Origin of the sequence: Neoroseomonas marina (genome assembly GCF_012927745.1) — a bacterium.
Taxonomy (GTDB): domain Bacteria; phylum Pseudomonadota; class Alphaproteobacteria; order Acetobacterales; family Acetobacteraceae; genus Neoroseomonas; species Neoroseomonas marina.
This window is the reverse complement of record NZ_JABBKX010000001.1, coordinates 328,374-386,044: the sequence shown is the minus strand read 5'-3', so window position 1 is coordinate 386,044 and position 57,671 is coordinate 328,374. Positions and strand designations below refer to the sequence as shown.

General features: G+C 72.3%; 34 protein-coding genes (2 of these 34 cut by a window edge). 23 read left to right on the top strand and 11 right to left on the bottom strand.

The features are described 5' to 3' along the window. Together GWK16_RS01800 and GWK16_RS01795 are read left to right on the top strand one after the other, a co-directional pair. Window positions 1-845 carry the 3' portion of an MFS transporter gene (locus GWK16_RS01800; protein WP_170052258.1) on the top strand. It extends 373 nt beyond the left edge of the window, so 845 of the gene's 1,218 nt are visible here — the last part of the coding sequence; its start codon lies off the left edge, out of view; its stop codon occupies window positions 843-845. Window positions 846-1,024: 179 nt separating this feature from the next. Beyond that, window positions 1,025-1,393, top strand: a complete 369-nt coding sequence (locus GWK16_RS01795) for a response regulator (RefSeq protein ID WP_170052257.1) — start codon at window positions 1,025-1,027, stop codon at window positions 1,391-1,393. A gap of 52 nt (window positions 1,394-1,445) precedes the next feature. Here GWK16_RS01795 and hemN read toward each other — a convergent pair whose 3' ends face one another. Continuing rightward, on the bottom strand, window positions 1,446-2,795 hold the full coding sequence (gene hemN, locus GWK16_RS01790; RefSeq protein WP_170052256.1) for an oxygen-independent coproporphyrinogen III oxidase: 1,350 nt from the start codon (window positions 2,793-2,795) through the stop codon (window positions 1,446-1,448). 356 nt (window positions 2,796-3,151) lie between these two features. Here hemN and tagH point away from each other — a divergent pair, with 356 nt between their 5' ends. The 6 genes from tagH to GWK16_RS01760 are packed head-to-tail and all read left to right on the top strand — an operon-like array spanning window position 3,152 to window position 13,503. Next, entirely contained in the window at window positions 3,152-5,242 is a 2,091-nt protein-coding gene (tagH, locus tag GWK16_RS01785; protein ID WP_170052255.1) for a type VI secretion system-associated FHA domain protein TagH, read from the top strand. Between the two features lie 28 nt (window positions 5,243-5,270). Beyond that, window positions 5,271-6,608, top strand: a complete 1,338-nt coding sequence (gene tssK, locus GWK16_RS01780) for a type VI secretion system baseplate subunit TssK (RefSeq protein ID WP_168041058.1) — start codon at window positions 5,271-5,273, stop codon at window positions 6,606-6,608. Between the two features lie 40 nt (window positions 6,609-6,648). Further along, window positions 6,649-8,100 (top strand): type VI secretion system protein TssL, long form, encoded by a 1,452-nt coding sequence (tssL, locus tag GWK16_RS01775; protein WP_170052254.1) that lies wholly within the window; start codon window positions 6,649-6,651, stop codon window positions 8,098-8,100. A 2-nt stretch (window positions 8,101-8,102) separates the two neighbouring features. Next, window positions 8,103-11,567 (top strand): type VI secretion system membrane subunit TssM, encoded by a 3,465-nt coding sequence (gene tssM / locus GWK16_RS01770; protein WP_170052253.1) that lies wholly within the window; start codon window positions 8,103-8,105, stop codon window positions 11,565-11,567. Further along, a complete protein-coding gene (gene tagF, locus GWK16_RS01765) occupies window positions 11,546-12,793 on the top strand; it encodes a type VI secretion system-associated protein TagF (RefSeq protein ID WP_170052252.1) in 1,248 nt (415 codons plus the stop codon). The genes tssM and tagF overlap by 22 nt, the downstream gene beginning before the upstream one ends. After that, the gene (locus tag GWK16_RS01760; protein ID WP_170052251.1) at window positions 12,790-13,503 is read left to right on the top strand and encodes a PP2C family protein-serine/threonine phosphatase; all 714 of its coding nucleotides are present in this window, start codon (window positions 12,790-12,792) and stop codon (window positions 13,501-13,503) included. Before tagF ends, GWK16_RS01760 begins: the two co-directional genes overlap by 4 nt. A gap of 12 nt (window positions 13,504-13,515) precedes the next feature. Here GWK16_RS01760 and GWK16_RS01755 read toward each other — a convergent pair whose 3' ends face one another. The 4 genes from GWK16_RS01755 to tssH all read right to left on the bottom strand — a co-directional run bounded on the left by GWK16_RS01755 (window position 13,516) and on the right by tssH (window position 17,752). Next, window positions 13,516-13,974 (bottom strand): type VI secretion system tube protein Hcp, encoded by a 459-nt coding sequence (locus GWK16_RS01755; protein ID WP_170052250.1) that lies wholly within the window; start codon window positions 13,972-13,974, stop codon window positions 13,516-13,518. 4 nt (window positions 13,975-13,978) lie between these two features. Continuing rightward, window positions 13,979-14,458: a type VI secretion system tube protein Hcp gene (locus GWK16_RS01750; protein WP_170052249.1), complete on the bottom strand. Its 480-nt coding sequence runs from the start codon at window positions 14,456-14,458 to the stop codon at window positions 13,979-13,981. A 113-nt stretch (window positions 14,459-14,571) separates the two neighbouring features. Next, complete coding sequence (locus GWK16_RS01745; protein WP_170052248.1) at window positions 14,572-15,045, bottom strand: Hcp family type VI secretion system effector; 474 nt, start codon at window positions 15,043-15,045, stop codon at window positions 14,572-14,574. Window positions 15,046-15,115: 70 nt separating this feature from the next. Further along, a complete protein-coding gene (gene tssH, locus GWK16_RS01740) occupies window positions 15,116-17,752 on the bottom strand; it encodes a type VI secretion system ATPase TssH (RefSeq protein WP_456306749.1) in 2,637 nt (878 codons plus the stop codon). Between the two features lie 190 nt (window positions 17,753-17,942). Here tssH and tssA point away from each other — a divergent pair, with 190 nt between their 5' ends. From tssA to GWK16_RS01670, 14 genes are all read left to right on the top strand, one after another. Continuing rightward, entirely contained in the window at window positions 17,943-19,073 is a 1,131-nt protein-coding gene (tssA, locus tag GWK16_RS01735) for a type VI secretion system protein TssA (protein ID WP_170052246.1), read from the top strand. Window positions 19,074-19,200: 127 nt separating this feature from the next. Beyond that, window positions 19,201-19,704, top strand: coding sequence for a type VI secretion system contractile sheath small subunit (gene tssB, locus GWK16_RS01730; RefSeq protein WP_170052245.1), 504 nt, complete (start codon window positions 19,201-19,203; stop codon window positions 19,702-19,704). A gap of 4 nt (window positions 19,705-19,708) precedes the next feature. Continuing rightward, window positions 19,709-21,202 (top strand): type VI secretion system contractile sheath large subunit, encoded by a 1,494-nt coding sequence (gene tssC, locus GWK16_RS01725; RefSeq protein WP_170052244.1) that lies wholly within the window; start codon window positions 19,709-19,711, stop codon window positions 21,200-21,202. A 63-nt stretch (window positions 21,203-21,265) separates the two neighbouring features. Next, window positions 21,266-22,798, top strand: coding sequence for a type VI secretion system contractile sheath large subunit (tssC, locus tag GWK16_RS01720; protein WP_338144371.1), 1,533 nt, complete (start codon window positions 21,266-21,268; stop codon window positions 22,796-22,798). After that, window positions 22,795-23,580, top strand: coding sequence for a type VI secretion system accessory protein TagJ (locus tag GWK16_RS01715; RefSeq protein ID WP_170052242.1), 786 nt, complete (start codon window positions 22,795-22,797; stop codon window positions 23,578-23,580). Before tssC (GWK16_RS01720) ends, GWK16_RS01715 begins: the two co-directional genes overlap by 4 nt. Window positions 23,581-23,596: 16 nt before the next feature. After that, window positions 23,597-24,091 carry a type VI secretion system baseplate subunit TssE gene (gene tssE, locus GWK16_RS01710; protein ID WP_170052241.1) on the top strand — a complete coding sequence of 165 codons (495 nt, stop codon included), beginning with the start codon at window positions 23,597-23,599 and terminating at the stop codon, window positions 24,089-24,091. Window positions 24,092-24,095: 4 nt separating this feature from the next. Next, window positions 24,096-25,922, top strand: a complete 1,827-nt coding sequence (gene tssF / locus GWK16_RS01705) for a type VI secretion system baseplate subunit TssF (protein WP_170052240.1) — start codon at window positions 24,096-24,098, stop codon at window positions 25,920-25,922. Continuing rightward, window positions 25,919-27,097 carry a type VI secretion system baseplate subunit TssG gene (gene tssG, locus GWK16_RS01700; protein ID WP_170052239.1) on the top strand — a complete coding sequence of 393 codons (1,179 nt, stop codon included), beginning with the start codon at window positions 25,919-25,921 and terminating at the stop codon, window positions 27,095-27,097. The genes tssF and tssG overlap by 4 nt, the downstream gene beginning before the upstream one ends. Window positions 27,098-27,149: 52 nt before the next feature. Further along, complete coding sequence (locus GWK16_RS01695) at window positions 27,150-28,652, top strand: methyltransferase regulatory domain-containing protein (RefSeq protein WP_170052238.1); 1,503 nt, start codon at window positions 27,150-27,152, stop codon at window positions 28,650-28,652. 30 nt (window positions 28,653-28,682) lie between these two features. Then, complete coding sequence (locus tag GWK16_RS01690; protein ID WP_170052237.1) at window positions 28,683-30,185, top strand: methyltransferase regulatory domain-containing protein; 1,503 nt, start codon at window positions 28,683-28,685, stop codon at window positions 30,183-30,185. Window positions 30,186-30,231: 46 nt separating this feature from the next. Continuing rightward, window positions 30,232-31,695: a class I SAM-dependent methyltransferase gene (locus GWK16_RS01685; protein ID WP_170052236.1), complete on the top strand. Its 1,464-nt coding sequence runs from the start codon at window positions 30,232-30,234 to the stop codon at window positions 31,693-31,695. Between the two features lie 64 nt (window positions 31,696-31,759). Next, window positions 31,760-32,419 carry an OmpA family protein gene (locus tag GWK16_RS01680; RefSeq protein ID WP_170052235.1) on the top strand — a complete coding sequence of 220 codons (660 nt, stop codon included), beginning with the start codon at window positions 31,760-31,762 and terminating at the stop codon, window positions 32,417-32,419. Window positions 32,420-32,429: 10 nt separating this feature from the next. Then, window positions 32,430-33,416, top strand: a complete 987-nt coding sequence (locus GWK16_RS01675; protein ID WP_170052234.1) for a hypothetical protein — start codon at window positions 32,430-32,432, stop codon at window positions 33,414-33,416. An 85-nt stretch (window positions 33,417-33,501) separates the two neighbouring features. Continuing rightward, a complete protein-coding gene (locus GWK16_RS01670; RefSeq protein WP_170052233.1) occupies window positions 33,502-34,218 on the top strand; it encodes a YopT-type cysteine protease domain-containing protein in 717 nt (238 codons plus the stop codon). A gap of 37 nt (window positions 34,219-34,255) precedes the next feature. Here GWK16_RS01670 and GWK16_RS01665 read toward each other — a convergent pair whose 3' ends face one another. From GWK16_RS01665 to GWK16_RS01640, 6 genes are all read right to left on the bottom strand, one after another. Next, entirely contained in the window at window positions 34,256-35,002 is a 747-nt protein-coding gene (locus tag GWK16_RS01665; protein WP_170052232.1) for a dienelactone hydrolase family protein, read from the bottom strand. Window positions 35,003-35,012: 10 nt separating this feature from the next. Further along, the gene (locus tag GWK16_RS01660) at window positions 35,013-37,286 is read right to left on the bottom strand and encodes a serine/threonine-protein kinase (protein ID WP_170052231.1); all 2,274 of its coding nucleotides are present in this window, start codon (window positions 37,284-37,286) and stop codon (window positions 35,013-35,015) included. Window positions 37,287-37,422: 136 nt separating this feature from the next. Next, entirely contained in the window at window positions 37,423-40,434 is a 3,012-nt protein-coding gene (locus GWK16_RS01655; RefSeq protein WP_170052230.1) for a CHAT domain-containing protein, read from the bottom strand. A 4-nt stretch (window positions 40,435-40,438) separates the two neighbouring features. Then, window positions 40,439-52,432 carry a two-partner secretion domain-containing protein gene (locus GWK16_RS01650; RefSeq protein ID WP_170052229.1) on the bottom strand — a complete coding sequence of 3,998 codons (11,994 nt, stop codon included), beginning with the start codon at window positions 52,430-52,432 and terminating at the stop codon, window positions 40,439-40,441. Window positions 52,433-52,435: 3 nt separating this feature from the next. Continuing rightward, window positions 52,436-54,235, bottom strand: a complete 1,800-nt coding sequence (locus tag GWK16_RS01645) for a ShlB/FhaC/HecB family hemolysin secretion/activation protein (RefSeq protein WP_170052228.1) — start codon at window positions 54,233-54,235, stop codon at window positions 52,436-52,438. 177 nt (window positions 54,236-54,412) lie between these two features. Further along, on the bottom strand, window positions 54,413-57,322 hold the full coding sequence (locus GWK16_RS01640; protein WP_170052227.1) for an FAD-dependent oxidoreductase: 2,910 nt from the start codon (window positions 57,320-57,322) through the stop codon (window positions 54,413-54,415). A gap of 220 nt (window positions 57,323-57,542) precedes the next feature. On the opposite strand from GWK16_RS01640, the gene GWK16_RS01635 reads away from it, so the two are divergent. Next, window positions 57,543-57,671, top strand: partial view of a cytochrome P450 gene (locus tag GWK16_RS01635; protein ID WP_170052226.1) — the beginning only. The gene runs 1,224 nt beyond the window's last position; only the first 129 of its 1,353 coding nucleotides appear in the window; its start codon is at window positions 57,543-57,545; its stop codon lies beyond the right edge, outside the window.

Genomic DNA, 57,671 nt, shown 5'->3' with positions numbered 1-57,671 from the left:
GGACCAACGAGCTCGCCACGCGCCGGCGCATGGTGGCCGAGGCGGCCGGGCCGCACCGCATCGTGCAGGCCGTCGCCTTCGACACGATGACGGGCAGCACCACGCGCATGGTCGGGCCGCTGGCGGGCGGCATCTTCTACCAGACCTTCGGCGTCACCACGGCCTACCTGATCGCCTCGGTGCTCTATGTCGCGGCCTTCCTCCTCGTCTCGGGCGTGAGGCACGACCAGGAACGGCGGCGCCTGGTGCCGCGGCGCCTGGCCGCGGAGGTGGCGGAAGCGGCGCGCATCGCGCGGCGGATGCCGGTGCTGCGGCTGGTGCTCGGCGTCACCATCGCGATGAACGTGTTCGGCTTTTCCTACCAGTCGATCCTGCCGGCCTTCGGCGCCATCGCCTTCGCGGCCAGCCCCGCGCAGATCGGGCTGCTCGCCGCCGCGGAGCCGCTGGGCGCGCTCTTCGCGGGGCTCGGGCTCGCCTTCCGGCGCGGACCGCCGCCGGGCGCGGCCGCTCTCGTCCTGGGGTCGGCCGCCTTCCTGGTGCTGCTGGTCTTCGCGGTGCGGGCGCCGTCCCTGCCGGTGGCGGCACTGCTGCTGATGCTGGGCGGCGCCGGCACGGCGGCCTTCTCCAGCCTGCAGACCGGCCTCGTCATCATGCACGCGCCGGTCGAGGCGCGGTCCCGGGTCCTCGGGCTCACCACGACCTGCATCGGCATGGGACCCCTCGGGGTGCTCGTCGTCGGGGCGCTGGCCGATGCGTTCGGGCCGCGGGACGCCATTACCGGCATGGCGGTCGTCGGTCTCGGCGCGCTCGGTGTCGTGGCCCTCCTCGCGCGCGACAAAGGTTAACGCACCCGCCCGGCGGTGACGCGCCGCGCGGCTTGGTCTACACGGGAGGGCGAGACCCGCGGCGCCTGTGTTCCGTGTGTCTTCGCAATGATTTCAACTTTCGGTAGTGATTTGCCCCTCCCGGACAGCCAGACGGGGCAATGTCGCCGCCGGGCCCAGGACGGGAAGGATAGAGCGGCATGTCGCCAGCCGGGGCCAAGCGCCAGATTCTGGTCATCGAGGACGAGGCCCTGGTGGCCATGCTGGTCGAGGACGCGCTGCTCGATTCCGGTTTCGACGTGATCGGCCCCGCCCGCTCGGTCGCCGAGGCGCTGGAACTGCTCGAGGCCGAGCAGCCAGCCGCGGCCGTGCTCGACCTCAACCTGGGCGGCGAGAACTCCCTCGCGGTGGCCGACGCGCTGTCGGCCCGCGGCATCCCCTTCCTGGTCGCGACCGGCTACGGCTCGGCCGGCCTGCCGCAGACCCACCGGCATGTGCCGGTGCTGCCGAAGCCCTATGATCCGGCGGACCTGACGACCCTGGTCGAGCGCCTCTGCGACGGGCGCTGACCCGCCCGCGGCTGCCCCGCTGGGACGGCCCGCGCGTCGGCTCGGGCCGAGGCTAGACCGCGGCGCTGTGCCGCGCCGGCGAGGGCTTGAGGTAGGCGTCGAAGCAGGCGGCCAGATGCCGGAGGAAGGGCCGCCCCTGCGGGGTCATGGCGAGCCGTCCGTCCGCGCGCGTGACCAGCACGTCCGCGATCAGGTCGTCGAGCCGGTCCCGTGCGGTGGCGAGGATCGCCGGCGGGACGTCGGCCTCCCGAATGCCGCCCTCGCACATCACCCGTTCGATCAGGCGGCCGCGTGCGCGGTCTTCGGCGGTCAGCGCCAGGCCGCGCGCGGTCGGCAGCCTGCCCGCCTCGACCGCCGCGAGCCAGGCCTTCTCCTCTGCGGCGTTCTGCACGTAGCCCTGCGGCGTCAGGCCGATGGCCGAGGCGCCGAGGCCGATCAGGTAGGGTGCGGTGTCGGTCGTGTAGCCCTGGAAGTTCCGCCGCAGCGCGCCCGATACGGCGGCCACCGCCATGGCGTCGCCGGGCTTCGCGAAGTGGTCGAGACCGATCGCGACATAGCCCGCATCGGTCAGCACGCGCGCCGTCGCCTCGGCTTGGCGCATGCGCAGCGCCGCGTCCGGCAGGTCCTCGACGCGGATGCCCTTCTGGTGGGGCTTCATCCAGGGAACATGGGCGTAGCCGAAGACAGCCAGGCGATCGGCGCCGCAATCGACGGCGAATCGGGCCGAATCCTCGACTTCGGCGACGCCCTGGCCAGGCAGCCCGTAGATCAGGTCCATGTTGATGCCGCCGACGCCGATCGCGCGCAGTCCGCGCACCGCGGCTTCCACCTGAGCCTTGGGCTGGATGCGCCCGATGCGCTCCTGCACCGCCGGCGTGACGTCCTGCACGCCGAGGCTCGCCCGCGTCAGGCCAATATCGGCCAGCGCGGAGAGCAGATCCGCCCCGAGCGCGCGCGGGTCGAGCTCGGCCGCGACCTCCGCCCCCGGGCGGAACGCAAAGAGCCGCCGCAGCGCCCCGGCGATCCGACGCAGCCCATCGGCGCCGAGCGCGGTCGGCGTGCCCCCGCCCAGGTGCAGGGCAGCGACGCCGCCATGGCCCGGCAGCAGCGCGGCGACCATCGCCGCCTCCGTCTCGAGCCCCGCGCCATAGCGCGCGATTCGCGCCGCCGAGCGCGTCACCGTGGTGTGGCAGCCGCAATACCAGCAGAGCTCGTGGCAGAAGGGCACGTGGACGTAGAGGGAGAGCGGCGCCTCGGGCGGCGCGGCCAGCAGCCAGTCCGCATAGGTGGCGGGCGCGAGCGGCCCGAAATGCGGCGCCGTGGGATAGCTGGTGTAGCGGGGCAGGGGCGTCGCGGCGTGGCGGAGCAGTGTCTCGCCGGACGGGTTCGATGACGCGGGCATGACGTTTCTTCACCACGCGGTCCGCGCAGGCGCCTTGCGATGGCGCAACCTTTCACGGTCCGGCGCTGCGTTGTGATTCCGGACCATTGTCGTCCGTCTCCGGGTGTTCCAGGCTGTGCGAAGGTCGGCGTATGCTGGCAGCGAAACGGAGGACGGCGGATGCCGCGCGGCACGCACCAGCATGCAGGAGGGGCTCGGGCGGCGAGAGCGTCGCACGCCATGCGACCCGTCCCGCGCGCCGGGCGTGCCCGGGCGGTGTCCCTGCGTCCTCGCACGATCGAACCCTTGCCATCCGCCGGCCGCAGCGGTCCTCGCCCTTCGGTCGCCGCCGCCAGGCCGGGCGGAGGAGCCTGCCGATGCAACTGACCCTGTCCGTCCTCCGCTGTCCCGACAGCGTCGTTCCCGAACAGCGCCGCGTTCCGGGCGGTGACTACGTGCTCGGCCGCGGCGCGGATGCGAGCTGGGTGCTGCCCGACCCCGACCGGCTGCTGTCCAAGCACCATTGCGTCCTGGAGTTCCGCGGCGGCGGCTGGCAGGTGCGCGACCTGTCGACCAACGGCACCTTCGTGAACCACGCCACGGCGCCGGTCGGCCGCGACCAGGTGAAGATGCTCGAGGACGGCGATCGCCTGCGCCTCGGGGCCTATGAGATCGAGGTGCGCGTCGAGCAGTCGGGCGCGCAGCCCTCCGCCTGGGGTGGCGGCCTGCCCGGCGCCGCGCCGCCGCCGGCCGGCGGCGGCTGGGACCAGCCCGCCGCGACGCCGTCCTGGGAGCAGCCCGCGGCCGCGCCCGGCTGGGGCCAGCCGGCGGCGAGCCCGAGTTGGGAGCAGCCCGCCGCCTCGCCGGGCTGGGATACGCCACCCTCCACGCCGCCCGCCTGGGGCGCGCCGGCCGAGGCCCAGCCCTGGGGGCAGCCGGCGCCGCGCGACGAGCCGCTGCAGCCGCGCATGGCCGGCGATCCCTTCGTCGGCGGACGTCCGTCCCCGGCGCCGATGCCGGGCCTGCCAAGCGCCTCCGGCCTGCCGGCGGACTTCGATCCCTTCGCCGCGGCGCCGCCGGCGGCGGATCATCGTCCGTCGACGTCCGACGCCTTCGTACCGCCCCGGGCGACGCCGCAACCGGGCGGCGGAATCCCGGACAGCTGGGACCTCGGCGCGGCGCCGACGGCACCGGCCGCCCCCGCCGCGCCGCCGCGACCCGCGGCGGGTGGGCCGGGACAGATTCCGGACGATTGGAACTTCGATCTCTCGCCGGGGGCCGCGCCGCCTGCGGCGCCGCCCGCACGTCCGGCCACGCCGCCGCCTGCCGCACCCTTCCCGGCCGGCGGACCCGATCCGTTCGCGGCACCGGCCGCGGCGCCCGCGCCCTTCGCGCCGCCACAGCCCGGGGCGCCCGACCCCTTCGCCGTGCCGCCGGTCGCGCCAATGCCGCCGGCGCCGCACGGTCCGCCGGCAGGGCCGGACCCCTTCGCCGCGCCGGCCGCCGCACCGATGCCCTTCGCGGCCCCGCCGCCGGCCCAGCATGGGTCGCCACCGGGGCATGACCCCTTCGCGGCACCCCCGACGCAAACCCACCCGACGCCGGACGCCTTCCCGGCCGCGCCTGCCGGGCCGCCCGCCGGCTTCCCGGCCCAACCGCCCGCGGCCTTCAACCCGGCGCCGGGCCCCGACCCGTTTGCGGCCGTCGCCCCCGCGGCGCCGCCCCAGCCGCCGGTTGCTCAGTACACGCCGCCGCCGGCGCCGCCGGGTGCGAGCAGCGATCCCTTCGCCGAGCCGCCGCCCGCGACGCGCCCGGCCGCGCCGCCTCCGCCGCCCGAGCCCGCGCCGGTCGCGCGACCCGCCGCGCCGCCGGCCGCCCCGCCGATGGCCGGCGGCGGCAGCGCCGATGGCGGGCTCGCGGCCTTCCTCGCCGGTGCGGGGCTGCCCGCGCATCTTGCCGGCAACACCGACCCCGACGCGGCGCTGCGCGCGCTGGGCGCGGCCTTCCATGCGGCCATCTCGGGCCTGCGGCAGCTGCTGATCGCGCGTGCCGACGTGAAGCGCGAATTCCGCATCGAGCAGACCATGCTGCGGTCCGCCGGCAACAACCCGGTGAAGTTCGCCGCCTCCGACGAACAGGCGCTTGCCGCGCTGATCTCGGCCGGCACGCAGAACGGCCCGCGCGCCGTGCGGGAGACGGTGGAGGACCTCACGGCGCACCAGGTCGCCACGCTCGCCGCGACGCAGGCTGCGGCGCGGGCGTTGCTGGCGCGCCTGGCGCCGGAAGGGATCGAGGGGCAGGAAGGCGGCGGTGGCGGAGGTCTCTTCGCCAGCAAGGACAAGAAGCTGTGGGAAGCCTACAAGCGGCTCCACCAGCAGGTCACCGAACAGTTCGACGACGATTTCGACAGCGCCTTCGGCAAGGAATTCGCGCGCGCCTACGAGCAGGCGTCGCGGAAGGATCGCTAGGGGCCGGGGGCAGGGGAGCGCGTAGCGGATGCTCTGGCACGACAAGGTGGTCTGGCAGGAGGGCATGTTCCTCCGTGCCCAGCACTTCCAGCAGCAGGACCGGCACTTCGAGTGGATGCTGCAGGCGCGCGCCGCGCCGCTCAGGCCGCATCCCTGGGGGATCACGGAACTGTCGCTCGACCGCGACCTGCTCGCAGCGGGCAAGTTCGCCGTGGCTTCGGCGACCGGCGTGATGGAGGACGGCACGCCCTTCTCCATCCCCGGCCATGCCGACCAGCCGGCGCCGCTCGACCTGCCGGAGGGCACGCGCAACTGCGTGGTCTACCTGGCCCTTCCGGTGCGCCAGCCCGGCAGCCCCGAGATCGCCTTCAGCGAAGGCCCCGAGATGGCCGCGGCGCGCTACGGGATGCGCGGCTTCGAGGCCTTCGACACCCATTCCGACGCGACGGTGCCGGCGGAACTGCAGGTCGGTCGCCCCCGCCTGCGCTTCATGCTCGAGACCGAGGAACGCGCCGGCTTTTCGGCGATCGGCCTGACCCGCGTGGTCGAGGTACAGGCCGACCGCCGCGTCGTGGTGGATGAGCGCTTCATCCCGCCCTGCCTGCGCGTCTCGGCCTCCCCGCCGCTCGGGAACCTGGTGAGCGAACTTGTCGGCATGCTCGGCCAGCGCGCGGAAGCGCTCGGCGCGCGGCTGTCCCAGCCGGGCGCGCGCGGCGTCGCCGAGGTCGCGGACTTCCTGCTGCTGCAAGCCGTGAACCGCTGGCAGCCGCTGCTCGCGCACTGGGCCGATGCGGGCAACGTGCATCCGGAATCGCTTTACGCTGCGCTGGTGCAGCTTGCGGGGGAGCTCGCGACCTTCACCGATCCCAAGCGCATGGCGGCGACCTATCCCGCCTATCGGCACGAGGACCTGCAGCGGTCCTTCGCGCCGGTCGTGGCCGACCTGCGGCGCAGCCTGTCCATGGTGCTCGAGACCAGCGCCGTCTCGATCCCGCTGCAGGAACGCCAGTTCGGCGTGCGCGTCGGCCCGATCGTCGACCGCACCGTGCTGCGCTCGAGCCAGTTCGTCCTCACCGTCCAGGCGGACATGCCGTCGGAACAGATCCGTCGCGTCTTCCCCAACCAGGTGAAGATCGGCGCCGTCGAGCACATCCGCGAACTGGTGAACGTCGCGCTGCCGGGCATCCAGGTGCGCCCGCTGCCCGTCGCGCCGCGCCAGCTGCCGTTCCATGCGGCCGCCGTCTACTTCGAGCTCGACCGCGGCAGCCAGCATTGGGCGCAGATGCAGAATTCCGGGGCCTTCGCCATCCATGTCTCCGGCGATTTCCCGAACCTCAAGATGGAACTCTGGGCCATCCGCGGATGATGCTGCGGATGGTCGAGGCTGAACCGAAGGACCGCGCGCGATGAGCGACAATCCCTTCGCCGAACCGGACGACAGCGACCGCACGGTCGTCCGGGGCCCAGGCGGCGGCGCGCCGCCGCCGCGCCCCCAGCCGGCCGGACCGGCGCCCTACCGTCCCGCCGGGCCGCCGCCGATGGGCGGCATGCCCGGGCTGCCGACCGGTGCCGGGCCGGGCGCGGGTGCTGCGCCGCGCGGTGAATCCGCGCCGCGCCTGGCGGGCGAGGCGGACCAGCTGCCCAGGGTCGGTATCGGCCCGCTCGTGGCCGCGGCACAGCCGCTGCTCGACCTGCTCGCGCGCCTCGCCAACGCCGGCACGACGGCGCCGCCCCAGGGGCAGGAACTGCGCGAACGCACGCTGCGCGCCCTCGCGCAGTTCGAGAAGGACGCGCAGGAACTCGGCGTCAGCCAGGAACAGCTGCGCGCGGCGCACTACATCATCTGCGCCAGCCTCGACGACGTGGTGTTGTCCTACAACTGGGGCCAGGGCAGCGTCTGGTCGGTGCAGTCCCTCGTCGCGACCTTCCACCAGGAAGTGAAGTCGGGCGACCGCTTCTTCGACGTGCTCGCGGGCATGCAGAAGGATCCCGGGCGCTGGAAGGACGCGCTCGAGCTGACCTATTTCTGCCTCGCCCTCGGCTTCCAGGGCCGCTACCGCCTGTCGCCGCGCGGCGCTTCGGAACTCGAGCGCATCCGCGAGGGCCTCTACCAGCTTCTCACGCAGGTGCGCCCGCCGTGGGAGCGCGAGCTCTCGCCGCACTGGAAGGGCGTCGACGCGCCGCATCGCGGGCCGCGCAAGGGCGTGCCCGCCTGGGTCGCCGCCTGCGTCGCGGTCTTCGCGCTGGGCATGGGCTACGCCTGGCTGGCGAATGCGATGAACGAGGGCTCGGACGGACTCTACGATCGGATGGCCGCGCTGCCGCCGGGCATGGTGCCCGAGATCGTGCGCGCCGCGCCGCCGCAGCCGCCTGCGCCGCCACCGGCGCCGCCGGCCTTCCTGCCGCCGCCGCCGCCCGACTTCCTGATGACGCTGCAGCAGTTCCTCAAGCCCGAGATCGACCAGGGCCTGCTCAGCGTGTTCGGCGATGGCCGGTCGGTGACCGTGCGGCTGAAGGGCACGGGCATGTTCGCCTCCGGCTCGGCGACCGTCGAGCAGCGCTTCGTCCCTATCCTCCAGCGGGTGGGGCAGGGGCTGCGCACCGAACCCGGGCGGGTGCAGGTGATCGGCCATTCCGACAACCAGCCGATCCGCACCGTGCGCTTCCCGTCGAACTTCCATCTCTCGCAGGCGCGGGCCGAGGCGGCCGAGCAGATCATCGCCGCGGCCTCCGGCGACCCGGCCCGGTTCTCCGCCGAAGGGCGCGCCGACGCCGAGCCCATCGCCGACAATCGCACCGCCGAAGGGCGCGAGCAGAACCGGCGCATCGAAGTCGTCCTGCTGCGGGGGACCCGCTGACCATGATCCTTCAGGTCTTCGCCCCGTTCCTGTCGGGTCGCGCGCTGGCTGCCTTGGCTGGCGTGAGCCTTCTGCTGCCGGTGATCTGGCTGTTCGGGCCGCTGCTCACGGTGAACGGCGTCTCGCCGCTCGCGAGCGAGATCAACCGGATGATCCTCTGTGCGGTCCTGTTCGTGATCGTGCTCGGCTTCATCTGGATCATGGACCGGCGCAAGCGGCGCCGGGATGCGCTGCTGGTGCAGGGCATCGCCGAGCCCGATCCCGGCGCCGACCGCGCGGCCGAGGAAGAGGCCGAGCTCCGCGACAAGCTGACCGCCGCGCTGGACAAGCTGAAGGCGACCTCGGGCAAGAAGGGCGGCTTTCTCTACGAGCAGCCCTGGTACGTCATCATCGGCCCGCCGGGTTCGGGCAAGACGACGGCGCTCGCCAATTCCGGCCTCGAGTTCCCGCTGACCGACGGCGGCAAGCTGCAGGGCGTCGGCGGCACCCGTCTGTGCGAATGGTGGCTGACGGACAACGCCGTGCTGATTGACACGGCGGGCCGCTACACCAGCCAGGATTCCGACGCGGCGGCCGACAAGGCGGGGTGGGAACGCTTCCTCAACCTGCTCAAGAAGTCGCGCCCGCGCCTGCCGCTGAACGGCGTGATGGTCACCTTCGGCGTGGACATGATCTCCCGCCTCGGCCCCGCCGAGCGTGAGCAGCATGCCCGCGCCGTGCGCCGGCGCATCAAGGAGCTCGAGGAGAAGCTCGGCCAGCGCCTGCCGGTCTACTTCATGATCAGCAAGGCCGACCTGCTGGCTGGCTTCATGGAATTCTACGACGACCTCGACAAGACTGCGCGCGAGCAGGTGTGGGGCTTCACCTTCCCGGTGCAGACGGCGAGCGAGATTGGCCCCGTCTCGAAGTTCGCCGAGGAGTTCCAGGCGCTGCTCTCGCGTCTGCAGGACCGCATGCTCGAGCGGCTGCAGCAGGAACGCGGGCCGCAGCAGCGCGCGGCGCTCGCAGGTTTTCCGGCGCAGTTCGCCTCGCTCGAGGCGCCGCTCACGGCCTTCGTCACCGCGGCCTTCGGCGGCACGCGGCTCGATCCCGCGCCGATGCTGCGCGGCGTCTACTTCACCTCCGGCACCCAGGAGGGCAGCCCGCTCGACCGCCTGGCCGGCGCGCTGTCGCGCTCCTTCGGCCTCGACCCGCGCCGCCCGGCCGCGGTCATGCAGCAGAAGGGCCGCGCCTACTTCATCACCAGGCTGCTGAAGGACGTCATCTTCAACGAGGCGCGGCTCGCCTCCGGCGATCGCAAGGCGGACAAGCGGCGGCGCGTCGTCGCCATTGCCGCGTGGTCGATCGCGGGCCTCGTGACGCTGGGCGGCGGCCTCTATGGCTGGAAGTCCTGGAGCGACGAGCAGGCGCGCGAGCGCCGGCTGTCCGAGCAGGTCGCGAAGGCCGAGCAGGCGTCGCAGGGCATTCCCTTCGAACGGATCAGCGAGGCCGAGTTCCGCCGCGTTCTTCCCTACCTCGACGCGGCGCGCGACCTGCCGCCGGCGGCACGCGGGGATGGCGGCGGTCTCGGGCTGAGCCAGGAAGGCAAGCTCGTCGCCGGCGCCAATGCCGCCTATCGCCGCGCGCTCGATCGGTCCTTCCTGCCGCGGCTGCTCGCGCGGCTGGAGCAGGAGATGCGCGCCGCCTTCCAGCGGCCCGACGAGCTCTACGACGCCACGCGGGCCTATCTGATGCTGGGGCAGGAGGGGCCGCTCGACGCCGACCTCGTGAAGTCCTGGTTCGCGCGTGACTGGCTGCGCACCTTCCCCGGCCAGGTGAACCAGCCGGTGCGGGATTCGCTGATGGCGCATCTCGACGCGACGATCGGGCGCAACTTCCTCCGCTATCCGGTGGATGGCGCGCTGGTCGATGCGTCGCGGCGCATCTTCTCGCGCCTGCCGCTGGCCGACCGCGTCGCGTCCCGCCTGCAGACCGCGGCGGCGGCGGCGAATGTCCAGCCCTGGCGCCCGTCCGATGCGCTCGGCCAGGCGGGCCAGCGCTACTTCACCCGGGCCTCCGGCGCGCCGCTGACCGATGGCGTGCCGGCGCTCTACACGCTCGATGGCCTCTATCGCGGGTTGCTGCCCGTGCTGGGCCAGGCGGTGCGGCAGGGTGTCGCGGAATACTGGGTGCTCGGGCCGGAGGGAGCGAACCTCGGCACCGACGACCCGGTGCGGCTGGAGCAGGAGGTGCTGCGCCTCTACGCCGAGGAATACGTCCGGCAGTGGCAGCGCATGCTCGACGACATCAACCTGCTCCCGCTGCCGCCCGCGCTGCCGGCACAGGCGGAGGCGCTGAACATCCTCGGCGCGCCGAACTCGCCGGTGAAGGACCTGCTGCGCTCGATCTCGCGGCAGTTGACGCTCGGCACGCCGCCGCAGGGCTGGGCGCCGCCCGGTCGTCAGCCGCGGCCCGCGCCGCAGCCCGGCCAGCCGCCGCAGCAGCAGGAGCCGACCGGCGCCGAGCCCGTCGCCGCCATCGTCGAGCAGCGCTTCGAAGCGCTGCGCACCGCCTCGGGCGACCCGATCGACGGCGTGCTGCGCATCGTCAACGACCTGTTCGTGCAGGTGCAGCGCCTCGCCACCGCGCCGCCCGGCACTGTGCCGGCGCAGCCGGCGGGGCTCGATCCCGGGCAGCGACTGCAGGCGGAAGCGGCGCGCCAGCCGCAGCCGATCCAGCGCTGGCTGAACGCGATGGTCACCCAGACCAACGTCGCGCGTGGCGGCGGGGCGAAGGCGGCGATCGCGGCGGCGGCGGCCCAGCAGCTTGCCCCGGCCTGCCGCGGGCTCGACCAGCGCTTCCCCTTCAACATCAACGGGGAAGACCTGCCGGTCGACGACTTCAACCGGCTGTTCGGCCGCGGCGGCGTCTTCGACCAGTTCTTCACGCAGAATGTCCGCCAGTATGTCGATACGACGCAGAACCCGTGGCGCCCGATGGCGACCGATGGGCTGCCGCCGCCGATCAGCGCGGCGGACCTGATGCAGTTCCAGCGCGCGGCGCAGATCCGGGATGCCTTCTATCCCTCCGCCGCCTCGCTGGGTCTGCGCTTCGACCTGGTGCCGCGCAGCATGGATCCGGGGGCGACGCAGGCGATCCTCGAATTCGAGGGCACGCGCACGGAGATCGCGCAGGGCGGTTCGGCCCGCCCGATCGCGATGTCCTGGCCGGCGCGCGGCAACACGACGCTGACCTTCGATCCGCCGTCCACCGTCGGTCCGCTCGCCTATGACGGGCCGTGGTCGGCGATGCGGCTCGTCATGCGCCGCAACAGCACGCTGGCCGCCGGGCCGTCGCCCGAGCGCCTGCGCCTTCGCGTCCAACAGGGGGAAAGGACGATCGACTTCGAACTGCGCGCGGGGAGCTCCCAGCATCCCTTCGGCCTGGCCGCGCTCCAGCAGTTCCGATGCCCGACCTTCTCCCCCTGACGGGCCTCTACGGCAAGGTGCCGGCGCATGGCGACTTCGTGCGCCGGGGCCTGCCGTCGACCTTCGTCGCGCCGTGGGACGAGTGGCTGCAGGCCGCGATGTCCCGCGCGCGGATGGGGCTCGGAACGCGTTGGGAAGATGCCTGGGATGCCGCCCCGGCCTGGCGCTTCGCCCTGCCGGCCGGCGCCTGCGGGCCCGATGCCGTGGCCGGCGTGATGCTGCCGAGTGTCGACACGGTGGGGCGCCGCTTTCCGATCACGCTGGCGGCGCTGTTGCCGGTGGGCGCAGCCGTGCCCGACGACGCCTGGTTCGATGCGCTCGAAGGCGCGGCGTTGGCCGGACGGTTCGGCCAGGCCGATGCCGACGCCATGGCCGCGGCGATACCGGTGCCCGGCGGACCTCCGGCTGCGACGGCCTTCCCGCTCCTCGCACCGACTGCCCCGCATGCCGACCGCGGCGGAGCGCCGCAGGACGATGCCTGGGACAAGCCGCCCGGTGCCGCAATGGCACATGAGGCCGACACCTCCGGCGCGCATGATGCCGCCCCGTCGGCACCGGACGACGTGATGGCATTGCTCGGAACGGGACCCGTGACGGCGGGGAAGGGATCGGACCCCGATTCCATTGTCGAACTCGACGTGCTGTCGGTCTTCGCCGGCGGCGCTGCGCCGCCTGCGCCACCTGCCGACGGGACGCTCGCCATGCTGCTCGGCGGCGAACCGGACCGGGAGACGCCGACCGCGACCCCTGATCCCTTCGACGCCTTCCTGGGCGACTTCGGGACCACGCCTGCGCCGAACCAGGCGGCGGCGCCGGCGGATACGCCTGCCGACCCGCTCCAGGCGCTGCTCGGCGGCGCGGAGACGCCCCTGCCGCCTGTCGCGGCGCTGCCCTCATGGTCCGACGACGATGGGCCCGATCCGCTGGCCACGCTGATGGCGGCGGCGCCAGAGCCGGCGCCACCGGAGTCCGTGCCGGCACCGGAGGCCACGGCGCCGCCCGTGATTCCGGATGACGTCGAGTTCCTCGGCTTCGCGGACCCCGTCGACGAAGCGTGGCCCGGCGACGCGGCATCCGCCGTCGTCCATGGCGCCGCGGCGCCGCCGGCACCCGAGGGCGGTGGCTGGTGGACGCGCGGCGCGTCGCGCGTTCCGCCGATGGTCTGGCCGCTCCATGGCCTGCCGTCTCCCGACGATTTTGCCTACCTCCTGGAAGCCGAGGCATGAGCGTGCGTCTGACATCCCATGCGGCCACCCATCCCGGCGCCGTGCGGCCTCGCAACGAGGACGCGCTGCTCGACCGACCGGAGATCGGCCTTTGGGCCGTGGCCGACGGCGCGGGCGGGCATGGCGCGGGGGACGTGGCCTCCACGGCGATCATCGCCGCGCTCCAGACCATCCCGCCGGGCCTGTCCGCCGCCGAACTGCTGGCGCAGGTGCGGCTGAAGCTGATGACGGTCCATGACGAGCTGCAGGTCGAGGCCGAGCGGCGCGGGCCCGGACGCATCGTCGCTTCCACGGTCGTCGTGATGCTCGCGCGCGGGGACCATTTCGCGATGCTGTGGGCGGGGGATTCGCGTGGCTACCTGCTGCGCGGCGGCGTCCTGCAGCGCGTGACGCGCGACCACAGCCTGGTGCAGGAACTGGTCGACCAGGGCGCGCTGCGGGAGGAAGAGGCCGAGAGCCATCCGCAGGCCAACGTCATCACCCGCGCGGTCGGTGCCCATGGGGAACTCGAGCTCGACAAGGTCTCGGGCCGTATCATGGAAGGCGACCGCTACCTGCTCTGCACCGACGGTCTGTTCAAGACCATCCCGGAGGCGGAGATCGGCGCCATGCTGTCGAATGGCAGCGACCCGACCGCCATCGTGACCGAGGCGGTGGGCCGCGGCGCGCGCGACAATGTCAGCGTCGTCGCGGTCGCCTGCGTGGATTGAAGCCGCGCTGCTTCAGCCCTTCGGCAGCTCGTAGGTCACGACCTGCTGGGCCGCGTTGATGCTGTCGTCGAGCGCGAAGTAGATGAACTCGATCTCCTCGTAGGAGAACTTCACCGTCTCGATCGGACGGTCGCCGCCGGAGGCGTCCTCGATGGACGACACCCGCGCGTTGGTCAGCGTGACCTCGAGGAAATGCGTGGCCTCGGTCGCCTTGGGGCGCAGCCACCGGACCTGCACCTTCAGCGTCTCCTGCTTCGTCACCTGCATCCAGAGCTGCGCCGAGGTGCTGTCGGCCTGGCGCCGCACGACCGCTTCCTTCAGTTGCGCGGCCGAGAGGACCTGCGCCATCCCGTGCGTGAAGGTGTAGTTGCGGGTCGCACCCCATTCGAAGCCTTCGATCGGCAGCCAGCCTTCCTGCTCGCCCAGCTTGCTCTCCCCGGTCAGGCCGGAGACCTTCATCACGACCGCCATGGCTTTACACCCTGTTCATGATCTGGGTGACGGACTGCGCGCCGCGGACCTGACCCTCGAAGGTCCAGGTCACGACGGTGAAGTCGTCGACGGTGAGGTCGTAGGATTCAGCAGGCCGATCCGTGCCCGATTCCCAACGGCAGGCGACGACGCCGACATCCTTGAGTTCGAGGCGCATGTACTCGACAGGCGCGTCGCTGTCGGTGCGCATGAACACGATGGTGGCCTTGCACTTCGGCCCGCCCCAGAACAGCTCGTTCAGCAGCCCGACGCTCGATCCGTCGGTCGCCTTGGTGATGCGGATGACGTTGATCGACGTGTCCACCTTCGCGCCGAGCCGGCTGTGCGGCTGGCCCGAGAAGCTGCAGGACGACAGCTCGATCCACTCGCCGGACGCGGGATCCTTCGGCACGTCTCCGGGCACCTTGGCCTCGCCCTTGAGCGGGCCGGCCTTGACCCCCTCGAAACACATGAAGATTGCCATCGCCGCCGGACTCCCTGGCAGGTCACTTCATGAAAGATGCCGCCCGGATCGCTCCGGGCGGCATCGTCGCACGCCGCTCGGTGGCCGGCCCGGTGAGGCCGGCTCTGCCTGCGTCAGCCGGTCTTGCCGGTCGAGAGGTCGTAGGACACCGTCTCGGGTTCGCCGGACAGGTTGTCGCCGACGAGCATGTACTTGAACTCGATCTTGTCGAAGTTGAAGGACACCGATTCCGACGGGCGGTCACCACCCGAGGAGATGCTGTAGCCCGAGATGCCGCAGCCCTCGAGGTTGTACTCCATGTAGGTCTGCACCGAGCCGGAGGCCGTGCGGACGAAGGAGATCTTCACCTTCTTGTCGAGCGTGCCCGTCAGCGCCGCGACGAAGAGCTTCGGCGAGGAACCGTCCGACGGCTTCGTGACGGTGATCTCGCTGACGGAGGCGATGCCGCTCTCACGCGTGGACTGGCCGTACGCGGAGGCGATGCCGCGGCCGACGCCGAGCTGGAAGGAGTTGATCTCGATCTGCTTCTTGTAGCCCTCGGTCGTCGCTTCGCCGGGGATACCTTCGTAATCAACGAAAATCGGCATTTGCTGTCCCTTTCCCATCCTGCCCCCGAGGAGCGGCACCGCGCCGCGCCCTGGTGAGCAATTCTATACGTCAGTTGACGTCGTAGCGGAACGACCCGTCGTCGTTCATGCCCACCTTCACCTGAAGGATTTCATGCCCCTCCGCGAGGCGCTCCAGGATGCGCGCGGAGAGCTCGGGCAGCACCGTGCGGCTCAGGATGTTGTCGATGTTGCGCGCGCCCGAGGACACTTCCTTGCAGCGCTCGACGATCGCATCGATCACCGCGTCGTCCACCTGCAGCGGCACGTTGTAGGATTCCTTCAGCCGCTTGCCGATGCTGCGCAGCTTGAGACCCGCGATCTTCTTCAGGATCTCGGGCTTCAGCGGGTAGTAGATGACGACGTTGGTGCGGCCGAGGAAGGCCGGCTTGAAGGACTTGAGCAGCTCGGGCATCAGCGCTTCGCGCAGCTCGTTCGGCTCGGGCGTGAGGTCGGGATCGGCGCAGAGCTTGTCGATCGCATCCGTGCCCGCGTTCGATGTCATGATGATGACGGTATTGCGAAAGTCGATGTCGCGACCCTCGCCGTCCTTCATCGCGCCCTTGTCGAAGACCTGGAAGAACACGTCCTGCACGCCCGGATGCGCCTTCTCCATCTCGTCCAGCAGGACGACGGAGTAGGGACGCCGGCGGACGGCTTCGGTCAGCACGCCGCCCTCGCCGTAGCCGACATAGCCGGGGGGCGAGCCCATGAGCAGGGAGACCTTATGCTCCTCCTTGAACTCGCTCATGTTGATGGTCGTCATGTTCTGCTCGCCGCCATAGAGCAGGTCGGCGACGGCGAGCGCCGTCTCGGTCTTGCCGACGCCGGAGGTGCCGGCCATCAGGAAGACGCCGATCGGCTTGCGCGGGTCCGTCAGGCCCGCGCGCGAGGTGCGGATCGCCTGCGCGATCGCGTCCAGCGCATGGTCCTGGCCGACCACGCGCTCCATCAGGTGGTCCCGCAGCTTCAGGACGGTGTGGATCTCGTCCGAGACCATGCGTCCGACCGGAATGCCGGTCCAGGTACCGACGACGTCGGCGACCGCCTGGCCGTCCACCACCGGGAAGACCAGCGGCTCCTCGCCCTGCAGCTTCTTGAGCGCCTCGGCGGTCTCGCCGAGCTCCTTCTTGAGCGCCTCGGCGTCGACCGGCTCGGCGGGCTTGCCGTCGGGGCCGGGCATCGGCACCGCCGCGGCCTCGATCTGGTGGCGGAGGTCGCGCATCTTCGCGACCAGCGCCTTCTCCTCCTCCCAGCGGTTCATCACCTCGGAGAGTTCGGCGGAGACCTTGGCGTGCTCCTGCTCGAGCGCCTCGCGCCGGACCTTGTGGTCGGCGCCCGTCGCCTCCTCGCGCGCGATCGCGCCGAGCTCGGTGTCGATCAGCGACAGGCGGCGCTGGCGGTCCTCGACCGGGGCGGGGATCGCCGCCTGGGACATGCCGACGCGCGCGCAGGCGGTGTCGAGCAGCGAGACGCCCTTGTCGGGCAGCTGGCGCGCCGGGATGTAGCGGGCCGAGAGCTTGACCGCCTGGGTGATCGCCTCGTCGAGGATGCGCACGCCGTGGTGCTTCTCGAGCGTGCCGACGAGGCCGCGCAGCATGGCCGCGGCCAGCGGCTCGGAGGGCTCCTCGACCTTCACCACCTGGAAGCGGCGGGTCAGGGCCGCGTCCTTCTCGAAGTACTTCTTGTATTCGGCCCAGGTGGTGGCGGCGATGCAGCGCATCTCGCCGCGGGCCAGCGCGGGCTTCAGCAGGTTCGCCGCGTCGTTCTGCCCGGCCGCGCCGCCGGCGCCGATCAGCGTGTGCGCCTCGTCGATGAACATCACGATCGGCGTCGGGGAGGACTTCACGGCGTCGATGACGCCCTTGAGGCGGTTCTCGAACTCGCCCTTCACGCCGGCGCCGGCCTGCAGCAGGCCCATGTCGAGCGAGTAGAGCTTCACGCCCTTCAGCGCGTCGGGCACGTCGCCGGCGGCGATGCGCAGCGCGAGGCCTTCGACCACCGCGGTCTTGCCCACGCCCGCCTCGCCGGTGAGGATCGGGTTGTTCTGCCGGCGCCGGGTCAGGATATCCACCATCTGGCGGATTTCCCCGTCGCGGCCGAGGATCGGGTCGATCTTGCCCGCCTTGGCCTGCGCCACGAGCTCGGTGCAGTACTGGTCGAGCGGGCCGCCGCCCCGCGGCGCCTCGCCCGCGGCGGGCGCGCCGCCGGCGCCGGGCGCGCCGGCCTCGGCCGTCGCCTCGGCGGCCTCCTCGCTGCCCTCGGCCATCTCGCCTAGGTTCCGCCGCACCGCATCGGCCGGCAGGTTCAGCAGCGAAGGCGCGCTCTCGCGCACCGAGCGGCCGAGCGTGTCATCGTTCAGCAACGCCGCCAGCAGGTGGCCCGAACGGATCTTGGCGCTGCCGCTCTCGAGGCTGGTCAGCAGCCAGGCCTCGCGCAGCCAGGTGACGATGTCGGGGGACAGGGACGGCGCGCGGGCATTGCCCGTCTTGAACTTGTCGAGGGCCCGGGTGATCTCGTTCGCCACCCGGCCGGCATCGACACCGCCCTTGCGCAGCACCGCCGAGACATCGGACCCCGAGGTCTCGACGAGCTTCAGCAGCACGTGCTCGATTTCAACGTTGTAATGTGTACGGGACAACGTCAGCCCTGCTGCCGCTTCCAGTTGTCGCCGCGTAAGCGCGTTCATTCGGCCGACGAGAGATTTCAGGTCGATCGCAACCATGCCAGGCGCATCCCTGTGTCTATATGCTGCGCGGCACGGCCCCCCGTCCGCGCTTGAAACGTTAGGGGGGCGTGCGAAACGAGTCCAGCGTGCTAGCGTGATCCGCATCGGCCCCACGGACGGTGGGGTGAGGGGCATCACACGGGAGTTGAGGATGGCGGAAGGGGTGCTCGACGTAGAGGCGCTGTTGGCGCCGCTCGGAACCGGCGACGGCGCTGGCGAGGACATCAGGGAAGACTATTCACCCACCTCGATCTACCAGCGCATCCGGACGCAGCGGAACGACGCCCGCGCCGGCGAGCGGTTGATGGATGGCGGCGACCCCGACGCCAATCCGGCGACGATCCAGGGCGCCTGGCGGCAGGTGAAGTCGCTCGGCATCGACTGCCTGGGTTCGAAGGCCAAGGATTTCGAGATCGCGGCCTGGATGGCGGAGGCGGTCATCCGCCTCGACGGCCTGAAGGGTCTGACCGATTCCGCCGCCCTGATCAGCGGGCTCTGCCAGCAATACTGGGACAACGGCCTGCCGCGGCTGGACGGGGAGGACGGGATCGACGGCCGCGCCGCGCCGATCGGCGGCCTGTCCGGGGATGGCGCCGACGGGACGCTGATGGCGTCGATCCGCCGCTACACGCTGTTCCGGCGTGCCGACGGATCGCCCTGCGACCTGTTCACCTGGCAGCGGTCCGAGGAGACCGCCGGCATCGCCGACAAGGCGCGCAAGGAACAGCGCATCAAGTCGGGCGTGCCGGAGTTCGACGCCCTGCAGAACGAGGCGCGGGCCGACGTGCCCTACCTGCGCGGCGTCGGGATCGAGGCGCGCAGCGCGCTGAAGGCCTGGACCGCGATGGACGCCGTGCTGTCGGAGAAGTTCGGCTCCGACGCCCCGTCGACGCGCCGCGTCGCCGAGGCCCTGTCCGCCATCATCGACATCAGCACCGCCATCGCCGGGGCCCCGCCGCCCGAGGCGACCGAGGGCGAACCGGAGGAAGCCATGGCCGAGGCCGGGGCAGAGGAAGGGGCCGCCGCCGTCGGCGGCGTCGCCATGGCGGCGGGAGCGCCCCGCGCGATGCGCACGCGCGATGACGCGATCCGGCAGCTCGAGGACATCGCGAACTTCTTCCGCAAGACGGAACCCCACTCGCCGCTGGCCTTCGTCCTCGACGATGCCGTGCGGCGCGCGCGCATGCCGTTGATCGAACTGCTGGCGGAAATCCTGCCGGATGCCGCTGCGCGGACCAAGATGCTGACCGTCCTGGGCATCAGGGTAACGGAAGGCGAATGACCCCCCGTCCAGGGGGGTGCGAATGGTGACCTAGATGCGTTGACCCCGGTCCGGGGGCCTGCGTAATCTCCTTCGCGACCGTAACTTTTTCTTGGGCACGGACCTCGCCCGCAGGAGGAACCTCTTCATGAGCAGCGTGCACGACAAGCTCGCGCGGGTCCGCAAGCCGCGCGTCCACATCACCTACGAAGTCGAGACCGAAGGCGCGCAGATCGAGCGCGAACTGCCCTTCGTCGTCGGCATCCTGGGCGATTTCGCCGGCGATCCGACCGAACCCCTGAAGCCGCTGGCCGAGCGCAAGTTCGTCCAGATCGACCGCGACAACTTCAACGATGTGATGGCGCGCATCCAGCCGGGCCTGAACATCAAGGTCGACAACACGCTCGCCGGCGACGGCAGCCAGATGGCGGTGAACCTGAAGTTCCGCAGCCTCGAGGATTTCGAGCCGCAGCGCGTCGCCGAGCAGGTGCCGGCGCTGAAGGCGATGCTCGAGACCCGCGCCAAGCTGCGTGACCTGATGTCCAAGGTCGATCGCTCCGAGGAGCTGGAAGGCCTGCTCGAGCAGGTCCTCCAGGACAAGGACAAGCTCGACAAGCTGTCGGCCGAACTCGGCCTCGACAAGAAGGGCTGATACCATGAGCGAGTCCCAGACCTCCGCCGCCGGCGCCACGACGACCGAGCTCGAGGGCGGCCTTGGCCTCCTCGACCAGGTCCTCGGCGCCACCAAGCAGACCGAGAAGGACCGTGCGCAGGACCTGATCAAGGCCCTGACCGAGGAAGCGCTGAAGGGCACCGTCACCTTCAGCCGCAACCTGCAGCAGACCTTCGACCGCGCGATCGCCGCGATCGACCAGAAGGTCAGCGAGCAGCTCAACAAGGTGATGCACCACGAGCGCTTCTCGAAGCTCGAGGGCTCCTGGCGCGGGCTGCACTACCTGGTCATGAACTCCGAGACCGGGACCTCGCTGAAGCTGCGCATGCTGCAGGCGAGCAAGCGCGAGCTGTCGCGCGACCTGCAGAAGGCGGTCGAGTTCGACCAGTCGCAGCTGTTCAAGAAGATCTACGAGAACGAGTTCGGCACGCCGGGCGGCGAGCCCTACGGCGCGCTGATCGGCGACTACGAGTGGACCAACCACCCCGACGACATGGAGACGCTGCGGCTCATCTCCTCCGTCGCGGCCGCGTCCTTCGCGCCCTTCATCTCGGCGGCCTCGTCCCAGCTGTTCGGCATGGACGACTACCGCGAGTTGTCGAAGCCGCGCGACCTCGCGAAGATCTTCGAGACGGCCGAGTACACCAAGTGGCGCGCGCTCCGTGACACCGAGGATGCGCGCTTCCTCAACCTCGTCATGCCGCGCACCATCGCCCGCCTGCCCTACGGCGCCGGGACCGTGCCGGTCGAGGAGTTCAACTACGAGGAAGCGCCGTACGACGCCGCCGGCAAGCCGAAGGCGATGGAGCACAACGACTACTGCTGGATGAACGCGGCCTACGTCATGGGCGCGCGTCTGACCGACGCCTTCGCCCAGTACGGCTTCTGCGTCGCCATCCGCGGTGCCGAGGGCGGCGGCAAGGTGTCGAACCTGCCGACGCACGTCTTCACCTCGGACGACGGCGACAGCGACACGAAGTGCCCGACCGAGATCGGCATCACCGACCGTCGCGAGGCGGAGCTCTCGGGCCTCGGCTTCCTGCCGCTCTGCCACTACAAGAACACCGACTACTCCGTGTTCTTCGGCGCGCAGTCGGTCCAGAAGCCGAAGAAGTACGACCGGCCGGAAGCGACGGCGAACGCCGCCATCTCCGCCCGCCTGCCGTACCTCATGGCGACCAGCCGCTTCGCCCACTTCCTGAAGGTGATGGCGCGCGACAAGATCGGCTCCTTCATGGAGGCGAGCGACGTCGAGGTCTGGCTGAACCGCTGGATCAAGAACTACGTCAACTCCAACGCCAATGCCGGCCAGGAGATGAAGGCGAAGTACCCGCTGCGCGAGGCGAAGATCGAGGTGAAGGAGGTGCCGGGCAAGCCTGGCGTCTACAACGCCGTGGCCTATCTCCGCCCGTGGCTGCAGATGGAGGAACTCTCGACCTCCATGCGCATGGTCGCGCGCATTCCGCAGAAGGCGTGATCACGGCCGGGCGGGGCAGGGGGGTGCGGCGCCATGCCGCAGAACACCGGACCTGAACCGCCCGTGCCCCTCCGGGCGGTTGTCCGCTCTGGCCAATTCCTTGGCCAGGGCGCCGGCGCCGAGGGTGCGGAGCGGATCGCGGCCTTCATCGCCGAACCTTCGGCGGCCGCGGCCCTCCAGGAGTGGTTCGGACCCAATCTGGCCTTGATGCTGCGCCACGACGGCAGCGCCGCCGGGCGCCGCCGTGCGATCGCGCGCCTCGAAGAAGCGGTGGACCGCGACATCGCGGCGCTCGACCGGATGGTCGGCACCCAGCTCGATCGGGTCCTTCATCACGACCGGGTCCGGCGGTTCGAGGGATCCTGGCGCGGCGTCGCATGGCTGCTCGACCGCGTGCCCTTTGGCTCGCGGATCAAGGTGCGCCTGCTGACGGTGCGGTGGGCCGAGATCTGCCGCGACTTCGAGCGCGCCCTGGAATTCGACCAGTCCAACCTGTTCAAGATGATCTACGAGGGGGAGTTCGGCACGCCGGGCGGCGAACCCTTCGGGATGATCCTGGCCGATTACGAGATCCGTCACGCCCCGGGGCCGGGCAGCCCGACCGACGACGTGGCCGCGCTGGATGGCCTGTCGGCCGTCGCCGCGGCCGCCTTCGCGCCGGCGGTGATCGCGGCCCATCCGGCGCTGCTGGGCTTCGATGCCTGGACGGGGCTGGGCGCGGCCGCGGACCTGACGGACGTGCTGCGCTCCAACGATCGCAACCGCTGGCGCTCGCTGCAGGGACGCGAGGATACGCGCTTCCTGTCCGTGGTGCTGCCGCGGGCCCTGGCGCGCTCGCCCTGGCCGGACGATGCGACGCGGGCGGATGGGTTCCGCTATCGCGAACATGCCCCGGATTCCGCGTCCCGCATTTGGATGAATGCCGGCTTCGCTCTGGCCTCCGCGGCGATCCGCGCCTTCGCGCGGTCGTCCTGGCCGGCGGATGTGCGCGGCGCGGCCATCTCGCGGGAGGCTATGGGCGGCGTGGTCGATGCCCTGCCGTCGGAGCGCCTGTCCGGTGACCCGCGCACCGGTCCGCTGCGCCCGCCGGTCGAGGTCGCGCTGACGGACGAGCAGGAACGCCAGGCGGTCGAGCACGGGCTGGTACCCTTCATCGGGCTCGAACTCCTGCCGGAGGCGACCTTCGCGGCGGTGCCGTCGATCCACCGTCCCCCGCGCCAGACCGGGGACGGGGCGACGATCGCCAATGCGAACCAGCGCCTGTCGGCGCAGTTCAACGCGATGCTCTGCGTCAGCCGCTTCGCCCATTGCGTGAAGCTGATGGGCCGCGACATGGTCGGCTCCTTCAAGACGCATGACGAAATCCAGAGGCGCCTGCAGAAGTGGCTGCAGGGCTTCACCAATGTTTCCTCCGCCGCGGGCGACCAGGGGGCCAGGTACCCGCTGCGCGACGCGCGGGTCGAGGTGAGGGAAAAGCCCGGGCAACCGGGAGTCTTCGGCTGCATCATCCAGTTGCAGCCGCATTATCAGTTGGACGAGGTGGGGGCGGCTTTCCGCCTCGTCACGGATCTCCAGGCGGCGAGGCAAGCAGCATGAGCACGGCAGGCGACGCATTCAAGGCGGGCGACATCGAAGGGGCGGTCGCGGCGGCGACGGCGGCGGTCAAGGCTGCCCCGCGCGAACCGGGGCCGCGCTGGCTGCTGGCCGAGATGCTCTGCTTCGCGGGTGAGTTCGAGCGCGCCGACCGCGCCCTCGATGCAGTGATCGAGGACAACCCCTCCCCGACCGTGATGGAGTTCCGGCAGCTCATTCGCGGCGAGGTGGTCCGCCGCCAGGTGCTGCTCGATGGCCGCGTGCCGAAGTTCCAGGGCGAGGACCCGACGGATGCGCAGAAGGCCGCGGCCCAGGCGATCACGCTGTTGCGCGCCGGAGACGGCGCAGGCGCCGCCGCTGCATCGGCCGAGGTCGAGACGCTGCGCCCGCGCGTCACCGGCAAGATCGATGGCGTCGCCTTCGACGATTTCCGCGACGCCGATGACGTCTTCGCCGCGATGATCGAGGTGATCACCGCCGGCGGGGAGTACATGTGGGTGCCGACCGAGCGCCTGCGCATGCTGTCCTTCGACGCGCCGAAGCGGCCGCGCGACCTGTTCTGGCGCCGCTGCACCATCGAGATGAAGGACGGCCAGGAGGGCGTGGTCTACCTGCCGTCCATCTACGGCTGGACGTCGAAGGACATGCCGAATCCGCTCCGCCTCGGCCGCGGGACGGAATGGCAGGACGAGGGCGGGCTTGTCCGCGGCATCGGCATGCGCGAATTCCTGATCGGCGAGGACTCCAAGACCCTGACGGAGCTTGAAGAGATCGCCTTCGACTGAGGTACGCCATCCGGCCATGAGCGACACACGCACCAGTCCGCGGATCCGCCTGCCGCTGCTCGATCGGCTGCTCGACGCCGATCCCGACAGCCCGCGGGATCCGCCGCTGTCGCAGTCGCTCGCCATCGAGCAGCTGCGCCTCGCGGTCCGCCGCGACATCGAGGCGTTGCTGAACGCGCGTCGGCGGCGGCTGCCGCCGGATACGGGGCTGTCCGAACTGGTGCTCTCCCCGGTCGGCTACGGCGTGCCGGATCCGACCGCGGGATCCTTCACCGAGGAGGAGCGGCGCAACGCCATCTCGCGCGAGATCCAGGCGACCATCGCGCGCTTCGAGCCGCGCCTGACCAACATCAAGGTGCAGCTGCGCAAGGACGAGCGGGACGCGGTGGACCGCGTGCTGCGCCTGCGGATCGAGGCCATCCTGCGGACCGACCCGGTGCCCGAGCAGATCTCCTTCGAGACCCTGGTGCGTCCGACGACGCTTGACGTCGCGGTGAACGAAGGCAGGTAGGGCCATGTCCGAAAGCCTGCTGCCCTATTACAACCGGGAACTCGCCGCGATCCGCAAGGCCGCGGGCGAATTCGCGGACGCCTATCCCAAGGTGGCCGCCCGGCTGCGCGTCACGCCCGAGGCGGTGGACGACCCCTATGTCGAGCGCCTGCTCGAAGGCGTCGCCTTCCTTGCCGCGCGGGTCCAGCAACGCCTCGACGACGAGTTGCCCGAGTTCAGCGAAACGCTGCTCGAGATGCTCTCGCCGCACCTGCTGGCGCCGGTGCCCTCGATGACGACGCTGAGGCTCAGCCCGCCGCCCGACGCCACCGGGCCGGTGCACGTGCCGCGCGGCCTGATGCTCGAGACCGACCCGGTGCGCGGCGAGCCGGTGCGCTTCACCACCTGCCACGACGTCACGATCTGGCCGGTCGCGATCGAATCGGTGCGCCTGTCGGGCCAGCCCATCGCAGCCCCTGCCAACAATCGGGTGCAGGGGGCCATGGCGTGCCTGCGGCTCGTGCTGCGGACGACGGCGCCGGACCTGCCATTCGCCAAGGTCGGTCTCGATCGCCTGCGGCTGCATCTTCGCGGCGTCGGGGCGATGCCCTCGCTGCTGCACGAACTGCTCTGCACCTCGACGCTCGGCCTCGCGGTGGCCGATGGACCCGCGGATCCGAAGCCGACCCTGCTCGGACCGGAATGCCTGCAGCCGGCCGGCTACGACCAGAACGAGGCCGCGCTGCCCTGGCCGCGCCGCGCCTTCGCGGGCTACCGCATGCTGACCGAGTGGTTCGCCTTCCCCGAGAAGTTCCTCTACATCGACCTCACGGGCCTCGAGGCGCGGACGCTTTCGCAGGACAGCGGGAAGATCGAGATCTTCATCTATCTCTCCCGCGCGATGCCGGAACTGGAGCGGACCCTCGCGGTCGAGAACCTGGTTATCGGCTGCACGCCGGCCATCAACATCTTTCCGCATCGCTGCGAGCCCATCTCGCTCGACGGCACGCAGGCCGAATGGATGGTCGTGCCGGATGCGCGGCGCCCGACAGCGCTCGAGATCTACGCCATCGAACAGGTGCGCGAGAGCCGGCCGGACGGCCAGCGGCGTCCCGTCCTGCCCTTCTATCGGCTGGGTCGGGAGGAGGAGGACGCCGACGAGGTCGCCTCCGCGAACTACGTCACCTTCCGCCGCGGCGCGACGCCGCCGATCACCGGTACGCAGACCTGGATCGAGCTGCGCGACGCCGCCTTCGACCCGCTGCGCCCCGCCGAGGGCGTGCTGACGGTCGAGGCACTGTGCTGCAATCGCGACCTGCCGGTCCTGCTGCCCTTCGGTGCGGGCCAGCCCCGCCTGCGCGTCTCGCAGGGCGGCATGCCGCTGTCAGGGGTCGACTGCCTGTCCCCCCCGACGCCCACCCTGCGGCCGGGGCTGAACGATCGCGGCGCCTGGCGGCTCATCTCCCATCTCGCGCTGAACCATCTGTCGGTGACGGGCGGCGAGAACGGTGCGGCCGCCCTGCGCGAGATCCTCCGGCTGCACGATCTGCGTGACACGGCGGAGACGCGCGCGGCCCTCGCCGCCCTCGTCTCCGTCGACACGCAGCCCGGCGTCGCGCGGCTGCCGGGCGGGCGCGCGGGGGCCTTCGCGCGCGGCCTCGATGTCACGCTGACCTTCGACCAGCAGGCCTGGGTGTCGGCGGGCCTGTATCCGCTGGCGCAGGTGCTCGAGCGCTTCCTCGCGCTGCAGGTCTCGGTCAACGCGTTCTCGCGCACCATGGTCGCGCTGCGCGGGCGTCCCGGCATCGTTGCCCGCTTCGCCCCGCGGAGCGGCACGCGGACGCTGTTGTGAGCGACCCCGGCACACCCCAGCCGCCGGTCGAGGATCCCCCGGGCGCCGCGCCGGAGGAGGCCCAGCCCGGCCCGCCGCCGGCGGAGGAGCCGGTTGAGGTCCCACCGGAGCCGCCCGCGAGCCTGCCGGACCTCGAGGCGCTGTCGGTCGCGACCGAGGAGGAAGCGGCCGCGGCCCGGCCCCCGCCCGAACCGCCGGCCTCGCCGTCGCTCAACCCGGTGCCGCCGGTGGATCGGCTGCGCCGCGACCCGTCGCGCTTCGACCTCGATCAGGCCTTCGCCGTCACGATCGCCGCCTCGCGCAGCAATCCCGACGCGCCGGAGGAACTGCGCCTGCGGAGCGCGCCGCGGCTGTCGATGCCGGGCGGCCCGGTCGTGGCTGCGAAGCCGGAAGATGGGGAACTGACGCTCGGCACCTTCGGCCTGGTCGGGTCGGGGGGCGTGCTGCCGCGCCACCACACGGCGCTGGTCGCCGCGGAGCAGCGCAAGCGCTCGACGGCGCTGCACGCCTTCCTCGACATGCTCGCGCGCCGGGCGGTCGGGCTCTATGCCAAGGCTGGCGCCAAGTATCGCCCGACGCGCAACGCCGAACCGACGGCGCGCGCCCTGTCGGCGGCGATCGGCATGGGCACGCCCTTCCACGAAGGGCGCATGAAGGTCCCGCCGGAGGATCTGCTCTTCCATGCCGGCAACCTCGCCTCCCGCACCCGCAGCGCCGAACGCCTGCGCGCCATGCTCGAGGCCGAGACCGGTCGGCGCGTCGAGATCGAGGAATTCGCGGGCGGCTACATCCGCCTGCCGGCCACCGAGCAGACCCGCATGCCGCGCGGGCGTGGGCCCGTGCAGCACGCCGCCCTCGGCGTCTCGGCCGTGGCCGGCGCCCAGGTCTGGGATCCGCATGCCCGCTTCATCATCCGCTTCGGCCCGCTGACGCAGAAGGAATTCGAGGCGCTGCTGCCCGGTACGCCCGCCTGGCTCACGGTGACGCAGCTCGCCCGGCTTTTCGTCGGCCCCGACACCTCCTTCGCGGTGAACCTGGTGCTGAAGAAGGACGAGGTGCCGCCGGCGCGCGCCGGCGGGGGCGCCCGCCTCGGCTGGTCGAGCTGGAGCGGCACCTCGCGCGCCCGCACCGTCGATGCGCGCGACGCCGTGTTCGAACCGCGGGAGGTCGTTTGATCCCTCTCGCCCGCGATCGTCGCGCCGGGCCGCGCGACTGAGGAGCCTTCCCGTGTCCGACGCCAAGACGCGCTACGGCGCGGCCGACATCCGCTACGTCGCGGCCTTCGATCCGGACATCTCGCCCGCGCGCGTGCAGGTCGCCCTCGCGCTGCACGACACGCTGTGGAACCCGCCCGACCGGGAACGGATGACCTTCCTCGACATCGGCTGCGGGCGTGGGCTGACGTCCTGCATGCTGGCCGCGGCCAATCCGGGCTGGGACGTGATCGGGCTCGACCTGCAGCCGGTTCACATCGCCGAGGCGCGCGAGATCGCCGCCGAGGCCGGCCTCGACAACGCCCGCTTCATCGAAGCCGACCTCGCCGAGCTGGACGAGGAATCGAGCGCGGCGCTGCTGCCCGAGGTCGACATCGTCATCTGCAACGGCGTCTGGACCTGGGTGCCCGATCCGGTGCGCCAGGGCATCGTCACCCTGTTGAAGTCGCGCCTGCGCGCCGGCGGCGTCGTGCTCATGGGCTACAACTCCCTGCCGGGCTTCGCCGACTGCATCGTCCTGCAGCGCATCCTGTACGAGGTGTCGGAGGGCGTGGCGGGCAGCGAGTCCGAGAAGGGCGCCGCGGCACTCGCGGTGCTCGAGCAGCTGCGCGACTCCGGCTCGCCCTACCTGCCGCACCCGAAGGTCCTCAGCCACGTGATCGAGGCGGCGCGCACGGCGCCGGCCTACATGGCGCATGAATGGTTCACGCCCTTCTGGCGGCCGGTCTTCCACGCGGACCTGGCGCGCGATCTCGCGGCGGCGCGGCTCGACTACGGCGGGCCGGCGCGACCGGCGGCGAGCCTGCTGCACCTGAACCTGGACCCGGCGCGCCGCGACGCGATGGCGCAGCTGCCTGCGACGATGGATCCGGAGACGGTCGGGGATGCCTTCCTCGAACGGCGCTTCCGGTCGGACCTCTTCATCCGGGGGCGCCGCCCCGGCGGGCGGCAGACGCTGGGCGACATCCGCTTCGCGCTCGGCGTGAACCCGGAACACGCCGTGATGCGCATCGGGACGCAGACCGGCGTGGCCAATCTCGGCGAGGCAGCCGAGCAGGCGATCCTCGGCGCGCTGGCGGCCGGGCCGCAGCGGGTGCGCGACCTGGTCGCGCTGCCGGCCTGTGCGGGCCTGACCGAGGCCGATGTCGCGCTGATGCTGTTCGATACGTTCACCGCCCATCCGCTCTGGCGCGACATCCCGAACGATCCGGCCTTCGCGGCGCGTGCGGCCCGCTGCAACCACGTCATCGCCCGGCGCCTCGGACGCGAGGCCTTCGCCAGCAAGGCGCCGCTCGGCGCCGTGGTGCCGGCGCTGGGCAGCGCCTTCGCGCTCGGCATGGCGGATCTCGCGGTCATCGCGGCCATCCAGGGCGGCGTGCCTGCGGACCCCGAGGCGCTCGCCCGGCGGCTCACGCCGCGGCGCGACGATCCGGACGCCGTCGCCACGGTGCGCAAGGCGGTGGAGGCGACGCTGACCCACCATCTCGGGGCCTGGCGTGCCCTGGGCGTGGTCTGAGGCGATGCACGGCAGGCAGGGAGCCCCGACGTGACCCACGCGACCGCCCGCTACGGCGCCGCCGATGTCCGCTACATCGTCGACTTCGATCCCTACGCCTCGCCGGCACGCCTGCACCTGGCGCTCGCCATCGCCGACACCGAATGGGAACCGCGCGACCGCGACCGGCTGACGGTGCTCGACATCGGCTGCGGGCGGGGCACCACCGCGCTGCTGCTCGCCGCGGCCAATCCGGGCTGGGACGTCATCGGGCTGGATCTGCAGCCGGCGCATGTCACCGAGGCGCGGGAGATCGCGGCCGAGGCGGGCCTGTCGAACCTGCGCGTCATCGAAGCGGACCTTGCGGAGTTCGACGAGGCGCGCGCCGCCCGCCTGCTGCCCGAGGTCGACATCGTGATCTGCCGCGGCGTCTGGACCTGGGTGCCGGACGTGGTGCGGCAGGGGATCGTCGCCCTGCTCAAGTCCCGTGTCCGCCCTGGCGGCCTGGTGCTGATGGGCTACAACGCGCTGCCGGGCTTCTCGGTCGCGATCGTGCTGCAGCGCCTGTTGCACGAAGCGGTGCGGGGCGTGCCGGGTACCGAGGCGGAGCGCGGTCGCCACGCGCTTGCGGTGCTGCAGCAGTTGCGCGAGCTCGGCTCGCCGTATCTGCCGCCACCCAAGGTGCTCGACGGCATCATCGGCCTGGGCAACGTCTCGCCGGCCTACATGGCGCATGAATGGTTCACCGGATTCTGGCGACCGGTCTTCCATGCTGACCTGGCGAAGGACCTGGCGGCCGCGCGTCTCGAATTCGGGGGACCGGCGCGGGCCTCGACCGGCATGGCCGAGTTGCAGCTGCGCCCGCAGCAGCAGGAGATGCGCAACAGCCTGCCGGAGTGGATGCATCCGGAGACGACCTACGACCTGTTCCTCAACCGCCGCTTCCGCACCGACATCTTCGTGCGCGGACGCCGGCCGGGCGGGCGACGGCGACTGGGCGAGATCCGCTTCGCCATGGCGGGCAACCCCGATCATGCGACGATGCGCCTGCCCACCCAGGCCGGCCAGGCGGGCCTGCCGGAACCGCAGCAGCGCGCGCTGCTCGAAGCGCTGGCGCAGGGTCCGCGGACGCTGGCCGAACTCGGCGCGCTGCCGGGCATGACAGACCTGACGCTGCCCGACATCGCGGTGATGCTGGCCGACACCAGCACCGCCCTGCCGCTGTGGCGCGACCCGTCGGACGATCCGGCGATCGCCGCGCGCGCGGCGCGCTGCAACGCGGCGCTCGCGCGGCACTTCGCGGTCGAAGCCGCGGCGGCCAATTCGCCGCTCGGCGCGGTCTGCCACGCCTTCGGCAGCGCCTTCCCGCTGTCGGGCACGAACCTCGCGATCGTCGTCGCGCTGCAATCGGGCGTGCCGGCGGATGCCGATCTCCTCGCTCGCGACCTCGCGCCCGATCCGGACGACGCGCCGGCCGTGGCCGCGCTGCGGGAGGAGGTCAACGGCACCCTGGCGCTGTACCTCGGCGCCTGGCGGGCCCTCGGCGTCGTATGACCGGCGGCCCCTCCGGAGCGCCACGAACGCACCGGCGGGACCGCGCATGACCGACGCCCGCGACCGCTACGGCGCGGCGCATCTGCGCTACATCGCGGCCTATCAGGAATCGGCATCGCCGGCGCGGCTGCACCTGGCGCTCGCGCTGGCCGATACGGCCTGGAATCCGCCGGACCGCGACCGTCTGACGGTGCTCGACATCGGGTGCGGACGCGGTCTCACGGCCTGCCTGCTGGCCGCGGCGAATCCGGGCTGGGACGTGATCGGCCTCGACCTTCAGCCGGTCCATGTCGCCGAGGCGGAGGAGGTCGCCGCGGAAGCGGGCCTCGCCAACGCGCGCTTCATCGAGGCCGACCTTGCCGAGCTCGACGCCGCGGCCTGGGAGCGCCTGCTGCCGCCGGTCGACGTCGTGATCTGCCACGGCGTCTGGACCTGGGTGCCGGACGCGGTACGCGAGGGCATCGTGCGGCTGCTGCGCGCGCGGCTGGCACCGGGCGGGCTTCTGCTGGTCGGCTACAACGCCCTGCCGGGCTATGCCGACTGCATCGCTCTGCAGCGCCTGCTGTTCGAGGCGTCCCGTCGGGCCTCGGGCGGGGAGGCGGGCCAGGCCGCCGCAGGCCTCGCAATGCTCGAACATCTGCGCGACATGGGATGCCCATACCTGCCGCGGCGCGGCGTGCTGGAACAGATCATCGCGACTGCGCGCGAGGCGCCAGCCTACATGGCGCATGAATGGTTCACGCCCTTCTGGCGTCCGGTGTTCCATGCCGACCTGGCGCGCGACCTCGCCGCCGCCGGGCTCGAATATGGGGGCACTGCGCGACCGGGCGTGAGCGCGCCCGCCCTGCAACTGCGCGCGGACCAGCGCGCGATCCTCGACGGGCTCGTCCCGTCGATGACGCAGGAGACGGCGGCGGATGTCCTCCTCGAACGACGCTTCCGCAGCGACATCTTCGTGCGCGGGCGGCGGACCGGCGGCCTGACCGCGCTGCCGGGGATCGTCTTCGCGGGCATCGAGCTGCCCCCCACCCCGCGGATCGAGGTGACGACGCAGCGGGGACCCCTTGCGCTGGAAGGGCCGCCGGCGGAGGCGATCCTGGCTGCGCTCGCGGCTGGACCGGTCCGGCTGGGCGACCTCGCGGCGCGCAGCGGGCTGTCCGCGGCCGACATCGCGGTGATGCTGCTCGACAGCCGCATCGCGGTGCCGCTGTGGCGCGACGCGCCGCTGCATGCCGCGGGCCATGCGCGGGCGGCGCGCTGCAATGCCGTGATGTTGCGCCGCTTCGGGGGCGAGTCCCTGGCCGGCCCCCGGCCGCTCGGTGCCGTTGCGCCGTCGCTGGGGGGCGCGATCGGCGTGCCGGTTTCGACGCTGTCGCTTCTCGTCGCGCTGCAGTCCGGCGTGCCGGCCGAAGCGGATCGCCTCGCCGCCCATCTGGGCCGATCCGTGGCGGAGATTGACTCACTGCTGACGCGCCATGCCGGGGCCTGGCGTGATATCTTTCGACTGTGAACCGCTTCGGATGCGCACCCCACGCACCCGTGATACGCATAACGTCATCGAAGGAGGGATCATCATGACCCGCTCGCTGCTTCTCGCCGGTGCCGCCGCGCTGGCGCTGTTCTCCGGGGCGCCCGGCGCCCTGGCGCAGTCCGATCCCGCGGCGCTGCAGCTGATCGAGCGCCTGCGTCCGCAGGCCGGCGGCCAGACCCGCGGCATCCGAGTCCCTGGCGCTTCCGAAGGCACGACGCAGCCCACCACGCCGAGCCAGCCGCCCGCGGCCGTCGCCGGCCCCGGCGCGCCGACGGTGTCCCCCGGCGCCACCAGCAGCTCGCGTCCGACCCAGGCGGTGGTCCGCCCGCCGGTGCGCGAGACGACGTCCGACGCGCCGTCGGCCTCGATCACGGTCATGTTCGCCACGGGCTCCGCGGTGCTCACGCCGGAAGCGGAACGCGCCCTCGCGCCGCTCGGCCGCGCGCTGAGTTCGCAGGACCTCTCCGCCTTCCGCTTCCGGATCGAGGGCCACACCGACACGGTCGGCGACGCCGGGTCGAACCAAGCGCTCTCCGAACGCCGCGCGGCGGCGGTGCGCGAGTACCTGATCAACAAGTTCGGGGTGAACCCCGGTCGTCTCGAGGCCGTCGGCCTTGGCGAGACGCAGTTGCTGGTCCCGACGCCCGACGGGACGTCCAACGCGCGCAACCGGCGCGTCCAGGTCGTCAACATCGGCAGCTGACGGCGGGCGCATGACCGACCCGGACGCGACGGTCGTCCTGCCGCGACCCCAGGCGGTCGCATCCTCGGCCGGTGCCTCCGTGGCCCGGCCGGGATCCCATGGCCGGACCTTGACCCTGGTCGCGGCCGGAGCGGTCGTGGCAGCCGGCGTCGCCGGGGCAGGGGCCTGGTACTGGCTCCGGTCCGGGGCGCCGGAAACGCCGGCCAAGCCGGAAGGGCCCGCGGTCGTCCAGCCGCCACCGCCCACGCCGGCCGAGACGACACCGCGTCTGGCCGCGGCCGATGCGATCTTCGGTCACCGCGCCACGGCGCCGACCCTGTTCCGCCTCGCGGAAAATCCTCGGGTCTTCGTCTTCGACTTTCCCGATCTCGACGCCCAGGCAGCGACCTTCAACCGCGTTGCCGCGCTGGTGGAGAAGGTGGGTCAGCCTCGCGACCGGCTGCTCGACGATGCCGCGCTGGCCGCGGCCATCGCGCGCAGCGGCGATACCGCGGCGACCTACTACTACGGGCACAATTACCGCGGTCGCGACCTCGAGCGCTTCTTCATGCTGGCGGACCGCGACTCGATCGCGCTCAACCCCTCCGAGCAACGCCTGCGGCAGGAGGTGCAGCGGCTGCGCGGCCTCGTCCCCGCGCCCGGCGACTTCGCCATCATCTCCGTGCCGGGTCTGGAATCCCGCGTCGATCCGACGATGCGCCGCGCGATCCTCAACCACGAGATCGGCCACGGGCACTTCTTCACCAATACCGAATTCGCCGAACACGTCGCCAAGGTCTGGCGCGAGGTCTTCACCGAGCAGGAGCGCGCGGCGTTCCGCGCCTTCCTCGAGCGGGAAGGCTACGACCCCGCGCTGGAAGAGGTGATGATGAACGAGGCGATGGCCTATCTGCTCTTCACGCCGGATGCGCGCTTCTTCACGCCGATGCATGCCGGGCTGACCGAGGCGCGGGCGGAGCAACTGCGGACCGCGCTGCGCGCGCGCGCGCCGCTCTGACCCGAAGGCGTCGACGCATGGGCGGCGGGAGTCCGGCCGGAACCGCAACCGACCCCGGACCGCCCCAGCGCGGGACCCATGCGGCATGAGGGAGTTCGTGCAGCGCGTCCGCGAGATGGCGACCAAGGCCGGCGGCGCGTACATCCCCTTCTCCCAGTGCCTCGAGCCGACGGCCACGCTGATCCGCGCCCTGCCGGCGACCGCGGGCGGCATCTGCCAGGCGTTGTGCGCGAAGTGGATCGCCGAGCACGCGAACGACCGTTCCGTGTGGAATTGGCTCTGCACGCCGGGAACGATGAACGTTCGCCCGGCGATGATCGCCAACCTGATGATCAACTTCGCCGAAAGCGTCGCGGCCCCTGGCAGCGCGGCCTTCAATCCGACGGTCCGGCCCGGCGCGGGGCAGGGCGACATGCTGTTCCAGGACGTCGTGACGGAGAAGTACCTCGCCCTCTACGGCGTGGTCCGCCGTCGCATGGCGCGGGCCGGGATGACGCGCCCGCACGCGTATCGCAGCGGCCAGGCGATGGGGATGCGCATTGCCCGCGACCTCGATCCCGACCAGTGGAACGGGCAGAACTTCTATGTGCTGGTCTCGATCCTGGGGCCGGCCGGCGGCCATGCGCTCTGCACCTATGTCGGCAGCCGCGACGTCTGCTTCTTCGACCCCAATTTCGGCGAGTTCTACTTCGACACCCGCGCGAAATTCAAAGCCTTCATGAAGGATTTCTGGCGGATCTCGGGCTACCGGGACGAGTTCAACGCCTACTACCTGCTCGATTTCGGCAAGGCGCGGAACTGAGCGCTCGCCGGTTCGGAGCGGACGGCGCGTCGGGCCGTCAGCGCGGCACGCGCGCCAGCAAGGCCAGCATCGCCAGCCAGTGACGCTCCGCGGCGACGGGGTCGAACCCCGTCGAATCCGGTTGCGCGAAGCCGTGGTGCACGCCCGGATAGTGCTCGATCCGATGCTCCAGGCCGCTGGCCGCCAGTGCCGCGGCGACCTGCCCCGGTACGCCAGCGGGAATGAACGGATCCCGCTCGGCGAAACACAGATAGGCCGTCCCGCGCCGCATGCGCGGGATCCACAGATGCGGGCTCTCCGGCGCATCGGTGACCATGCGCGTGCCGTAGAAGGACGCCGCAGCGGCGACGCGGTCGGGTTGTTCGGCGAGCGCCTGCAGGGCGAAGCGACCGCTCATGCAGTAGCCGACCGCGGCGCCGGGCCGCGCCGGCGTGACGCCGAGCGCATCGAGCATCGCCGGCAGGTCGGTGCGGAACTGGGCATGACCGTAGCCGCGCGCGAGGTTGAAGATCCGCTCGCGCTCCGGATGGCCCTCCTGGTTGAAGGCGGCGCGGTCGAAGCCGATGTCGCGGGCGTGTCGCCAGTAGAGGTTCGGCAGCAGCGCGCGGTAGCCGGCGGCCGCGAGACGAGCCGCCATGCCCCGCAGCGCCGGCCGCGCGCCCGGTGCATCCATCAGCATCAGCACCGCGGGCGCCGCTTCGGGCGCCGCGGCGGGGGCATAGAGATCGGCGTTGATCGTCCCGCCGGGGGCGGCGATGTCGATCGCGGTGGCGGTCACGGCCATGGCGCGCCGCTCAGCGCCGCGCCACGGTCTCGACGACGATCGGGCGGACCACGACCCGCGTACCGCTCGCCCGCGCGTTGCGCAGCGCGGCGGCGAGGGCGGACATGTAGGCTTCCTGCGATTCCACCAGCGGGCGCGAATTGCCGAAGAGCGGCCGGTCCGAGGCGATCACCACCGCGAGGTCCGTGCCGAAGGGCTCGTCGACCTCCCAGCCGGTGAAGCTGCCTGTCGGTTCGCCGAGGCGGACCCGGGCGCTTCCCTGGTACAGCGTCGACGGCACCAGGTTCGCGACCTCGCCCGACTTCATGAAGTAGGCGAGGTAGAGATGCGCCGGCCAGTCGGGCATCTGCACGTCGAACTGCAGCAACTCGCCCTTCTGCAGCGGCATCCGCCCCACGACCTGCACCGACGGTGCGGCGCCCGCCGGGCCCAGCACCGGGCGGAACAGATCGAGCGCCGCGCAATAGGGTCCATCGAAGGAGGTCAGGGCGAGCTGGGCGGCATCGTCCGGAACCCCGCGGGCTGAGAGGTTCTGGCGGATGGACGCCTCGTCGCCCCGGCGCACGACGCCGGCGAGCGACATGGTGCGATCGGTGGCCGACCAGGCGATGAGCGAACAGGGGGTCTGGGTCGCCAGTGTCTGGGCGGCCGCGCGGAGGTCGAGCCGCGCCGCGGCGACCTGCTGCTGCTGTTGCTGCTGCTGGCGCGCAGCCTGTTCGCGGGCCGCCTGGTCGCGCGCGGCCTGTTCCCGCGCGGCCTGGTCGCGGGCCGCCTGCTCCCGTGCGGCCTGCTCCCGCGCCACCTGCTCGCGGGCCGCGGCATCCCGCGCCGCCTGCTCCGCGGCGGCGCGTTCACGGGCGGCCTGGTCGCGCGCGGCGGCGTTGCGGGCGGCCTGTTCGCGGGCTGCGGCCTCCCGCGCCGCCTGCTCGGCGGCGGCCTGGTCGCGCGCCGCCTGGGCCTGTCGGGCCTGGGCATCGGCGGCCGCCTGGTCGCGGGCCGCTGCCTCGCGGGCGGCCTGGTCACGGGCTGCCTGTTCGCGGGCGGCGATATCACGGGCCTGGGCTTCGCGGGCCGCCTGCTCGCGCGCGGCGGCTTCGCGGGTGGCGGCCTCCCGTTGCGCCTGTTCGGCGGTCGCCTGGGCGCGGGCCTGCGCATCGCGCGCGGCCGCTTCCTGCTCGAGGCGCTGGCGTTCGAGCGCGGCGGGGTCGGGGCCGGCACCCGGGCCGGCCAGGAAGAACCAGGCTGCGCCGGCGGCGGCCACCAAGGCGCCGGCACCGCCGGCGATCAGCGCCACGGGCGGGCCCTTCTTCTCGCCGGTCGCGGCGGGCGCGGGCGTGGCGGGGCGAGCCTGCGTGCTGGCCGCCGCGGCCGCGCCGGCCACGGGCCGCGCGGTGACCACCGTCGCGTCCTCGTTCAGGCCGGGCAGGCCCGGCAGCCCGCCGGCCATCGCCGGTTCGGGCGCGTTGCCGCTGGCCGCGGCGCGGATCGCATCGGCGAATTCCGCGGCGGATCGAAAACGGTCGTCGGGCCGCTTCGCGAGCGCGCGCGAGATCACCCCGTCGAAGGCCCGCGGCGTGGTGACGGACAGGGTGGAGGGCGGCGGCGGCTCGGTGTGCAGGGCCTTGTGCATGACCGCCGAGAAACCGCCCTCGAATGGCTTCTCCCCGGTCAGCAGCTGGTAGAGCATGACGCCCGAGGCCCAGATGTCGGCGCGCAGGTCGACCGGTTCGCCGCGGAACTGCTCGGGCGCCATGTAGGAGGGGGTGCCGATCAGCGTGCCCACCTGCGTCATCGAGGAGTTCTCGAGCCGCGCGATGCCGAAATCGGCGATCTTCACCTGGCCGTCCGGCGTCAGCATGATGTTGCCGGGCTTGATGTCCCGGTGCACGACGCCGCGCTGGTGGGAATAGTGCAGGCCGGCGCAGACCTCGCCCATGATCCGGACGATCTCGGGGACGGTGAAGCGCTCGTTCTTGTCGAGCCGGCCCTTGAGGCTGCCGCCCTCGACCAGCTCCATCACGATCCAGGCCTGGGTCGCGTTCTCGCCGTAGTCGTAGACGCCGACGATGTTCGGATGGGAGAGGCGGCCGGCGGCCTGGGCCTCGCGCCGGAAGCGGGCATGCGCCTCGACGGCTTCGGGGTCGCTTTCGTTCGGGCGGTTGACGACCTTGATGGCGACGCGGCGCTCGATGATGCGGTCCACCGCGTCGTAGACCGTGCCCATCGCGCCCGCGCCGAGCGTCCCGCGGACTTCGTACTTCTGGTTCAGCTCGGCTGGCAGCATGGGTCCTCGGGCTCTCCGGCGTCCCGCATCCGGTTCGGGGCGATGCTACAGCCTCGCCGCCGCGATGTCGTTACCACGGCGGAGAACATTTGCACGCATTGCGATTCCGCTCACCGCACGCGCCGGCAGGTCGCTGCTACAGGCGGGCCGGCCCGTTGGACGGCGCCTGGGCGCTGCCGCCCGGCGTCCCGGCCCGCCGCCCGTCGCCGATCAGCACGAAAGGCGCCCAGTAGTACGGATGCGCAAAGGCGGCCGGGATGCTGCGGCCGGCTTCCTCGAGGATCAGCATCTGCGCCCCGCGCAGCGCGGCCGCCGAGGTCGCGCCCCCCTGCTGGCGGCGCAGCGTGTCGGCAACCGTCAGCGCGGCGGCGGCGTCGTCCACCGCCCAGTGCGTGACCATCAGCCCGCGCGCCCCGGCGTAGAAGAAGGCGCGGGCGAGGCCGGACAGCGCCTCGCCGCCCCCTTCGCCGCCCGGCCCGCCGGTGTTGCAGGCGGACAGGATCACGAGGTCCGCGTCCATCTTGATGTCGAGCACTTCGCTCGCCTTGAGGAAGGCGGGATCGGCCGAGGGCGCCCCACCCGGCGGGGAGGCGACGACCGAGGGCTCTGGCAGGCACGACAATTCGCCCGGCAGCAGCGCGTGGGTCGCGAGATGCACGACGCGATACTGGTCGAGCCGCTGGCGCCGCATGTTCGGGATGGTGAACTCGGCGCCGAGGACCGCCTTGTCGGGTGCTGCGCCCATCAGCTGGCGCGACGTCTGCACCTCCGCCCGCGTGCCGGGCAGGCGGCCGAGGCCGGTCGCCAGCCGCGCATCCCGCCCGCACCGATCCGCGGGGAAGGAGCGAGCATACTGCGCGGCCGAGGGCGGCACGAAGTCGCCGAAGCCGATATAGGGCAGCGGTGCGGTGGAACCGGTGCCGGCGGCGCGCAGCGTGACCAGCGTCTGCGGGCTCGGGACGTGGACGATCGCGAATTGCCGCACGAGCCAGGGCGCGCCGACCAGGTTCTCGGCCGGGGCCGGGCCGGCGAGCAGCATCCCGAAGGGCAGGGCGAGCAGCGGGCCGTCAGGCGCTACCACCAGCGTCTCGGTGCCCGCGAGCGAGGGGGCGAGCGGGCCGACCAGCAGGTTGTGGAGTTCCTGCGCCGCCGCGGTGTCGAAGCGCGGCACGCCGCCGGCGCCGATCTCGCTCGACCGCCGCACGCGGCTGACCAGGGCCGCGACGGCTTCCTCCCCGATCGGGATGCGGCGGGCGTCGACACGGCCATGGCGGACCGACATGACGAAGCCGTTGTTGGGACCCAGCAGCATGGTCAGCATGCCTTCCTGGGGCCCGAGGGCGCGGAAGACGCTGTCGGCATCGACGGCGGCGAGCAGCAGCTGGCGATAGCCCGGCGCCGCGGCGGCGACCTGGCTCTCGGCTTCCGACCGGCGCTGCTGGGCGGCGGCGATGCGCGCGTCGAGCGCGGCATTGTTGGCGCCCGAGGCGTCGCGCTCGGCGAACAGGTCGCGCAGTTCGCGGTCGGCGTCCTGCAGCCCGCGCACCGCGCCCTGCACCGCCGGATTGCCTTCCGACACGCCAAGGCGGGCGGAGGCCTGCTGCACGTAGCGGGCGGTGCTGGAACGCTGCGCGAGCTGGGCTGCGCCGAACATCTCGGCGCGCAGGGCCGGGGCGCTGCCGGGGCTGGCCGCCGCTTCCTGGTCGAGCGCATCGAGGTAGGGGACGACGAGCGCCACCGGCAGGCCGATCTGGCGTGCGCGCAGGATGCCCGCGCCGGTGCGGAAGGCTGCGAGCGCCTCGCTCCGCCGGCCGCCGCGCAGGCGCTGCTGGCCGGCGAGGAACAGGGTCACGGCCTCGGGGCGTTCGCCCGGCGCGGCGATGCTGAAACGTCCGGCGGCACGCTCGAGCAGCGTCGCCGCCGCGTCGGTGCGGCCGAGGCGGATGTCGGCGCCGGCCTCCGTTCGCAGCGCGCGCCCGACCATCATGTTCGGCTCGAGCCCGGCGCGGCGCAGCACCGCGCGGCCCTCGGCGACCACCTCGGCGGCTTCCTGCGCGCGGCCCGCGCGGGACAGCGCCACGGCGCGGTTGCGCTTCGCTTCCGCGAGGCCAAGGATCGCCGATTGCTGCACCGGGTCGGCCAGCAGGTCGGCGGTGTCGTTCTCCTGCGACTGCGTGGCGGCGGGCGCGAGGGCGGCGTAGCGGGTCTCGGCTTCCTGGAGGAAGGTCGCTGCCCGCGCCGGGTCGCCGGCATTGAGCGCGTGCAGGCCGCGATAGTGCAGCACGCGCGCCTGCATGGTCGGATCGGCGGCGCCCGGCGCGAGGGTGCCGGCACGGTCGAGCAGCACCTGCGCCTCGGACAGGCGCTTCTGGTTCGACAGGTTGACCGCGAGGGCGAGCATCGGCGCCGCGGTGTTCGGATTGTCGCGCCCGAGGACGCGTTCCTGGACCGACAGGGCGGCGCGGTAGGCGTCCTCGGCGGCGGCGAAGTTCTCGGTCTGGTTCAGGTCGCGGCCGAGGTTCATCAGCTGCTCGTAGCGGCTGACATCGGCGGCGCCGAAGGCGTCGGCCGACAGCCGCGCCACCGCGAGTTCCAGCGCGGCGGAGCGCGACCCGCCGCCTGCAGCCGCGCCGCCGCCGCCCGTGCGGCCGGTGGCAAGGCGCTCGATGACCGGCAGCGAGGTCGCGACCCCGTCGGCGACCACCGGGCCGGAGGGCCCGGCCGTGACGATGGCGACATGCGGCCAGCCGCCCGCGCGCCGCGTGCAGGCCAGCAGCCGGGCCGACCCGCCGCCCGTCACCGTGGTACGCGTCGGCGGTCCGCAGGCCACGCGCTGGTCGAGCCAGGAGCGCCACAAGCCGGAACTCGCCAGGGCGTCGAGATCGGATTCGCTCGCGGTGCCCGCGAGTTCGAGGACACGCGCCGCGGGCTGCGTCCAGCCGCCGCAGAACACCTCGCGCGCCCGGAGCACCTGGCGGTCGGCGGCGATGGTGCGGCCGGGCTGGGCCTGGCATGCCTCGTTGCGGGCGTCCGTCCCGACCGGCTCGCCGGCCGTCGCGTTCATGGTGCGGGTCACATAGGCGTCGGGCGGCGGCTCCGAGCAGGCCGAGAGTCCGATGAGGAGGCAGGCGGCGAGCGGGACGCGCACGGGCTCAGTAGTCCTCTTCTGCGACGTTCGGGATCTGCACGTCCGGGTCGGTGATGCGGCTGCCGAACAGGCGGATGTCCACCTGCTGCGGCGGGGCCTGCGGGATCGCCAGCACCTGCTGCGGGACGAAGCAGTTGATCGAGGAGATGACGCAGTCGTTGAAGGTGAAGCGCGCCAGCGCGTCGCCGGGCGCGGGGCGGGCGGAGTCCGTCAGCGCCGAGGCGTTGCCGCCCGAATACTGGTTGCCCTGGTAGTCGATCAGCGTGCCGCGGAGCGCCACCGTGCCGCCGGTGCCGAAGATGCCGACGCGGCCGGCCGTGTTGATGTCGCCGGTGGCGCTGCCCCCGTCGATGAGCAGGAAGATCGCGCTGCGGCCGGCATCGATGGTGAAGTCGAGCGTGCCGGCGGGGTTGCTGGTCGGCACGCCGAAGTCGCCGGGCGCGTCGCTGCCCGGCTCGCGCACCTGCGTCGGCTGCTGGGACGCGGGCAGGTTCGGGTTGTCCGGCTGGATGATGTCGAGCGGATCGACCGATGGCGTCGTGATCCGGGTGTCGAAGGCGACGCCCGGCAGGTCGGTGCCGAGCGGGCGGACGACGATGCGGCCCACCGTCTGGATGCTGGTCGGGCTCGCGAAGACGACCGCATCGCCGATGATGTAGAGCCCACGCTCGAGCGTCAGCGCGCCACCGCTGCGCAGGCCGAGCGTGACCGCTGTGAAGGTCGAATCCGTCACCGTCATCGACCCACCGGCGAGGATGCGGATCGCGTCCGATGCGGTCATCGTCGAGTTGACGATCGCGATGTTGTTCACCGCGGTGATGCGGATGATCTGCGGGTCGATGTTCGCCGAGGCGAAGTTGAACGACCCGCCGGACAGCGCGATCTCGTTCCCGCCGTCGAACTTGCCGCCGTTCACCGAGACGAGCCCACCGGCGCCGAGGCGGATGTCCCGCGTGGCGAAGAGCGAGGCGCCGGTGAAGGACGCGCCGCCGCCGACCGTCATCAGCATGTCCTGCCCGGCGGACAGGGAGGCCGAGGTCACGGTGAGCGTGCCGGCATTGACCGTGAGGTCCGTCCCGGCCGCGGCCGAGGTGCCCGGCTGCACCAGGACCGTGCCGGCCGCGTTCAGGCCCAGTGTCGTCGCGGCGGACAGCGCCGGGGCGCCGAGATTGAGGTCGCCGGCCGTCGCCGACATCGCCAGGCTGCCGCCCGACGCGACCTGCCCGCCATTCACCACCACCGCCGCACCGGAGACGGAGACCGCCCCGCCGGCGCCGGAGGTGATCGTCGTGCCCGACAAGGTCGCCGTGCCGCCGGGCGCCGCCAGCGCGAAGCCCCGGCCGCCGGCATGGCTGCCGCCCGAGAGCGTCGCGCCGGCCTGGCCGGTGATCGAGGTTGCCCCCGTCGCGTTCGTCACCGTGCCGGCGAGGGTCGCGGTGCCGGCCGCCGCCAGCGTGATGGCGCCACCCGAGGTGAGGGACCCGTTGGTGGTCGAGACCGCGCCACCGGTGGCCGTCATCGCGATCTCGGTGCCGGCGCGCAGCGTGGCGCCCGTCATGGTCGCGGCCGTGCCGGTCATCGCCAGTGTGCCGGCGGTCGCCGTGACGGTGGTGTTCAGCGTCTCGACCGGGCCGGCGGCCGAGGCGATCGTCACGTCCTGCGCGGCGACGTGCGTCCCGCCCGTGATCCGCGCCAGGGTCTGGCCTTGCAGGGAGATGCTGTCCCCGGCCGTAAGCACACCTGCGGAGACGATCGCAGACCCGGTCGTGCCGGTCAGCGAGATGGTGCCCGAGGCGCCGGCGGTGGTGGTGTCGATCGTCGCCGACGTGCCGGACAGCGTGACGTCCCCGCCATTCGCCGCCACGGTCGTGCCGAGGAGGCTCGCCGCGCCGCCGGAGGAGGTGAGCGAGACGCCGATGCCGGCGGTATGCGTCCCGCCGCTGATCTGCGCCTGGCTGACGCCCTGCAGCGTGATCGAACCGGCCACGTCGGTGGTGCCGTTGGTGATCGTCGCGGGTCCGGTCGTCGCCGTCATCGCCAGGTTGCCCCCGGCGGTGATGGTGCTGGCGGACACGGCGGCGCTGCCGCCGTTCATCGTAATGTTGCCCGAGGCCCCGGCGGTCGAGGTGTCGATGGTGGTCGTCAGGCCGCCCAGGGCGATGTTGCCGCCATTCGCCGTCGCGTTGGTGAAGTAGAGGGTGGCGTCGCCGCCGGTCGCCGCGATGGCGATGCCCGAGCCGGCGACATGCGTGCCGTAGTACAGCGCGGCGAACGACGTACCGTCGACCGAGATGTTCCCGCCGGCGGTCGTCGAGCCGTCATAGATGTAGGCCTGGTTCGCGCCGGTCAGCGTTACGTCGGTTCCCGCGCGCGTCGTGCTCAGCTCGATGATCGCATAGCCGCCGGACAGCGCGATCGCGCCGTTCGTCGCCGTGACGTCGGCCCCATTGTAGATGTAGGCGAAGTTGCCGGGGGCCGTCAGTCGGACGTCGCGGTCCGCCACCGCGACGCCACCCGAGATGATGGCGCCGCCAGGCCCCTGCACAAGGATGTCCCGTCCCGCGCCGAGGTCGGCGGCGTTGACCGACGCCTGGCCGGTCGTTCCGGTCAGCGCGATGTCGCTGCCGGCGCGGACAGTCCCGCCCGTGACGCTGGCGGAGGTGCCGGTAAGCGCCACCTGGCCGTTTGTCGCCGTCACATTGGCCGCGTTGGTCAGGTTCGCCGCACCGCCGGTGGCAGCCAGCAGCACGTTGCCCGTGGCGAGATGCGTACCGCCGCTGATCTGCGCCAGGGTGCCGGCATCCAGGCGAATGTTCCCGCCGGCCGTGAGGCCTCCATTGGTCACCGTCGCCTGGCCGGCATTGGCGGTCAGGACGATGTTGCTGCCCGCGCCCACGGTCGCGCCGGTCACGGCGGCATTGCCGGTCGAGGCGGTGAGGCCGACCACGCCGCCTGCGTCGATCTGCCCGCCGCTGATCGTCGCCGCGGTGCCCGAGACGGTGACGTCGCCGCCCGTCGAACCGACGGTCGCGGTCAGGATGTCGGCAAGCCCTGCCGTCGCGGTCACCTCGACGCCGGCCGAGGCGTTGTGCGTCCCGCCGCTGATCCGCGCGCTGGTCTGGCCGAGGACCTGCAGCGTCCCGCCGGTGACGGTGGTGCCGCCGCCCGACAGCAGCGTCGCGCCGTCGGAGGTCAAGGTGAAGCCGCCGGAGCCCGCGGAGAGCGTCGCATTGGTGACCGTGAGGCCACCCGCGCCGGCATCGAGCGTCGCCGTGTTGCCGCCGACCGTCCCGCCCGTGACCGAGATGAGCCCCGTCGTGGCGAGCGAGAGCACGCCCGTCGCGCCCTGGGCCGAGACATTGCTGCTGTCGAGCGTGATGTTGCCCGAGGCGAGGTTGGCGGTGATGGTCTCGGCCGTGACGTCGGCGCCGGCGGTGATGGCGAGCGAGGTGCCCGAAAGGGTGACGCTGCCGCCGGCGGCCGCACCGCCGGTCACGGTGCCGCCCGCAATGGCGAGCTGGCCGCCGGAGGCCGTCAGATCGACCGTCTGGGCCGAGGCCGTGCCGTTGATCGTCATCGCCGTCCCGGCGTTCAGCGTGAGGACGCTGGCCGGGCCGGTCGCCTCCGCCGTGCCGGTCCCGGCGACCGTCAGCGTGGTGCCGGCATTGAGGGTGAGCGAACCGACCGCCGAGGCGAGACCCGTCACCACCAGGCCGTTCTGCACGGTGAGCGTGGCGAACCCGCCGGCCGAAAGGGACCGCAGCTCGGTGACCAGGTTCGTCGCCGGGCCGAGGTCGGCGTTCGCGCCGGCGGCCACCTGCAGCGCGTTCGCGTTGATCTGCGTGCCGGAGGCCGCCTGGGTGATGCTGCCGGTCGCCGAGAGGGTCACGACGCCGGCGCCGGCGCCGGTCGCGATGATCTCGGTGACCGCGGCGCTGCTGCCAAGATTGGCGCCGACGACGGACGGCGCGGAGATCACGATATCCGCGGCCGGTTGGGTCCCCGGGGCGATGGTGCTGAGCGTGATGTTGCCCGTGCTCGAGGCGAGGTCCTGTGCGACGGTCAGCGTGCCGGTCGCGGTCGCCGCGATATCCCCGGTGGCCGAGACGGTGCCGTTGATGGACAGCGCGCCGACGCCGTTGCCGGCGTCCGGGCCGGCCGTCAGGGCGACGTCCCCGCCAGCGGTGATGGCGGCCGTCGAGGCGATGACGAGACCCGTGCGGCCGGTCAGCGCGACATCGCCTGCCGCGCCGGTCGCCTGGGCGGCGCCGTTGACGGTCAGCCGACCGTCGGAGGTGACGGCGAGGGCGCCGCCGGCGGCCGAGGCCGTGACGCCGGTCGGCAGCACCAGGTCCCGCGCGCTGCGCAGCGCCGCCCCGCCGCCGGCGCCGGTGAGGGCGGCGACGCTGTCGATCGCATTGGCCGCCGAGATCAGCGAGACGCTCCGCGCCGAGGCGCTGATGCTCGCGACGTTCAGCGCGCCGATGCCCGTCTGGGTGATGTCGCCGCCGCTGCCGCTCGCGGTCAGTTGCACCGCAAGGGCGCGCGCGCCGCCGATCGCGGAGGAGGCATCGACCGGCGCGTCGCGGAAGGAGACGTCGCCCTGGATCTGGATGGTGCCCGAGCCGGTGTCGCCGAAGCGCACCAGGGCCAGTGGGTTCGTGGTCTGGCCGATCCGCCCGATCTCGGCGGTCGACAGGCCCAGCGTGCCCGCGACCTCGGTGCCGAGGCTGATGCCGCGGCCCGCGGTGACGCCGGAGATGTCGACCGTGCCGTTCGGCACGGTGATGCTGCCGCCGGCGGTGATGTTGAGGTCGTCGGCGCGGATCGTGATGGTCGATCCGGAAGCCGTGGAGGCGACTGCGCCGCTCAGCGTCAGCAGCGGGCTGGCGGAGGCGAGGCTTATCGCCCCGCCCGCGCTGATGCCGGTCACCTCGCCGATCAGGTTGCCGGCGCTGCCGACGGTCACGAAGGACCCTGCGACGATGTTCAGGCGTTCGACCGTCAGCTGCGACGTCCCGGTCGCATAGGCGAACTGGTCGACGAAGCCGTTTGCGGCCGAAAGGTTCAGCGTGGTCCCGCCGGTCATCAGGCCGGCGAGCGCCGCGGTGTCGAGGATGTAGATCCCCTCGCCGGCATTCGTGGTCGTCACGTTGACGGTGCCGGCGCGGAGGTTGGCGAGTTCGCTCGCCTGGAGCGTCAGATAGCTACCGCCGATCTCGGTGATGCCGCCCAGCACGACGGGATTCGCGGCCGTCAGCGGCGCGATGTCGATCACGCCGGCCTGGCGGTTCGTCGCCCCTGGCCCGCGCGTATCGACAAGGGCGCCGAGCGTCATCTGGTTGGCGCGCAGCGTGACCGTCACGCCGGTCCGCGCCGGATCCCATCCGGCGAGCAGCGGCGAGTTCAGCGCCAGGGTGCCGTCGGTGGTCAGCGATACGTTGCCGCCGGCGACGATGCCGGCAGAGGCCGCCGCGCCGCCGGCATCCGCACCGGCGACGATCGTGCCGAAGGTGTTGCCCGTCGCGGTGAGGGTGATGTTGCCGCCCGGCGCGGAGGCCGAGAACTGCGACGCCTCGATGGTGCCCGCGGTCTGCACGATGCTCGGCCCGCCGGCCGTGCCCGAGGCCGGGTCGAAGTCGCTGCCCGTGCGCAGCAGGACACGGGTCGCCGTGAGTGTGCCGCCCAGGCCGCCCGAGCCGAGTGTGATCCCCGCGCCCTGCAGCTCGATCGAGGTGCCGGAGATGTTGGCGCCGACCGTCATCGCGCCGCCGCCGGTCGCGCTGATCGTCCCGCCCGAGATGTTGGCGCCGATGCCCACGGTGCCCGTGGCGGCCAGCGTGACCGCTCCGCCTGCGCCGCCCGTGAGGCTGGCGGTGCTCGCGAGGTCGCCGCCGCTCTGGACTGCGATGGAACCGCCGGACAGCGCGGCATTGACCGTGACGTCGGAATCGCCGCGCAGGGCGACCGTGCCGGCCGCGCCGCCGGTGATCGTGCCGGCCACCGTCAGGGCGCGGTCGGTGAACAGGCGGAAATCCGTTCCGGCGCTGCTCGTGAGCACCGTGCCCACGGAATTCGTCGTCGCGCCGTTCAGCAGCACGGAGCCGCCGGGGGCGACCGCCACCAGGCTGTCGGCCGAGAGCGAGCCGCCGGCCTGCTGGGCGATGCTGTCGAAGCGCGACAGGAAGGTCGCGGTGCCGCTGGTGCCGCCTGCCGCGCTGCCGACGAGGACGTCGCCCACGATGTTGAGCGCCTGCGCCGTGCGGAGCGTCAGGTTGCCGGCGACCGTGCTGGCGCCGAGGCCGCCCGACAGCACATTGCCGAACACGTTCGGGTTGGTCGGATCCGCTGCGCCATTGGCCAGGATGACCGAGCCGGCGGGCGCCGAGACGAAGAGGTTGTTCGCCGTGATCAGGGCTGCGGTGCTGCTGAATTCCGCACCGTCGCCGCCCTGCGTGATGCTGCCGGTCTGGGTGTGCAGCCGGACGTCGCCGCTGGTGGTGATGTCCGCGTTCAGGAACAGGCTGCCGTTGTTGCGGATCGTCACGTCCCCGGTGGCGTTGAGACCGGTCGTGAAGACGTTCTGCGTCAGGCTGCCGATGCGGTTGAGGTCCGCGGCGAGCGAGCTGTTCGCGGACCCGCCATCGAGGACGAGGCTGCCCCCCGCGACGCTGACTTCCAGCGCGTTGGTGGTGATCGGGGAACCGGCCGCCTGCGTGATGCTGCCCGTATCGGCCTGCAGCACGACGCGCGTCGGTGCCGAGATGCCGCCCGAACCCGCCGGGCCGATCTGGAAGCCGTCCGCGTCGCGGAAGTTGAAGGTCCCGCCGGCGGACCCCGCCAGCGACGCCACGTTGTGCACGACGCCGCCGAGGTTGACGTTGCCGGCGGCGTTGGCGATCAGCGTGCCCGCCGTGATGATGCCGTTGGCCTGCAGATAGGCCGGGTTCAGCACGAAGGAGAAGCTCGGCGTCAGGAAGACGTCGTAGGTGAGGATCGTCTCGTTGCGCGCATAGGTGCCGGACTGCACGATGTTCGCGCCGGCGGAGATGTTCACCGTGCGGCCCGGCGCCGACACGTTCGCGCCGACGACGACGTCGCCGCCGCGGATGTCGAAGGTCGTGAACTTGGCGTTGGGCGTCAGCGCGCCGATGACGAAGGTGCGCGCGGTCTGGCCCGGGGTGCCGATGCGCAGCGTCGCGTTCACCGTGCCGGCCGACAACGGCAGGTTGTTGATGTAGGTGCCGCTGATCCACTGCGTCAGCGCGCCCGTCACCGGTGTCGCAGAGATGACGTAGGATACGCCGGGGATCGGCACGATGTTGGTGTCGATCGTGGGGTCGCCGACCAGGATCTCGATGTTCGGGTTGTCGAAGCCGATCCCGAAGGTGCCGCCCGGGCCGAGGTCGATCTCGCCGCCACCGTTGATCAGGTTGTCCGTGATCAGCGTGACGCTGCCCACCTGGTTCGTGTCGAAGCGCACCAGCGGCGCGCCGGCGCCGATCGTGATGGAAGGCGCCTGCAGCGTGATGTCGTTGCTGACGATCCCGGTCGGGCCCGTCGTCAGCGTGTTGTCCGGGGTCAGGATGTTCGCGGTGGCGGCAACCGTCGTGAGGCCGACATTGCTGCGGACGTTGATCCCGACATCCGCCGCGAGCGCCGCGGCGGCGAGGTTGCTGATGGTGTTGCCCGTGCCGCTCAGGTCCACGTCGCCCGCGGCGAGGATCCGCAGCGTGGCGGCCGCGACGCTGCTGCCCGAACCCTGATTGATGGTGCCGCCCGGGCTCGTCGTCATGTCGAGCCGGCTGGTCAGGCCCGCGCTGCCGAGGCCACCGTTGACGGTGACGCCGCCGCCTGCGCCGATGCTGATGGCCTCGGCGATGATGCTGCTGAAGGCGCCGACGGTCAGCCGGCCGCGGGTGACGATGGCGACGGTGCTGCCGGCAACGTTGCTGAAAGCGCTGCCCTGGAACAGCAGGTCGCCCACGTTGAGCAGCCGGAAGTCGCCGATCGTGCTCGCCACGATGCTGCCGATGGTGTTCCACAGCGCCGGGTTGCCGGCATCACCCGAGCCCAGCCCGACCGTGGTGCCGATCCCGATGCCCGCGGTGAGGTTGACGCCGCCGTTGGCCGACAGGCTCAGGCTGTCGGCGACGATCCGGCCGCCGGTCGACTGGCTGATGGAACCGGCGACGCCCGAGGCGGTCATGCTGACCGTGCCGCCGCTGGTCGCGGCCGCGTCACGCGCGCGCACGAGCGCTGCCTGGACGACGTCGGTGCCGGTCAGGCCGATGCCGCCGGCGTTCGTGGTGGTCAGCGCGCCATTGACCGTCAGCGTGCCGCCCTGCGCGTACAACTGCAGGGACGTCGCCGCCGAGACCGCCCCCGACACCGTCAGCCCGCCCGTCGTCGTGAAGGAGAAGGGTCCACCGGCCGAGGAAGCGAGCAGCGTCGGGATGGCGTTGTCGGTCCGCGAGAGATCGACGCTGCCCGACGCGGTCACGGCGAGCGCACCGGTACCGGTCGTGAGGACCCGCGACGTCTGGCTGACAGCGCCCGTGGCACCGCCCGACCCGTTGGTGGTGAGGCGCAGGGTCGGCGTCACGCCGCCCGAAACGGCGATCGGCGCGCCGATCGCGATGCTGCCCGCGGTGATGTTCACGAGGCCGCCGCGCGATTCCACCGCGCCGGTGATCGAGAGCGCCCCGGACGTGGCGAGCGTGAAGGTGCCGCCGGCATAGACGCCGCGGTTGGCGTCGGTCAGCAGGGGGCCGTTGCCGCCCGGCGCCGTGATGCCGGTGGCGATGGCGCCGATGGCGTTGCCGGATCCGGTCAGGCTGATGTTGCCCGTGCTGCTCGCCAGCAGGCTGGCCGCCGTCAGCGTTCCCGTCGCGCCCTGCGTGATGCCCCCGGTGCCCGCCGAGAGGTTCACGCTGGTCACGGCGGAAACCGTGCCGGACCCGAGGTCGAGCACGCCGGCGGCCGCCGTGGCCGCGAGCACCAGGCCCGCGCCGCTGGATGCGCCGAGGATGCTGAAGGTGGGCGCGCTGGACGTGACGCTGAGCCCGCCGGTCGCACGCGCGTCGAGCGCGTCGATCACGTTGTTGCCGGACAGGGCGACCGAGCCGGCGCCGCTGTTGGCCGTCGCGCCGCGGATCGTCAGCGTCGGGACGTCGAGAACGCCGCCGGCGGTGCTGATGTTCCCCGTTCCGTTCAGCGCCAGCGTTCCGGCGATGGTCAGGTTGCTGCCGAAGGTGATGTCGCCGGCCGTGACCGCGGCCGCATTGACCGTGGTCTGGCCGAGCCGCAGCGTCGTGGTGTCGGCGCCCGCGATCGCCGTCTGGCTCCCGACGCCGAGGAAGAGGTTCGTCCCGTCGGTTCCGCCCCAGGCGATCGCCCGCCCGGCCGTCAGGGGCCCGATCTCGAGCAGCGCGAGATTGTTGCCCGTGCCGGTGCCATCGAAGGTCGCACCCGTCAGGTCCATCCGGTCCGCGCGGAGCCGCACGGTCCCTTCGTCGACCGCCGTGACCGCGCCGCCGATCGTCAGCGTTGCGGCGGATCCGGCGCCAACGCCGGGCTCGGTCGCCACCAGGGTCACGTCGCCCGTCGTCGCAACCGCGCCATTCGGCAGCGCAAGCCGCGGCGCGGTGAGGCTCACGGACCCGCCTTCGGCCAGGGTGACCGACAGCGTCGGGTTGGCCGGCGGGACGTTGCCCGGTCCCGCGGCGAAGCCCGCCGAAGCCACGGCCAGCGCGCCGGTCGTCCGTGCGTCCAGCACCGCGATCTGGTTCGCCGCCTGGTCGAGCGTGGCGCTGCCGGCTGCCGACGCATTGCCGTTGGTGCGGTTGCGGATGCGCAGGGCGCCGGTCGCGTCGCGCGCGGTGATGATGGTCCCGGTGGCGTTCTGGGTGATCGCGCCATCGGCGTTCAGCGTGATGCCGGCGGTCGAGGTGAGGGAGGCATTCACCGCGATCGTGCCGGTGCCGGCGGTGGCGGCATTGTTGTTCTGCCGGTTGGACACCAGCGTGATGCCGCCGCCGCTCGACGCGCCCGCGATCTCGATGGCGCCGGCGGTGCCGCCGCTCTGCCCGTTCGCGAAGTCGCCCGACTGCACCGAGACGGTGCCGGGCGCGGAGAAGGTGAGGGACAGGCTGCCGTTGCCGGCCTGGGCCAGGGAGATGTTGCCCGCCGTGGTGGTCGCGCTGAGCGGCAGCGCCGTGCCGGCGCCGGAGATCGAGGCGATCGTGCCCGCGGTCTGCGTGATGCCGGTGCCCGCGGTCATCGTCATGGACGCCGCGCGCAGATCGGCGCCGATGCTGATGGAGCCCGTGGTGGCAGCGAGGCTGAGCGTGTCGCTCACGCTGACATTGGCGCTGATGGTGATGCTGTTGCCCGCGGTCAGGCCCAGCCCGCCATTGGTCTTGTTGATGGCCGAGGAGACGACGATGTCGTTGCCCGCATCCAGCGTGACGGTGCCGTTGAAGCCCTCGATCGCGCCGGGCTCGACGCGCAGCCACTGGTTGTTGTTGCCGGTCGTCGCCGTGAAGTTCGCGGCGGGGTCGGTCGCGGTGTCCGTCACCGAGCTGCCGCCGCCCGGCGGATTCACGTTGGAATTGCTGCTGACGATGATGTTCTGCGGGTCGAGCAGCAATTCGCCCGGCGTGCCCGACGGCGCCGCGAGGTCGATGAAGCCCGAGATCAGCAGCGACTGTTGGCCCGAGATCTCGACGAAGCCGCCATTGCCGCCCGTGACACCGCCGCGTGCGGACACCGTGCCGCGCATCTCGGTGCTGGTGGTGCTGTTGACGACGATCTCGCCGCCATTGCCGTTCTGCGTGGCGTCCGCGCGGATCACCGCGCCGCGCTCGACGGTCGTGCGCGCGGCCATCGTCTGGTTGCGGCCGCGCCCGGTGGTGCCGACGAGCACCTGGCCGCCGCCCGCCCCGCCCGAGGCATCGATCCGCGCCGTGCCGGCGACCGTCACGCCGTCCGTCGCCTGCACCGCGACGCGCCCGCCGCGCTGGCCTGCACCGCCACTCGCGTCGATGGTGCCGTCCACGCGCACGGACCCGCCCTGGGCGCGCAGCGCCACCTGGCCGGTCTGGTCGCCCACCGTCTGGACGTTGATCACACCGGTCTGGCGGACCAGATCCTCGACGAGGCCCGAGGCCGCATGCGCCGTCAGCAGCACCGAGCCGCCCGGCGCCTCGATCACGCCGGTGTTCGTCACCAGCGCCTGGCCGCCGTCGGGGGCGGTGCGCACCGCCTGGGTGACGTCGATGTTGATCAGGCCGTCGCCGGCGAGATCGAGAACGAAGGTTTCCGCCGCGCCCAGGGCCACGCGCCCGAGGCGCGCGCGGATGACGCCCGAATTCGACACGCCCGGCGCGACCAGCGCGGCGAGGCCGCGGTCGGCGACGGTGATGCTGCCGTGGTTCTCGACCCGCGCGCCGGGCCGCGGCGCCTGGTCGAAGACCATGCGCCCGGCCATGAAGTTCTCATTGGTGATGCCGGCGGCCGAGGCGATCAGCGAGGCGACGTTGACCTGCGCGCCCTGGGCGAAGACGACGCCCGACTGGTTGACGATGGCGACGCCGCCATTGGCCTGCACGCGGCCCGCGATGACCGACGGGTCGGGCGTCATCACGCGGTTCAGCGTCCAGGACCCGGCATTCGGCTGGACGAACTGGACCGTGTGCTGGCTGCCGACGTTGAACTGCTGCCAGTCGATGGCGGCGCGGTTGGTGCCTTGCGTGATCGTCGTGCTGCCGGCGCCGCGCGTGATCGCCGCCTGGCCGGCGGTGACCTGTCCGCCGGTCGGGCCGGTGGTTGCGGATGGCGGCGTCTGCGCTGCGACCGGCCCCGCCGCGATCGGCAGCAGCGCCGTGGTCGCGAGCAGCCAGCCGCGATGCGGCGTGCGTCGTTGGGGCGCGCGCGGCGGGGCCGGAATGGGCTTCGAAACGGCTGCCGGACGGCCCGTCTTCGCAACGCGTGCCATGGATCAGAACCTCACAAGCGTCCGGAAGTATACCTGTGTCGCGCGCAGCGGATCGGACAAATCGCCATCGGGCCGCGTGGTTATTCGACGTGCGATCTCTAGATCGACCTGCACGGCTTCGGAGATGACCGTGCGCACACCACCACCCCAGGACGAGAGACGCCGGTCGCGGTCGGCATCCAGGTTCTGGTAGGCCCATCCCAGGTCGCGGAAGAGGTAGAACTGCGACGACGCGCGGTTGCTGCCGAGCGCGGGTTCCGCCGGCAGCTCGTATCCGATGTCGAGCTGCAACTCCAACGCGTATCCATACCCGTAGTCACCCGTCACCTGGCCCGAATAGAAGCCGCGGCCGAGGCGATTCCCGCCCAGGTAGTATTTCTCGGCATTGGGCAGGACATTGGTTGACCACTGCCCGGAGACATACCCCTGGAAGTTGAACATCGCGCCGTCCCAGGGCGCCCAGATCGGCTGGACGCGCTGGTACTCGCCGGTGAACTTCGTGAAGTCGAACTCGCTGCCCAGGCGGCTCGCCAAGGCGTCGTTGTTCGAGGTCGTGTCCCACACCGCGACGCCCTGATGGGCGCGCACCGTGCCCTGGTTCGTCGCCGGCGGCGCGAACCACAACAAGGTGTCGATCGCCTGGGCATCGAAGCCGCCGCGCACGGTGCGGATGCGGTCGCGACCCGACAGGGTGCGGCCGAAGGTGCTGCCCGACCCGGTGTAGATGTTCGAGTTGAAGGCATCGAACTGGCCGATGGCCCACAAGTTCACCGGACGCGAGCGGATGATCGGGTAGTTCGCGACGATGCCGGCGAGGGAGGTCTCGCCCTCGTAGCCGATCTCCTTGAGCTGGCCCGAGGGCAGGGTGTTGCCCATGCCGGCATAGATGCGGATGCGCAGGCCGGAGGAGCCGACGAAGAACTCCTCGCTGGCCTGCATGAACCACTGGGTGCCGCCTTCGGTGCCGTACAGCGAGGCCTCGGTCCGCTCGCCGAACTCGGTCAACGAGTTGACGCCGGCAACGAGCAGGGCTTCCCAGGGCCCGGTCAGCTGGTAGGCGCGGTTGTCGACGTTGAAGTACCCGCTGACGGCGCTGCGGGAGACCTGGGCGATGAGGCGCAGCGCGCCCGGTTCGCCCTGGATCGGCTGCAGCACGCCGCGCACCGTCACCCCCGGCACGTCGGAGGCGAGCAGCAGCGCGCGCTCGACGGCCCGGGTCGAGACCGGGCGGCTTTCCTTCACGCGCTCGAGGAAGCGCAGCACCTGCGTGCCGGCCGGGCCGATATCGCCGTCGAGGCGAACCTCGGCGACATAGGCCTCGGTGACCGCGTAGCGGACCTCGTTGCGCCCGTCGGCACCGGGGACCAGCGCGGCCGCGATCGAGACGAAGGGGTAGCCGGCGCGTCGATAGGCGCCGAGGAGCGTCAGGCGCGTCTCCTCGATCCGGGCCAGGGTGATGGTGCGGTCCTCGATCGGCGCCATGAGGCGGCGGATCTCGGAATCCGAAAGGATCGAATTGCCCTGCACCGAGGCGCTGGAGACCCGGACCTCTCGCGTTTCGCCCGGGCCGCGCTGCGCCTGGGGCATGGGCGGCAGCGCCCGTGGGCTCACCGAGGGCGCCGGCGGCGGCGCCACGCGGTCGATCAGGTCGGCCGGTGCGGGCGGCGGGCGTGGGATATTGACCGGGGCCTGCGCCATGGCGAGACCGGATCCCATCAGGACCGTAATGCCCGCCACCGCAGTCGGCATCAGGCGGCGGAGGCGCACGTTGTGCATGGTGGAGCTGGTGGCCTGGGTGGTCATCAGGTGAGTCGCCGAGCCCAATCGATCCGAATCTGTCGCGACGATACCTGCATGCAGTTGTTGTTGGACCGCGAGATCACGGGTTCGTTTCCAAAAGTTAAACGCCGTGACCCGAGGGCAACGCGTCCGGGCCATGGAGGATTGGCATCGCGGACGAAATGCACGCGTGGGTTGATATCAAGAGCTGCATCCCCCGAACCGCCTCGCCGAGAAGGCGGCCGGAATCGCCTCGCGCCCGAGCACGGCGTCGGCCGTCATGCGGCCCGCGACCGGGCCGAGGGTGAAGCCGGACGAGGTGACCGCGGCGTAGAGTCCGGGACATCCGGGGGCCTCCCCCAGTATCGGCGCCCGGTCGACCTGCACGTTGAGGCCGGTCCAGGCCCGCAGCACCGCGAGACCGGCGACCGCCGGCACGACATGCCCGGCAACCCACAGGTTGCCCTCGATGCTCTCGCGCCGCGTGTGCGTCGTTCCGATCACCATATCGTGAATACCCGGCCAGCCGCCGCCGATCAACAGATGTCCTTGAAGTCCCTGCTTGAAGGACAGGTGCCGCCCGGCATGGGCCACCAGGTGCGGGACCAGCGGCGCGGTCGCCTCGGTGGCGATCACCTGCTGCACCAGGCCGCCGACCGGCAGGTGCACCCCGGCGAGCGCGGCGACCCGACCCGACCAGGGTCCGGCCGCGACGACGATGCGCCCGGCGCGGATGGTTCCGGCCTCGGTTGCGACGGCGAAGCCAGGCCCGTCCCGAGCAATGCCGGTGACCTCCACCCCGCCGGCGATCCGCGCCCCGGCATTCCGGACGAGCCCCAGCAGGGCCGCGGTGGCGCGCAGCGGGTCGATCTGCCCCTCGGCCGGGCAGAAGGTCGCGCCGAGGAAGCGCGGCGCGAGATAGGGCGCGAGGTCGCGGAGCTCGTTCGCGCCGAGGAGGTGGCTCTCGACGCCGGCGGACCGCTCGGCGGCGCTCTTGCCGCGCAGCCAGGCCAGTTCCTCGGCGGTCTCGGCGAGCATCAGGCCGCCCTCGGTGCGGATGCCGCAGCTCTCCCCCGCATCGCGCGCGATCTCCTTCGACAGCTGGATGGAGCGCGGCCCGAGCGGCAGCGTCGCCATGGCCGACCGCGCGGTGCCGGCCGCCTCGGCCTTCTGCCCGAAGTCGTAGGACAGCAACTGGACGTGCAGGCTGCCGGCATTCGCCGTGCTGGCGGCGAGGCCCGGCTCCGAGCGGTCCGCGACCAGCACGTCCACCCCCTCCCGCGCCAGGTAGAGCGCCGTGGAGAGGCCCAGGACACCGCCGCCGATGACCAGCACGTCGCAGGCCCGGTTCTCGGGCGCGAGGGGCAGGGCGGGGCTGCGCCAGCGGCTCGTCGCCGGCGCGGCGATGACCGGCGTCGCATAGCCTTCGGGCACCTCGCGCATCAGGGCCGCGGCGGGAACCGGCCGGATCGGGGCGCGGGGGGCGGCGAAGGCGGCTTCGTCGGCGGGAGCGCCGGCGAGGCGTGCGACGATCGCCCCGCACATCCGGCCCTGGCAGCGGCCCATCCCCGCACGGGTCTGCTTCTTCAGGGCGGCGAGGCTGCGCGCCCCGTCGGCCATCGCCCGGCGCAGGGCGCCGGCGGTGACATCCTCGCAGCGGCAGATGGTCGTCGTGTCGGCGATCGCCGCGGGCTCGAAGGGCGGCGCGGCGAAGATGCGCCAGAGCGCGGCCTGGAAGGCGAGGGCGCGCGCAAGGTCCTGCTTCGCCCGCGCGTCCTCCGGCGCCGCGAGACCCAGGTCGCGGGCCGCCGCCAGGCCGGCGAGCCGCCCGCGCGCCAGGGCAATGCGCGACCCGCCGATCGCCGCGCCGTCGCCCACGGCGAAGACGCCGGCGACGCTGGTGCGGCCGTCGCCGTCGGTCACGGTCTCGAGCCGTCCGATCTCCGCCCCCGGCCCCTCCGTCGCGAAGCGCTGGGCGCAGCCGAGCGCGCGGGCCAGGCCCGTCTCGGGCTGGAAGCCGATGTTGAGCGCGGCGGCGCCGGCCACGACGCGGCGCTCGCCCTGCGGCGTCGCAACGTGCAGGGCGACGAAGCGGTCCGTCCCCTCGCAGGCGAGGATGTTGCCGCCCCAGAGCACCGGCACGCCCGCGCGCCGCAGCGTCGCGAGGTAGCGCAGCCCATCCCAGGCGAGGTCGGGCGAGGTGCGCGCCAGGGCCAGCATCGCCCGCCAGGCGGCGAGGCCGGGCTTGGGCGCGGCTTCGACCACTGCCGCGACCTCCACCCCGCCGGCAAGCAATTCACAGGCGAGCTGCAGGTTGAGCGGCCCGCTGCCGGCGATCACGACGCGCGCGGCGGGGCTGACGCGTTGGGCGCGCGCGAGGGTTTGCAGCGCGCCCGTGGTCATCACCCCGGGCAGCGTCCAGCCGGGCACCGGCACCGGACGTTCGTGGGCCCCTGGCGCCAGCACCAGCCTGCGAGGCCGGAAGGTGACCGCGGCGCCGTCGACCAGGGCGGCGATCTCGTCCGGCGCGAAGCCGCCCCAGACCGTCGCGCCCTGGTGGATCGTCACGCCTGCGGCACGGGCTTCGGCGAGCAGCGCGGAACCCTTGCGGAACTGCGCGTCGGGCGCGGCATGGACGTGGCTCTTCGCGAGCGGCTTCAGGTATTGCCCGCCCGCTTCGCCGCGTTCGTCCAGGACCACCACCTCCGCCCCCGCCTGTGCGGCGGCGATGGCGGCCGAAAGGCCGGCCGGCCCGGCCCCGACCACCAGCAGGTCGCAGGGACGATCGGGGATCTGCGCCGGCGGGGTGGCGAGTGGCGCGGGTTCGCGCGGCGGCGCGGCTTCGACGCGCATCCCCGCCTCGGCCTTCACCAGGCAGGCGCGCTGGCCCGCCTTCCCGTCGACGGTGACGATGCAGTCCCAGCATGCCCCCATGCCGCACCACAGGCCGCGGGGCGCCTTCTCCTTCGCCGTCTCGCGGAAGGCGAGGATTCCGGCGGCCGAGAGCGCGGCGGCGATGGACTCGCCAGGCAGCGCCTCGATCTCCCGGCCGTCGAAGGTGAAGCGGATGGGCGCGGCGGTGCGCGTGATGGTCGGGGAGGTGAGCCGCATACCCTTGCCCTGCGCCGGGAACGATGGCCGATCATCGCACGCGCCGTGAGGCCGTCCATCCGGGGGGGCGTCCGGGCCGGCATCACCCTTGCCGGATCCTTAACCTTCGCTGCCTCGCAGTGCGCGCCGCCAGGACAAGGGGGCGCGTGCCGATGCGGATGACGGGCTTTCCGGTCGCGGTGACAGGAGCGGGCCCGCGGGCTATCGCTGCGATACGCCCATGAGCGCCACCCAGGCCGACTTCATCCCGCCCATGCCCACGCCCGCGGCGCGCGAGCCGACCGGGCTCGCCGGGCTCATGCGTGCGCGGCGCGACGTGCTCTCGATCTTTCCCGCCGATGCCTATCGG

What these genes read in the sequence shown, in the direction of transcription:
- GWK16_RS01795 (WP_170052257.1), top strand. Translation starts at nt 1,025, where the DNA reads ATGTCGCCAGCCGGGGCCAAGCGCCAGATTCTGGTCATCGAGGACGAG.
- hemN (WP_170052256.1), bottom strand. Translation starts at nt 2,795, where the DNA reads ATGCCCGCGTCATCGAACCCGTCCGGCGAGACACTGCTCCGCCACGCC.
- tagH (WP_170052255.1), top strand. Translation starts at nt 3,152, where the DNA reads ATGCAACTGACCCTGTCCGTCCTCCGCTGTCCCGACAGCGTCGTTCCC.
- tssK (WP_168041058.1), top strand. Translation starts at nt 5,271, where the DNA reads ATGCTCTGGCACGACAAGGTGGTCTGGCAGGAGGGCATGTTCCTCCGT.
- tssL (WP_170052254.1), top strand. Translation starts at nt 6,649, where the DNA reads ATGAGCGACAATCCCTTCGCCGAACCGGACGACAGCGACCGCACGGTC.
- tssM (WP_170052253.1), top strand. Translation starts at nt 8,103, where the DNA reads ATGATCCTTCAGGTCTTCGCCCCGTTCCTGTCGGGTCGCGCGCTGGCT.
- tagF (WP_170052252.1), top strand. Translation starts at nt 11,546, where the DNA reads ATGCCCGACCTTCTCCCCCTGACGGGCCTCTACGGCAAGGTGCCGGCG.
- GWK16_RS01760 (WP_170052251.1), top strand. Translation starts at nt 12,790, where the DNA reads ATGAGCGTGCGTCTGACATCCCATGCGGCCACCCATCCCGGCGCCGTG.
- GWK16_RS01755 (WP_170052250.1), bottom strand. Translation starts at nt 13,974, where the DNA reads ATGGCGGTCGTGATGAAGGTCTCCGGCCTGACCGGGGAGAGCAAGCTG.
- GWK16_RS01750 (WP_170052249.1), bottom strand. Translation starts at nt 14,458, where the DNA reads ATGGCAATCTTCATGTGTTTCGAGGGGGTCAAGGCCGGCCCGCTCAAG.
- GWK16_RS01745 (WP_170052248.1), bottom strand. Translation starts at nt 15,045, where the DNA reads ATGCCGATTTTCGTTGATTACGAAGGTATCCCCGGCGAAGCGACGACC.
- tssH (WP_456306749.1), bottom strand. Translation starts at nt 17,752, where the DNA reads ATGAACGCGCTTACGCGGCGACAACTGGAAGCGGCAGCAGGGCTGACG.
- tssA (WP_170052246.1), top strand. Translation starts at nt 17,943, where the DNA reads ATGGCGGAAGGGGTGCTCGACGTAGAGGCGCTGTTGGCGCCGCTCGGA.
- tssB (WP_170052245.1), top strand. Translation starts at nt 19,201, where the DNA reads ATGAGCAGCGTGCACGACAAGCTCGCGCGGGTCCGCAAGCCGCGCGTC.
- tssC (WP_170052244.1), top strand. Translation starts at nt 19,709, where the DNA reads ATGAGCGAGTCCCAGACCTCCGCCGCCGGCGCCACGACGACCGAGCTC.
- GWK16_RS01715 (WP_170052242.1), top strand. Translation starts at nt 22,795, where the DNA reads ATGAGCACGGCAGGCGACGCATTCAAGGCGGGCGACATCGAAGGGGCG.
- tssE (WP_170052241.1), top strand. Translation starts at nt 23,597, where the DNA reads ATGAGCGACACACGCACCAGTCCGCGGATCCGCCTGCCGCTGCTCGAT.
- tssF (WP_170052240.1), top strand. Translation starts at nt 24,096, where the DNA reads ATGTCCGAAAGCCTGCTGCCCTATTACAACCGGGAACTCGCCGCGATC.
- GWK16_RS01685 (WP_170052236.1), top strand. Translation starts at nt 30,232, where the DNA reads ATGACCGACGCCCGCGACCGCTACGGCGCGGCGCATCTGCGCTACATC.
- GWK16_RS01680 (WP_170052235.1), top strand. Translation starts at nt 31,760, where the DNA reads ATGACCCGCTCGCTGCTTCTCGCCGGTGCCGCCGCGCTGGCGCTGTTC.
- GWK16_RS01675 (WP_170052234.1), top strand. Translation starts at nt 32,430, where the DNA reads ATGACCGACCCGGACGCGACGGTCGTCCTGCCGCGACCCCAGGCGGTC.
- GWK16_RS01670 (WP_170052233.1), top strand. Translation starts at nt 33,502, where the DNA reads ATGAGGGAGTTCGTGCAGCGCGTCCGCGAGATGGCGACCAAGGCCGGC.
- GWK16_RS01665 (WP_170052232.1), bottom strand. Translation starts at nt 35,002, where the DNA reads ATGGCCGTGACCGCCACCGCGATCGACATCGCCGCCCCCGGCGGGACG.
- GWK16_RS01660 (WP_170052231.1), bottom strand. Translation starts at nt 37,286, where the DNA reads ATGCTGCCAGCCGAGCTGAACCAGAAGTACGAAGTCCGCGGGACGCTC.
- GWK16_RS01650 (WP_170052229.1), bottom strand. Translation starts at nt 52,432, where the DNA reads ATGGCACGCGTTGCGAAGACGGGCCGTCCGGCAGCCGTTTCGAAGCCC.
- GWK16_RS01645 (WP_170052228.1), bottom strand. Translation starts at nt 54,235, where the DNA reads ATGACCACCCAGGCCACCAGCTCCACCATGCACAACGTGCGCCTCCGC.
- GWK16_RS01640 (WP_170052227.1), bottom strand. Translation starts at nt 57,322, where the DNA reads ATGCGGCTCACCTCCCCGACCATCACGCGCACCGCCGCGCCCATCCGC.